We start from the raw sequence: 57,671 nt of genomic DNA, 5'->3' as shown, positions 1-57,671 counted from the left end.
TCTGCGACGATGAATTTGCGACCAGCGGCAGGGATGAAGGAGGTGCGGATAAGTTCAGAGAGAACCTCGGGTATGGAATCATAAAGCATTTCTATAGCTTCAAAATTGCCGCAGCGAACAAGGGCTCTTGCCTGTTCTAAATCAGGGAGGTGGTTTTGAGGAAGATTCTGAAGCTGAATAATTCTTCCTGCCCATCGTCCTGTTCGATTAGCACCATAGAATTGGAACATTCCACGTGCACGACCATCGGCGCAAACGGCGTTTTCCATGGCAGAGTACTTCTTAACAGAGGACTTTGCCAGTGACTGCCTAAGCTCCAATACTTCTTTAAGATCAGGTGGAGCAGTTTGAATGAGTTCTGAAACCACTTTTTTACCTAATGAGTCTGTTTCAAGTCCCTGGTCCGACAACCAGTTCTTCATCTGTGCTACGGAGTTAGGGTTATCAAGATCCGTTAGTCTTTTCATTTTCTGGAGCAGCTCTGAACGAGAGCGAGTATCCATCTTTATTGCTTCGTTTACAAAAGGCATATCCAAGGAGACACCACGATCATTGATCTCCTGGTCAAGGTGGTATTCACTCCACACTTCTTCAGGCACGGGAAACTTTGTTAGTTTTTCCTGGATGGCTATTTCAGCTTCGACATCACGAAGGTTGTAGGACTTAAATTCAGACCATTTATCAGGAGCGTGGACTGGTAGATTTCTCGACCGACCACCATTTGTGGCGGTTGGGCTACAGGGTTTACAAAAGTATCTGATCAGATCTTTCCCTTCAGATAGTTTTTGCTTTTCAAGACCAAGAACAGCGCCACTGCCTTCAAGGGAGAGGGGTAAACCCATATATGCAGACCAGACCATGGTGCATCGCCATGATTCTGGACTTAGGTATTGGCCATTAGGTAATCCTAGCCACTTAGATAAACAAATTCTTTCAAACTGGGCATTAAAGGCCCACTTAGTAATGGATGGATCAGTAAGGGCTGATTGTATTTCTTCAGGAAGTTTTTCACCACTGGCAAGGTCGATCACCTCGATATCGCTACCATCTACGGAGTAACCAAAGAGCAGGATCTCAAAGTCAGATGATTCTATATAGCGGTAGACCCCGCTTTTGGCGAGGTCTACACTACTATAGCTTTCGATATCGATGCTTATTGTCCTCAAGAGAGGAAATCCTCATCAAGGTCAGTGGCGAAATCGTCCTCAGCCCTGGACTTTCCACCAAGAGGCTCACCGTCTTTTATTTTCTGGAGGTTGTTTAGACCGCAGGCGATTCCTCTGTTTCCGTTGCTGTTAAAGGCATAGAAGTTAATGCTTGCCCTACCATATACTCCGCTGTAAACTTCGGAGCGAGTAAGAATAACATTTCTGTCAGCATCTACAATGCCTGGAGCAGTAGCAGAGTTTGCGTTGATGAAGTAGGCATTGGCATAGGCTGGATCGTCTGGTCTTTCCAAATCTCCGTCTCTAAGAGGCGTTTTGATACTTGTAAGAGGTGGGATGGATTTACCGTTGCCTTTGAGCTTTGCTTCACCTTCGTGGTAAGCAGCCTCAATGGCAGCTTTGACTTTGGCTATAGTGGCAGTATCTGATTTTGGAATGATGAGGGACACCGAGAATTTTGGGGTACCACCGTTGATGGATTTTGCTTCCCAGACATTGGCGTAAGACCAGCGAGTGTCAGGACCTGTGATAACTTTCATGGGGTTACTGTTTGATTTGTTTGCATTATTGGACATATGATTTTCCTCCTTAAATTTCATTAAAATCGTGTTGTGCTGTATTAATTGGCGGACGTTTGTCACTCTCGGGAACCAGTGTTGGTTTCCCTTGTGGCTTTTCAATGTAGCTTCCTAGAATATCCTCAAATCGCTTCTTACCGATAAGAGAAGTCATGGCAGTAATGCCAAGAAGCTTTTGTTCAAATGGATCAAAGCCTGCTGCACTGACGGCTTTAGCAACCACAGTTTCATCGGTGTATCTTCGATTGGAGCGTCCTTCGACCAGCTTCCATCCGTTCCACTGCTTTCCGCTGACTGCTGATTGCAGTGCGTAATCTTTGATATCTGATGCCCAAGAGATTAGACCATCGATTTTACTTAGGATTTCTTCAACCTCGTAATCATCCAGTAGAGGGGGCATCTTGAAGTCGTATTTGGCCAGCTCCATGTTGTGCTCAGCTCTGGTGCGGCATTCGTGCTTTGCTTTACAAAATCCACACCAATCACCACACTTGAAGTCCCCTTCACCAGCAAAGGCCAGCTCTGCAGTTGGTTTAAGAACTTCATTAGCCCATTGGTATAAAGATTCTTTGGTAACCGTGTGAGTGGATATGTTGTTTCTACGGGGTTGGTAGATAGTCATGGAAACCGTGTCGATGTCATAGATTCCATCGAAGATTTCTAGGGCACCTAGTGCATAGAGTTTCATCTGAGGATTGTCTTCAGATTCAACTAAAATGCCCTGTCCATGCTTGTAGTCGCATACGTGGATCTCTGAATCAGCTATGATCAAGCAATCTCCGGTACCGAAGCCGCCTTCAACGTACTTAGAGAAGTCCAGCCTTTGCTCGATAAGAACAACCGGGTCCGCGCATTTTTCTTTTGCAGCTTCTACCAGTTCAAGAATGTAAGCTGCATAGCCATTCGCGCATTCTTCCATCTCTTCACTGTAGTAGGTGAGATTTTCTGTTGGATCCTTGCCAGGGAGTCCAAGTGCAACTTTTAATTTGTACTCACATAGGGTATGAGCATCGGTGCCTTCAGCAGCGTAGCTACTTCCTTTATCTTCATAAGACTCACTGAGCCTGACAGAAGGAGGACAGTTTAACCACCTATGAGATGAAGAGGCTGAAAGAAGTGCATGTTTACCCATTTCCAAGTACCTCGGCTTCTGCTAGGAGTGCTGGATAATCGGAAGAATTAATTTCTGAGAGCTTATCAGCACCATACTTTTGAAGTAGCTCTCGAATTTTTGCGGTATGGCCATCTCGACTTTTTTCAGCCAGAACCGCTCTAACTTCTTCAAGAGCTATGGCCTTTTCTTCTGGTGCAGGATTTTCTGGTTTAGCAGGTGCTGGTTCATCGCTACTACTGAACATGCTGGAAAGAGACTGAGATATGCCTATCAGCGTTTCACCACATTGGTTCAGCTCTTTCACTAATAGAGAGAGTTCACTCATTTTGCCCATCTGGTTTTCCTCCTTTTTCTTTCTCTTGCTGCGATAGCGTTGTAAGCTTCTTAGCAAGGCGCTTTGACACTACGCTGATGGCGGTAAGAACATCGGCCAGCTCTTCATCCATTTCAGGATCCCGACTCTGAGTATCAGTTTGGTTTGCTTGATTCTGCATTGTTTAACCTCCGTTCCGAGGGCTGTTTTGTTCCCCTCAACCTTCACAGGACAAAAGTGAGAAGTTTGAGTAATGACTTTGAAAAATAATTTTTATGATGCCCTCTGATATCAACAGGACACCAGAGGGCATTTTGAGTAATGAATTAAATCCAGTCTTTTAGGACTTCTCTTAGTTGGGAAAAAAGCTTGAGTTTGCGATTGTTGACTGTCTTTTGAGCGCAACCAATGAACTCAGCAATTTCTCGTTCAGTTTTTCCTATACTAAAGAGCTCAGCAATACGGCGATTCTCAGGGTCTAGTTCATCCAGGGCAGCGAAGAGTTCCTCAAGAAGCAGCTTGTCCTCCACGAGTTCATCAATGTTTATTGAATCAGGAACGTCGAAACCATCAGCACTGAACTTGTCCAATGACAGAACACTGCCTGTCCGATCAATTAGTGGTAAACCTTTTTCAGCACGTTCCAGATCACATTCACGGCAATTTCGAGTACATCTTTTTGTGCCACCTTTGCCATCACTGATGATGCAGCGTTTCTCGCGCTCTTGACGTTTTTTCTCCGCCCATAACGGTTGCTTATAGGCGCGATACACTTCTTCGGTGACTTCAACAACTTGATCCTCGATTGTTAGGTGCCATGATCCATCGTAGAAGTCTTTGTTCGTTGGTTGACTTTGGTTTTCGTTGATTGACATATAAATAGCCCTCCTTCGGCTTAAAACCGAGATGGAGAGCTCATATGCCATAGCTAATAAGCCACAAGGCAGACTGGTACCGTAGTCAGGAGTTATCTCCATCTCAAACTGGCACCAGCACTTCCAAGTGGCTGGAGCATGCGTATTTAGTTTTTCATCACTCAACACTTGGAAGATGCCTGTACATGGCTGTTAAATGATGTTTTGTTGATCAACGAGAAATTGGCGATTACCAATTTTAAATTGAAAATATATATTACATATGTTAAAATACATTAACGTCTCATTGATCTCTTTTATTGTATAAAATGGGGCATAGTGAATTTAGATACTTTGGGATACTGTGAGATACTTTGGATACTTTTTGGGGGAGGTGCCAAACTGCATGATGTTTACGGAGTTAGTCCATGCCATTCATCCACATCTTATGAAAGATGCGGATGTACCTGATTTCATGAGAAATATTATTCAGATGCTATGTGATATACCAGAAGAAGATTGGTCAACAAAAAAAGACCCGTCGTCTGAACAAGCCAACAAGGATTCATCCTTGAGGAAGTTCTATACAAAGGGTCCAACAAAAAAATTGGCTAAATCGATGCTTGGTAGATTAACAAGTGAGAATTTTATTGAAGCAATTTATCATGATGATTCACTCAATGACCGAACTGATACAGTTCTCGAGTCTTTAGCTGAAGACATACAACCTTTCGCGGAAGATGTTGATAAAGATAATGTAGGAGAAGTCCTGTTTGATTTGTTTAAGCAATCATTAGATTTTATTGTTAATCCTGAACTAGAGAATGATAGAATAATTGCTTCTGCCAAAGAGGCTTCTAGAAAAGCTAAGGGTATTTATGGACTAGGTTTACTTGAAGATTGCAGACACACTTGCTCGTATCCTGGATGCGGGAAACATCTACAAACTGTAAATGACAAGTACCACACAGCTAATAATTATGAAGTAGCCGGTATCAAAGGAAGCAGATCATTATCATATGAAAATTTGATTGCTATGTGCCATGATTGTTTTCAGAACTATGTATTCAAACATACAAAAACAGAAGAGAAAGACCTTGTTACGATCAAAAAACTCCAAAGTGATGCTCGTAGTATGCGACAAACCCTCGATGAGGTTGCTATTGAAAAAGGCATAACCAAGGTTATCTATAATCTTAGTAAAGCAAAACCAACACAGCTATTATCCCTTAACTATGATGCATTGAGGGTACCTGAGAAAATTGATGAGGAGCTATATCTATTTCTTGTCGATGAAGTGACAGCACATGTGACCAAGTATTACCTATTTATTGAAAAGACGATGAAGGACTTGGCACAACAAAGTCAATTAAGTGATGGATTACTTCGAGCGCAAATCGCAGATTCCTATAGGAAATTAGCAGAAAAAAAGAAAAGTCCAGAGATAATATATAGTGCCTTGTCTGAAAAAATTAGAAGTATTACTAAACAGGATATTAGATTTTGTTCAATTGTAGTTTCATATTTTATTCAATCATGCGAGGTGTTCGATGCTATTACCAAATAAGCTTTTTTCATATAACGAAAGTGTATTTTCAAAGTTGCCAATTATATTGAGAGCATTGGATCAGCCTAAGACTCCACATGAACTCTTATTAAGTTTACAGAATACAATTAAAAGTCCCTTAGAACTATTGGGTGCTCTTGATTGTTTGTACGCACTTAAGGAAATAGAATTTAATGAAGAGGAAGGTAGGGTTGTACGATGCTTAAAGAAATAAGTTGTGAACTATTCAAGATCAACGGGAAGACACGTGAGCCTATTCGTTTTCATAAAGGGCTTAACATAATACTTGGTGGAGGAACAGGTGCAAATTCCATAGGTAAGTCCACAATGTTACTTATAATTGATTTTGTATTTGGTGGAGATGCATATGTAAAAAGTGATGCTGTAAAACAGTTAGATAATCACAGTATAAATTTTATTTTTGAGTTTGATGAAGTACCTTACTATTTTGTTAGGCATACGGCTACATCTGGAGATTTTGTTAGGTTAGACGAAAACGGAAATATATTGGAAATTCTGAGTAGAGAAACCTACACAAAATGGCTTAGTGAAAAATACCACATGGATTACACAGGTTTAAAATTCAGAAAAACGATAAGTCGATTCTTCCGTATCTACGGCAAGAATAATTATAACGAGCTACGACCATTACAAATGAGGGGTGGAAATGAATCTCAAGAAGACGCAATACATGTGCTCATAACACTTTTCAAACAATACGATAATGTAGTTGCGTTTGAAGAACAATTGAAGCTTGCAGAAAACAGAATCAAGGCATTCAGAGATGCCCGTAAGTTTCAGTTTATTCCAGCAGCAGTTGATGGGTTAAAAAAATATGAAGATAACATCAAAGCCATTGCTGCGCTGAAACAAGAAAAGATCGAATTAGAAAGAACTCATAACCAAACAGTTGATACTGATGAGGTTAATAAGGCCAATCAGATAAATGCTTTAACGATTCAAATGCAGGATACTCGCAGACTAGTAAGTGAAAAAGAGAATGAATTACACTTAATCGATCTGAATATTAGGCAGGGAGTTTATCCGACAGAAGCCGATTTAATGAGTTTGCGTGAGTTTTTTCCAGAAGTGAATCTTCAAAAATTAATAGATATTGAACGCTTTCATAATAAAATCCAGGCAATACTTCAAGATGAGTTAGAAGCTGCAAAAGCGAGGTTAAAAGAGGAACTAATACCATTGAATCATTCGGTAAAAAAGCTGCAGTCAATGGTAGAAGAAATAAAACCCTCTATGGCGTTTAGTAAAGAGTTCCTCGAGGCCTATACCAGAATTGATCGTACAATTCATAAATTAGAAGATGAAAACGAGGCCTTTGATACTCGCAATACATTACAAAATGAGAAAAAACGAGCAAGTGATAGGCTTAAAGCACAGTTACAGACGATTCTAAGAGTTATTGAATCGACTATAAATGAACAAATGAGTGAAATCAGTGATTTTGTTTCATATGGGAATGATAATCCGCCGGTTCTTGGAATTAAAGAATATAATAGCTATTCTTTTGAGACTCCAAGAGATACAGGTACGGGCACAAACTATAAAGGGATGCTAATCTATGATATCAGCATACTTAGAAGTACTGTGTTACCTGCATTGGCTCATGACTCACTTCTCTTCCCTAATGTGTCGGATGAATCCATTGGTAGAATCTTAGAACTTTATACAAAAGAAAAACAGAAACAGATATTTATTTCCTTTGATAGAGATAAGAAGTATGATGCAGCAACTCAATCAATAATCAAAGAAAATACAGTACTAAAGCTAGACATAGATGGGCAGGCGCTATTTGGTTGGAAATGGGGTAGAAAGGATGCTGAAAATGAAAATCCAATATAATAAACTTTGGAAAATACTCATTGATAAGAACATGAAAAAAGTTGATCTCAAAGATACGGCTCATATTAGTTCTAATTCCATTGCTAAACTTGGTAAAAATGAACCTGTTAGGATGGATGTATTGATGAAAATAGCCAAAGCGCTAGATTGCAAGGTTGAAGATCTGTTTGAAACTATTAGTGATGATGAGAATGAATAAGTAAGAATCAACCAATAACAATAGTTCTTAGAAAAGTGTTTTTAAGAGCCAGCTACAAAATTCAATACAAGTATCAAGAAAAAACAAATCAAACTCGGACTATTAAGGTCTCCGAGTAACTATCATAATAATTGGAGGTATTCAAATGACAAGTGCAGCACAACGCGCCAAATTACAGTCACAGATCTGGAAAATTGCCAATGATGTCCGTGGTTCTGTAGATGGATGGGATTTTAAACAGTATGTTTTAGGGACACTTTTTTATCGCTTTATTAGTGAAAACTTCTCTTCTTATATCGAGGGTGGTGACGATAGCGTCAATTATGCAGAACTCAATGATGATGTTATAACCAATGAAATCAAAGATGATGCAATTAAAACTAAAGGTTATTTCATATATCCTAGTCAGATGTTCTCTAGGATTGCTAAAACTGCTAATACAAATGAAAGTTTGAATACAGATTTAGCTGCAATATTTTCTGCTATTGAAAGCTCCGCAAATGGTTATCCATCAGAACTTGATATTAAAGGGTTATTCGCTGATTTTGATACTACAAGCAATAGATTAGGAAATACTGTGAAAGATAAAAATAGTCGTCTGGCAGCTGTTATTAAAGGCGTTGAAGGGCTTGATTTTGGTGAGTTCGAAGAAAATCATATCGATCTCTTTGGTGATGCTTATGAGTTTTTAATTTCTAATTATGCTGCCAATGCTGGTAAATCCGGTGGCGAGTTTTTTACACCACAGAGTGTTTCTAGACTGATTGCACAATTAGCAATACACAAGCAAGCATCCATTAACAAAATTTATGACCCTGCAGCTGGTTCAGGTTCCCTACTTTTACAAGCAAAAAAACAGTTTGATGCTCATATTATTGAAGATGGTTTTTTTGGACAAGAGATCAATCATACTACCTATAACCTTGCACGAATGAATATGTTTTTACACAATATAAACTATGATAAGTTTAATATTGCTTTGGGCAATACACTTTTAGATCCTCACTATGGTGATGAGAAACCTTTTGATGCTATTGTGTCTAATCCGCCTTATTCCGTAAAATGGATTGGAAGTGATGACCCAACGCTTATTAATGATGAGCGATTTGCTCCTGCAGGTGTATTACCGCCAAAATCTAAAGCGGATTTTGCTTTTGTACTTCATTCTCTTAGTTATCTTTCAAGCAAAGGAAGAGCCGCTATCGTTTGTTTCCCTGGTATTTTTTACCGAGGTGGAGCTGAACAGAAAATTAGAAAGTATCTGATTGATAATAACTTTGTAGAAACAGTTATTTCATTAGCGCCTAACCTTTTTTATGGGACCTCAATAGCTGTTAATATCTTAGTGCTTTCTAAACATAAAAGTGATAATAAAACTCAATTTATTGATGCAAGCGGGATAGATTTTTACAAAAAGGAAACGAACAATAATATATTAACAGATAAACATATTGGAAAAATTATGAAAATGTTTGACGATAAAGCAGATGTTGAGTATGTTGCAAAGTCTGTTGATTATGATGCAATAGTTGAAAATGACTATAATCTTTCTGTTAATTCTTACGTCGAAGCTAAAGACATGAGAGAAATCATTGATATAAATGAACTAAATGCGGAAATAAAAAAGACTGTAGAAAAAATAGATAAGCTTCGTACAGAGATTGATGAGATTATTGAGGTGATTGAATCATGATGAAGTCAGATTTTATGGATAAATTACTTGACGGTGTTGAAGTAGAATGGAAAGCATTAGGGGAAATTTCAGAAATTTATGGCGGACTTACAGGTAAAAGTAAAATTGACTTTGAAAATGGAAATGCCGATTATATTTCTTACAAGAACATCTTTGATAATATTGAAGTTGATTTTGAAAAACTTGAATCTGTAAATGTTTCCACTTCCGAAAATCAGCACAAAGTAAAATATGGGGATGTGCTATTTACAGGATCATCAGAAACTGCAGAGGAAGCAGGCATGTCTTCTTCTGTTACTACAAAGTTTGATGGTTCAGTATTTCTGAACAGCTTTTCTTTTGGTGTAAGATTTAATGACGATATTCATATAACGCCGCAATTTTCGAAATATTTATTCCGCAGTCATTTTATGCGTACAGAAATTGCAAAAACTGCTAGTGGTGTTACGCGTTTTAACATATCAAAAGCAAGATTTAAAAAACTGCAAATTCCCATCCCAGCACTTGAAGTGCAAGCCGAAATCGTCCGTATCTTAGATACATTCACAGAGCTTACAGCAGAGCTTACAGCAGAGCTTACAGCTCGTAATAAGCAATATAACTATTACCGTGATAAGTTGTTGATTTTTGAAGAGGGTGAAGTTGAGTGGAAACGGTTGGGGGATGTTGGTGAGTTTATTAGAGGCAAACGCTTTGTGAAAACCGATATAATTCTCGAAGGTGTACCGTGTATTCACTATGGTGAAATGTATACTCACTACAATATATGGGCAGGTGAAGCAAAATCATATATCTCCGAGGAATTAGCTATCAAATTACGAAAAGCAACATATGGTGATGTTGTTATGGTCGCGGCGGGTGAAACAATTGAGGATATTGGTAGAGGGACGGCATGGTTAGGCGATGAAGATGTTGTTATTCATGACGCATGCTTTTTTTATAAAAGTTCGTTAAATCCTAAGTATGTTGCATACTATACAAGAACAAAATCCTTCCACGATCAGATTAGAAAATCAATATCTTCGGGAAAAATATCTGCCATCAATGCCAAAGGCTTTGAAAAGGTGATTATTCCTGTTCCATCTCCAGATGAACAAGCCCGCATCGTCTCGATTCTTGATAAATTTGATGCTATAACATCCTCAATCACTGAGGGGTTACCGCGTGAAATAGAGCTTCGCCAAAAGCAATATGAGTATTACCGCAATATGCTTCTTAGTTTTCCAAAAGAGGAGGTGTAAAAATGGCAGACTTTAAACCTATTGCAGAATCAAACAACTTTATAGTTTTAGATAAATATACAAAGATAGAACAGCAAGGAAGTGGTTATCAAACCGAAGCTGATCTTGAGCGAGAACTGGTTCAAGATCTAGTCAATCAAGGTTATGAGCATCTGCCCAGTTTGAATACTCTTGATAAAATGCTTGCTAATATTCGTGTTCAATTGCAAAATCTTAATAGTGTTGAGTTTACTGAAGCTGAATGGGTCAGATTTTGCGAACAATTTTTAGATAAACCAAGTGACAACCATATTGATAAAACACGCAAAATTCATACTGATTATATTTATGACTTTGTCTTTGATGATGGCCATATTCAGAATATTTATCTCGTAGATAAAAAGAATGTTGCGAAAAATAAGGTGCAAGTGATCTCTCAGTTCGAACTGAAAGGAACTCAGGCTAACCGATATGATGTGACGATTTTAGTTAATGGCTTGCCAATGGTTCAAGTGGAATTGAAGAAGCGTGGAATTGCCATTCGAGAGGCATTTAATCAGGTGCATAGATACAGCAAAGAGAGCCTAAATGCTGAGAACTCTCTATTTAAGTATTTACAGATTTTCGTGATATCTAATGGAACTGATAGCCGTTATTTTGCGAATACAACAAAACGAGATAAGAACAGCTTTGATTTTACTATGAACTGGGCGAAATCAGATAATACCCTGATTAAAGACCTTAAGGATTTTACAGCAACTTTTTTTCAAAAAAATACTTTACTGAATGTATTATTCCACTATTCAGTTTTTGATTCCAGTGATACTTTACTTGTCATGAGACCCTATCAAATAGCTGCAACTGAAAGAATCTTGTGGAAAATTAGAAGTTCATATCAAGCCAAAAAATGGAAAAGTCTCGAAAGTGGAGGATTTATTTGGCATACAACGGGTTCAGGTAAAACTCTGACCAGCTTTAAAGCAGCTCGTTTGGCTACTGAACTGGATTTCATAGACAAAGTATTTTTTATTGTAGATAGAAAAGACCTAGATTATCAGACGATGAAAGAATATCAACGGTTTTCCCCTGATAGTGTAAATGGTTCAGAAAATACAGCAGGCTTGAAGCGTAACATAGACAAAGATGACAATAAAATCATCGTCACTACGATTCAAAAATTGAATAACCTGGTTAAAGGTGAATCCGATTTACCTATATATAATAAGCAAGTGGTGTTCATTTTTGATGAGGCTCACCGTTCACAGTTTGGTGAAGCTCAAAAAAATATTAAGAAAAAGTTTAAACAGTATTATCAATTTGGGTTCACAGGCACACCTATTTTCCCTGAAAATGCTTTGGGCTCTGACACTACTGCTACAGTATTTGGCAGAGAATTACATTCTTATGTTATAACAGATGCAATTAGAGATGAGAAGGTATTGAAATTCAAAGTAGATTATAACGATGTACGTCCTAAGTTTAAATCTATTGAGATGGAACAAGATGAGAAAAAGTTATCAGCAGCCGAGACTAAGGAAGCATTATTACATCCTGAAAGAATCAAAGAGATATCACAATATATCTTAAATAATTTTAGACTTAAAACGCATCGTTCTCACGTTAATGGAAAAGGGTTTAATGCTATGTTTGCTGTGAGTAGTATTGACGCAGCCAAACTTTATTATGAATCATTAAGCAACTTACAGAAGGATCATGAAAAACCTCTAAAAATCGCGACAATCTTTTCTTTTGCTGCTAATGAAGAACAAAGTGCTATAGGTGAAATCCTTGATGAAACTTTTGAACCTTCTGCTATGAATAGTAGCGCAAAAGAATTTTTGACTTTGGCAATGAAGGATTATAACACCATGTTTAAAACTAATTATGGTGTCGACAGCAACGAATTTCAAAATTATTATCGTGATCTTTCGAATCGAGTAAAAAGACAAGAGATTGATCTCTTAATAGTGGTAGGGATGTTTTTAACAGGTTTTGATGCACCAACATTGAATACACTATTTGTTGATAAAAACCTCCGTTTTCATGGTTTGATGCAAGCATTTTCAAGGACTAATCGTATTTATGATTCCACCAAAACATTTGGGAATATTGTTACTTTCAGGAATCTGGAACAAGCGACTATAGATGCTATCACTCTTTTTGGTGATAAAAACACTAAGAATGTGGTGCTTGAAAAAAGCTATAAAGAATACATGGAAGGTTTCACTGATATTTCTACAGGCGAAGCCCGTCGTGGATATGTAGATGTAGTTAAAGAGTTAGAAGCTCGTTTTTCAAATATTGATGACATTGTCACTGAAAAAGATAAAAAAGATTTTGCGAGGCTCTTTGGTGAATATCTGCGGGTTGAAAACATCTTACAAAACTATGATGAGTTTTCTAGTCTAAAAGCTTTGCAATTGATAGATATACATGATCCAGAGGCCATGGAGAAATTTAAAACTGTTCATTATCTAAGTGATGAAGATATCAGTGTTATGAAGAAAATTAAGATGCCTGAAGAAAGAGTTATTCAAGACTATCGGTCTACTTATAACGATATTCGTGATTGGCTTCGACGTGAAAAAGCAGGTAAAGAAAAAGAAGATTCCACGATTGATTGGGATGATGTTGTCTTTGAGGTAGATTTATTAAAGTCACAAGAAATCAACCTAGATTATATCCTCGAATTGATTTTTGAGAAAAACAAGAAGTCAAAAGACAAAGCATCATTAGTTGAAGAGGTACGTCGATTAATTAGATCCAGTGTGGGAAACCGCGCAAAAGAAAGCTTAGTAGTTGATTTTATCAATCAAACAAATTTAGATGAGATTCATGATAAAGCGAGCATTATTGATGCGTTCTTCTCATTTGCGCAAGCAGAACAAAAACGTGAAGCAGAGGAACTGATTAATACCGAAGAACTTAATGAAGAGGCTGCAAAGAGATACATACTTGCCTCATTAAAAAGAGAATACGCTAGCGAGAATGGAACCGAACTGAATGAAATTCTGCCGAAGATGAGCCCTCTGAATCCTAAATACTTAACGAAAAAACAGAGCGTTTTTCAAAAGATCGCTGCATTTGTAGAGAAGTTCAAAGGCGTAGGAGGAAAAGTTTAATTCAGGGTCATTAATCTTTACAAGAAGGCATTACTTGAGTTAAGTACCTAGTGGTTATATTCCCATGAATAATCAAAATGCGAAAAAAGCTTTACAAGTTGGAATTTAAGACTCGTAGTTTGGCGCACGAATCTAGATAACATTAAAGGAGGGGTTTTATGAGTTTTGTACCATCTTTTTCAATAGGCTCAGTTGTTGGAAATGCAGATATCGTTAATGAATTCAAGTGTGGAAACATGGGAGGGATGCGCCGTTCCAAACAAACTAATACACTGGTGATTATTTCTGATCACACAAAAGGGCTATATGAAGATAAGTGGTTCGGAGATGTTCTTCACTATACAGGCATGGGCAAATCTGGAGATCAAGATATCAATTTCATGCAAAACAGGACGCTAAATGAATCAAAAACTAACGGCATAGATGTTCATTTATTTGAAGTTCTGAAAGCAGGCAACTACATATATAAGGGGCCAATTGAACTGTCGGCAGCACCATATCAAGAAACACAAAAGGGAGAGGACGGCTTACTAAGAAAAGTATGGATGTTTCCAGTGAAATTGAAGCTTGGAGAAACACCTGTAGATCAAAGCCTTTTAGAGGATCATGAAGAAAAGAAGAGGCAGCAGGCACGAAAATTGTCTACTGATGTGCTTAAGCAAAGAGCTACAGATAATCAGAGTAAGAATGTGTCGGTTAGATGTGTAAAATCTATATCATACATTCGAGATCCTTATGTTTCAGAATATGCTAAGCGTATAGCTGATGGGAAATGTCAATTATGTGGAGATGATGCTCCATTTACTGATAATGAAGGTAAACCGTATCTAGAAACACATCACATAGAATGGCTATCAAAAGGCGGATCGGATACAATTGAGAACACAGTTGCCTTATGCCCAAACTGTCATAGGAAAATGCATGTTCTTAATTCTGAAAAAGATATTTTGTTTTTAAAGGCAATCAATAATTACTTTGGTTAAATAATTTATTTAAGCTTGGTCTAGTTTCGACTGAATTATCAAGAGAGGTGATACTGTGCGATATAATATTCCTGCACTCGAAACTAAAAAAGCATTAAAATTTGCAAAAGAACTGGATGATTTAACTGTTGATGGTGATTTTACATTTAATGCCAATATGAGTTGGGTAAGACCGTTTGGTATGCTGGTAGCTGCTTGTAGTATGAAGCAATTCAGGAATAAGTATCCAGACAAACGGTTTAGAATTGAATGTAGTACCACTGGTGAGAGCATATCATACGCTTCGCACATGGGGTTTTTTAAATCTATATCCGATAAATTAAGTATCGGAAAAGAGCCCGGTGAAGCTGCAGGGAACAACAACTATATACCAATAACAGAATTAGATTTGCGTCAAATCCATAGAGATGAAATTTCGAACGGAAGAATGGTAGAAATGGGCGATGCGATTGAGATGAAGGCTTCAGAGTTAGCAAAAGTATTGAGTCGAGATAATGAAGAATTTCATTTATTGATTACATATCTAATTCGCGAAATGTTAAGGAATATACCTGAACACGCTGATTGTAATAAGGCATGGATTTGTGGTCAGTACTGGAGTGATGATACAGCTGAAATCGCAATTATAGATGAAGGTATAGGAATTCAAAGTAGTTTGCAACGAAATATGATACACAGGAAGTACATAGAAAATGATGAAGATGCAATAACAAGTGCGATTAAAGCAGGTATATCTCAAACTTTTCAACCATCTAAGCGAAACTCATCCGCCGATCCGTGGGCGAATTCAGGATTTGGTCTCTATATGGTAAGTGAGATATGTAAAGAGCTGCATGGATCTTTTTGTTTAGCTTCAGGAACGAAATACATTAATATTAATAGTGATGGAACAAATAATATTGGGGATACCTTTTTTAAAGGAACTGCGATAAAAATGACCATTTCTACAAAATCACTAAAAAATAGTAAGGCAATAATAAAAAAGATATCTAATCAAGGTGAAGCTCAAGCTAAAACAATTCGAAACGCCTTCAAGAAAGCATCAATGCCATCAAAAGGTTTAATGGACAATATATAGTGAATGCTAAAGCTCAGGAGATGGCTTTTTGCATCGAAATCTGCATTAATATAGAGATCGAATAGAATAATGGTTTATCAAAGATTGATTTGTTTCCGCTAATGGTAAGATGATAAATATTAGTATAGATATGTTTCCGCATACGGAGAGTGGTATCAAAAGTAGCGTGGACAAGTTTCCGCGTACTGATAAATGTATAAAAACACTCATGACATCAAGATAGGCCTATCGGGCCATGTGGAGGCTCTAGTATTGATGACAAGCGAATAGTTGGCTAAAGGTTCTGAAAGGCTTGAAATCAATAGGTTTATGATTTTTGGACTTGTAAATAAGAGACTGATAATTTTGAAATTAGTGGTCAAAAATATCTCCTAAATACTTACTTGTTGCAACACTATAAATATTTTGAAAAGGTCGTGTCAACACTTTGGATATTTAGGTAGGTCGTGTCAACGGTATGGATGGTGTGAAGGAGTATGATAAATTAGAATTTATCGGCGTGTGAAAAATGTAATGGCAACATATTCAGCTTAAATTTAAAATAAAATATAAAATATAGGAGATATACATGGATAATTATATAAAATTAAATGAAGATAGATGGGACAATGTGAATAATGACTATACTGAACCATGGACACATGAGGAATTCGAGGAAGTTAAGAATAAGCCATTATCTGTAGGATTAACGGTTGGTAAAATAGTTCCAAAAGAATGGTTTGAGAAGGCTAATGGAAAAAAGATATTAGGATTAGCTTGTGGTGGTGGTCAACAAGGACCGGCTTTTGCAACTAAAGGATATGATGTAACCATAATGGATTTTTCTAAATCTCAGTTAGATAAAGACGATATGGTTGCAAATAGAGAGGGTCTAAAAATTAATACAGTTCAAGGAGATATGACAAAACCATTTCCATTTGAAAACGAAACTTTTGATATAGTATTTAATCCAGTTTCAAATGCATATATTGAAGATTTAGAAAATATGTATAAGGAAGCCGCTAGGGTTTTGAAAAAAGGTGGATTGTTAATGGTAGGTTTTATGAACCCATGGATTTATATGTATGATGCTGATGTTGTTTGGGATAGACCTGACGAAGAATTACTTTTAAAGTACTCATTACCTTTTAATTCAAGAAAACTTGAGGAAGAAGGTAAAATAAAGATAAATCCAGAATATGGATATGAATTTAGTCATACCTTAGAATCACAGATTAGAGGACAACTTAAAAATGGACTTGCTATGATAGATTTTTATGAATCATGTGATGAAAGAAACAGATTATCACAATATGGAAATGACTATATAGCAACACTTTGCATTAAGTTATAAGATTTTATAATATCCTTAAGGGTTAATTTCTACAAATCCCAGTTTATCAAGCTTACCAAAGTAGAAGTTTCTAAGAGATAAAACCTATAAAACTTGTACTGATATTGTAGGGAAGGAAAAGATATCTTCCTCTATACTAGAATAAACCGAAAGAAAGGAGGAATCGAAGTGAATATTATCAAGTCGTTTAACAATACGATTGATTATCTTGAAACAGTTCTTGATGGTGAAATCAGCGAGAAGAAAGTAACTCAATTATCCGGATACTCTTATTCAATGTTCAGCCGCTTATTTTCTATTCTGACCGAAACAACGCTTTCAGAGTATTTAAGAAGCAGAAGATTAACTGAAGCAGCTATTATATTAAGAAACACAGATGAAAAAATTATTGATGTTGCATTTAAATTTGGATATGAGTCATCGGATTCATTTGGGACAGCTTTCAAGAATTTTCATGGATTCACTCCTTCTGAGGTAAGAAATGGGAAACCATTCAAATTAGTTTCTAGGATTCAATTAACACTAAGTGTAAAAGGAGGAAGAAGTATGAATATTACAATTCAAAATAAAAAAGCATTTACGGTTGCAGGTGTAAATGAACAAAACATTAATTCATCATTATGTTCAAGTATATGGGTAAGATTGTTTTCTAAGGTTAACCATGAAGAAATGTCAAAATTAGGGACAGGCGAATCTGTTGGGGTTTGCCACGATATATTAAACCTTGATAACCATGATGTTTTAGAAGCTAATACAATTAACTATATGGCAGGCTATATTATTAATGATGTAGAGAAAGCAAAAAGCATGGGATTAGATATTTTGGAAGTGGAAGAAGCAGAGTATGCTGTTGTAGAATTAATAGGATCTGTTCCGGATTGTATTCATAACGGATGGAAATATGCGATGGAAGTATTTTTTCCTGAGCATGGTTATGTTCATTCAGGAAAACCTGACTTTGAATATTATTATGAAGGAGACATGGATAATAAAGACTATAAAATGGAACTTTGGATTCCGATAATGAAAGCTTAAAAAATCCCAGTTAATCTGTCTTATACCTTTTAACGATAGTTTCTACCTATCGTTAAAAGGTTTATTGATATGTTTTCACAAACAGACAGGCTGATTTGACATACTTAGTGTTCACTCGTTTCATGGTGTTAGAGGAAACATATCTACACTGAACCTTTTAATTTTAGCTATACTTTTTAATTATTTCATCTGAATAAATGTAAGGGTATTCAAGTTAGATTTAATCACCAACGCTCCAATCAAAAAACTCAATACGGTAGTAATCTAATGCGTATCACAAGTCCGAGCACCTTTCTAAACACATTGATTTCAAGCCTTTTCCGGGGTTATACCCAGGAGAGGGCTTTTATTTTTTGTATCAAAATCTGCATGAACATAGACCCTTGCTGTGGATCAGGAGGAATGTTTGTACAAAGTGAAAAGTTCGTTGAGGATCATCAGGGAAAGGTAGAGCACCTGTCCATATACGGTCAGGAACTAAATTCAACCACTTGGAAGCTATGCAAAATGAATCTTGCCATCAGAGGTCTTGATGCCAATATTGGACCACACCATGCAGATACGTTCCATCAGGATATACACAAGACCCTTAAGGCAGACTATATCCTAGCAAATCCACCATTTAATATAAGTGACTGGGGCGGAAATAGACTTTCAGATGATGTCAGGTGGAAGTATGGTATCCCACCAACAGGGAATGCAAATTACGCATGGCTACAGCATATGATATTCCATATGTCTCCAAACGGAGCAGCAGGGATAGTCCTTGCCAATGGATCCCTGAGCTCAAATACCTCCAATGAAGGAGAAATAAGGAAGAATCTACTAGAGAATGATCTTGTAGATGCTATTGTTGCGCTTCCAGATAGGCTGTTTTATTCAACTGGAATACCAGTATCATTATGGATACTAAATAGAAATAAGAAGGATAATCCAACATACAGAAGCAGACATCATGAAGTACTATTTATAGATGCTAGACAGCTTGGAGAGATGATAGATAGACGTCACAGAGAATTGACTGAGGAAGATATTAAGCAGATTTCAGAGACTTACCATCAGTGGAGAAACCTTGAAGGAGAATACGAGGATATCAAAGGCTTCTGTAAGTCAGCAAAGATTGAAGAAATAAAGGGTCATGAGTATGTTCTTACTCCAGGAAGATATGTTGGAATTGAGGATGTAGAGGACGACGGAATACCTTTTGATGATAAGATGGTGATTATGACAGCAGAGCTGGCAGAGCTATTCGCAAAATCCCGAAACCTGGAGGAAGAGATAAGGAAGAATCTTGGGGGTATAGGATATGAGTTTTAGTGAACCTTGTTCGAATTGGAATGTAAAAAAATTAGTAGATGTAACTGAATATATTTCAAGAGGAATTACTCCAAAATATACAGAGAGTACAGAGAATTCCGTAGTTGTAATCAATCAAAGGTGTATTAGAGATGGAAAGGTATTATTTGAAAACTCAAGGAGGCATAGTCTTAAAAAGAAAAGTATTAATGAAGATAAATACTTAAAAGATTATGATGTGCTAGTTAATTCAACAGGGGTTGGAACGTTAGGAAGAGTATCACAAATTCACGAGATTAATGAGCTAACAACAACTGACTCACATGTTACAATTGTGCGCAGCAACGAAAATGTAGTAGATAAAAGATTTTTAGGATATTCAATAAAGTCAAAACAATGGCTGATTGAAAACATGGCAGAAGGATCAACTGGTCAAACTGAATTGAGTCGGATAAGGTTTGGTGAAGAAATTGAGATAGAGTTCCCAGAAAGCTTAGCCGAACAAAAAGCTATAGCCCACATCCTATCAAGCCTGGATGAGAAAATCGAGGTCAACAACAAAATCAATAAAACCTTAGAAGAGATGGGTCAATCAATATTCAAACATTGGTTTGTGGACTTTGAATTTCCGAATGAAGATGGAGAACCATATAAGTCCAGTGGTGGAGAGATGGTTGATAGTGAGCTTGGCCTGATTCCCAAAGGTTGGGAAGTAAAAACTCTAGGAGATTTATCTTCTGAAATTATTACCGGGAAGACCCCTAGTACGAAAGACAAGAGTAATTTTGACGGGAAAATACAATTTGTTAAAATTCCAGACATGCATGGTAAGGTATTTATTACTAAAACAGAATCGTATTTGAGTGAGAAAGGAATGAACATCAATAAGGTTATTCCTCCGAATTCTATAATGGTAAGTTGTATAGCAACACCGGGACTGGTGTCTTTAGCAGCTGAGGAATGTCAAACAAATCAACAGATAAACACAATTGTGAATATCAATCCAAAAATGAGTTATTTTACTTATTTTCTAATAAGTGATTTGGCAGATTATATAAGAACTTTGGGGTCTACGGGGAGTACAACTTTAAATTTAAATAAAGGACAGTTTTCAAAGATTAAAGTAATTAAACCTAAGGGAAAATATATTTATGAGTTTTATGATTTGGTTGATCCAATTTTTAATAAGATATTAACTAATCAAAGAATGGTTGAGCGGCTTGATTCCATAAGAGACACTTTAATACCCAAGCTTATGTCAGGAGAAATAAGAGTACCACTGGATATCGAAGAACAATAATCTCTGTTAAGGGAGGCTGTTAAGATATGAATTTGTTTACTGAAGATATGCTAGAAGAATCAGTAATAGAGCTACTGCTGACCATGGGGTATGACTATGCCTTTGGACCTGATCTATCACCTGGTGGAGACTATCAGGAGAGAAAGGACCACAAGGAAGTGATTCTTCCAGGTAGAGTCAAGGAAGCCCTACATAGAATCAACAAAGGCCTACCTGAAGAAGCAATTGAAGAAGCATATAGACAGATCATTACCTTTAACAGCCCAATGCTTGAAGAGAACAACAGATACTTCCATCAGCATATGGTGGAAGGAATTGAAGTGTCCTTTTCCCAAGGAGAACATATAAGAACAAAGAGAGCATACATAATAGACTTTGAGAATCCAGACAACAATGATTTCCTTGCTGTAAATCAGCTTACGGTAATAGAGAATGAATCCAGAAGACCAGATATAATAGTCTTTGTAAATGGAATACCACTTATTGTAGTGGAGCTCAAGTCAGCAATAGATGAAAACGTGGGAATAGAAAGTGCATTTAACCAGATTCAGACATATAAGAAGGATATTCCAGCCCTTTTCAACTACAATGCCTTCTGCATCCTATCAGATGGCATCAATGCCAAGGTAGGTACAATAACATCGACCTATGAGTGGTTTATGAACTGGAGAACAAAGGATGGAATAAACATAGAGCCACTATCAGAACCACAGTTTGAGGTGCTGATACATGGAGTCTTAAGGAAGGAAGCCCTTCTTGATATAATCCAGAGCTTTATCCTGTTCCAGGAATCAAGGGATGCTGAGTTTGATATAGAGGGAAAGAAGCTTGGAGACAAGAAGACCATAGTAAAGATACTTGCAGGCTATCATCAGTATTACGCTGTAAAAAAAGCAGTGGAAAAGACGAAGCTTGCCATAAGTGAACAGGGAGACAGGAAGATAGGTGTAATCTGGCATACCCAAGGATCAGGCAAGAGCTTTTCCATGGTATTCTATACAGCAAACCTAATAAAGGAATTGAACAACCCGACGATAGTAGTGATAACAGATAGAAATGATCTTGATGATCAATTGTTCTCAACATTCAGCAAGTCAAAAGAGATACTAAGACAAACTCCTCTACAGGCAGATGTGAGGAGACTTTCTGATGCGCAAAAGTCAGCCAAAATAAATGGTAACAGTTCAGATACAAACGGACTCTATGACCTCCTTAATGAAAGAGAATCAGGAGGAATCATATTTACAACGATCCAGAAGTTCAGCCCTGATGAAGGGGAGATGAAAGTACTAACAGATAGAAGAAACGTAATAGTAATAGCAGATGAAGCCCACAGAAGTCAGTATGGACTAAAGGCAAAGGCAGATTCAAAGACAGGTGAAATCTCCTATGGATATGCCAAGTACATAAGAGATGCACTACCCAATGCATCATTTATCGGATTTACAGGTACACCAATAGACCTTGAAGACAAATCCACAACAGGGGTATTTGGACAGACCATAGATACCTATGATATGACACAGGCTGTGGAAGATGAAGCAACAGTAAGGATCTACTACGAAAACAGGATCATAAAGCTTGAAACAGATGATGAAGAGCTCGGGAAAATAGATGAAGAGTTTGAAGAGATAACCGAAGGTCAGGAAGACAACTTAAGGGATAAGACAAGATCCAAATGGTCAAGACTCGAAGCAGTGGTAGGCTCACCAAACAGAATAAAGAAACTTGCAGAAGATATAGTAAAGCACTATGAAGAGAAGACAAAGGCTATAGAAGGAAAGGCAATGATAGTTGGCATGAGCAGAAGAATCTGTGCTGAGCTCTATGATGAAATAGTAGCCTTAAGACCAAGCTGGCATAGTGATGACCTGGATAAAGGAAAGATAAAGGTGGTAATGACAGGAAGTGCAGCAGATCCTGCGAAGATACAACAGCATGTTGGAGGCAAACAGAGAAGAGACCTTCTAGCCAAGAGGATGAAGGATAACAATGATGAACTGAAGCTTGTAATAGTAAGGGACATGTGGCTTACTGGCTTTGACGTGCCATCGTTGCATACAATGTATATTGATAAGCCAATGAGAAGCCATAACCTGATGCAGGCAATAGCAAGAGTGAATAGAGTCTTTAAGGAAAAATCAGGAGGAGTAGTAGTTGACTATATCGGAATCCTCCAAAGCCTCAAGGAAGCCTTGAATCAATATACATCAAAGGATAGAAGAAACACTGGTATAGATACAGGTGTTGCAATCCAGATAATGGTTGAGAAGCTGGAGATCCTAAGGGACATGATGCATGGCTACAACTATTCAGCCTTCTGGGGAGACTCACAGCTTAAAAGAGCTAGAACCATTGTAGGTGGAATGGACCACATCCTTGGGAAGTCAGAAGAAGACCAGAAGGAATTCAAGAAGATCACCCTTGAGCTGGGAAAAGCCCATGCACTGTGTGCAGCATCCAAGGAAGGAATAAAGTATAATCTTGAAGTCAGCTATTTTAAGGCAGTTAAGGCCAGCATGGTAAAGCTACAAGGTGGAGGACCAACTCTATCTAAGGCAGAGATTGATGCAAGGATAAACCAGATGTTACAGAGAAGCATAATCTCAGAAGAAGTAATAGACGTATTTGGAGTCATGAATATGGAGCGACCAGAAATATCTATACTATCAGAAGACTTCCTTAATGAGATAAGGAATATGAAGCAGAAGAACCTTGCAGTTGAAATGCTTAGAAAACTACTTGAAGGAAAGATCAAGACCATAGAACGGACCAATGTCGTCAAATCAGAGAAGTTCTCAGAAAAGCTTACACGAGCTCTTAATAAATACAGAAACCAGGCACTCACAAATGCAGAGGTGCTGGAAGAACTTATCAAGATGGCCCATGAGATTAAGGCATCTCAGGATGAGGAGAATAAACTTGGTCTATCAGAAAATGAAGTAGCCTTCTATTACGCACTAACCTCCGATGAAAGAGTCAAGGAAATGATGGAAGATGAGGTATTGAAAGAAATAGCTCATGAACTTACCCAAGCCATAAGGAACAATATCACCATAGACTGGAGCATACGAAAGAGTTCTAGGGCATCAATGAGAAGTATTATTAAGAGACTGCTCAAGAAGTACGGCTATCCACCAGATAAGACTAACCAAGCTATGACAACAGTGATGAGACAGGCTGAGAAGATGGCAGGCAATCAAGTTAATTTAGTGTTTTATGATAGAGTTGCTGATACAAAATCACCATATAATGCATAGAATAGAATTTGAAGAGATTGGCAGAAACCAAATATGAAAACATTGAACCTTTTGGTACTCTTTCAAAGAATGCAAGGGTTGGAGAATAGAACTAATTCATCTTTTGTGAAATTCTACGGGAGCCAATAATTTATCGAGATATTAAAAGTATGGAACAGGAATTGATGTCAGCTGCAAGTATTCGAGAAAAGGTGTTTTATAATTATTTGAGGGGCTCGGACGTGATCGACTTAACTGATGGCAATTTAAGTGAAATAGATAATCTGTTAATAAATATTTTTTCTAACTGTGAAGTGGATTTAGGGGATCAGGTTGAATCGATAGTTAGAATGAAAAACAGAAAAGGTTTGGATTATAGAAAAAGTCTAATCACCTTGATAGCTTTTGGATTATATGATTCAAGCAGGTTTCTAGAAGACGTTAAAACATATATTACGTCATGCAGTCTTCGAGATAGTTATCTTTTATCAGTAGTTTTTGAACAAATAAAACCGGAGTACAATAAAGCAGTATTAACACCAATTGATAATTTAGTTTATGAGATCTTAAATAATAATAATTATAAGAACGCTAGCGATCTTCTTATGAACTCATTGACCTCAGTAGATGATATCCTTGATTTATATGTTGTAATGAAGGCATAAAAAAACTCGGAGAGAAGAACTTCCAGGGTACTAAAACTTTTGAAGTTATGAAATCATCAATTAATGTTTTAAATGATTGGATAGTAAATCTTTATATCATTTGCTTTCTGATTATTTTTTGGATGGTAGCATTTCCATTAATATTCATTTTGGGGAAATTTATATCTGAGAATTGGGATGTTGCTGAACCATTTACTTATATCGGTGGATTAATTATTGGTATAATTGCAAACTCATTTCACTGTTGAACAAATCCAATATTCAACTTTTCAGAGATAAGATTAAGTTGAAGAAATTGAACAAAATTTATGAAAAAAACAAACTATGCTATAAGGATATTGAAGAGATTATAAAAAAAGATTAAAGGGGGCGAGTCATTTGATTCTTTCAGATAATGAAACTAAAGTCGATATGCTGAACAATCGTGCAATAGCTAAAACTGTTGTTGAACTAATAAATGAAAGTAGAGAGAAGCCTATATCTATTGGTGTTCATGGTGACTGGGGTGCAGGCAAATCAAGTATTCTTGAAATGGTAGAAGATGAGTTTAAATCAAAAGATGATATTGAATGTATTAAGTTCAATGGATGGAAGCATCAAGGCTTTGAAGATGCAAAAATCGCATTGATGAGTTCTATAGTCTCTACTTTAGTTGAAAAGAGAAATCTATCTGAGGTTTGTGCCGACAAAGTAAAAAAAGTATGGAAGAGCATTAACTGGTTAAGTGTTGCAAAGACAGCAGGGAATTTCGCTTTTTCGGCTTCAACTGGTGTACTTCCAATAGGATTGATTACAGGTGCTTTAGACGTGTTAAAGGGCAATCTTACAGATCAAGAGAAGATTGGAAATACTATCGACTCAATAGGCTCTTATTTAACTGACTCAAAAATATTTGAAGATGTTTCAATGTCTAAAGAATTTACCGAGTTTCAAAAATCATTTTCTGAACTCCTTGAAGCATCATCTATAAAAAAATTAGTTGTACTTATCGATGATTTGGATAGATGTTTACCGGAAGTAACAATTGAAACACTAGAAGCTGTTAGACTATTTATGTTTTCAAATTCTACAGCTTTTGTAATTGCAGCAGATGAGACAATGATTGAATATGCAGTTAAGAACCACTTTCCTGACTTGACAGATACTAATAATAAGAATCTAGGAGCAGAGTTCTCAAGAAGATATTTGGAAAAATTAATTCAGGTGCCATTTAGACTTCCAGTGCTTGGTGAAATTGAATCAGAAATGTATATAAAAATGTTGCTTATAGGATCAAAGCTGGAAGACGATTCATGTGAATTTAATAGACTTCTTACAATATCAGTTGAGAAAATGAAAAAACCATGGAAAAATCAAGGGCTAACGATTACTGAGATGAATGAAGCACTTGACACTAAATATGAGCTGGTCATAGGTGAGATAACAATAGCAACACAAATAAGTGCGATCCTTGCTCGTCATACCAATGGTAATCCTAGAAAGATTAAAAGATTTATCAATATGCTTCTACTAAGAAAGAAAATGGCGGATGCTCGCGGATATGGTGATGAGGTAGTATTGCCTTATCTTGCTAAAATAATGCTTGCTGAGAGCTTTTTTGATGAGTTCTATGAGGATATAGCCTCACAAACAAATGATCAAGGATACTGTGACGTTATAAGAGAATTAGAAACAGAAGTATTGAATCTTGGTAAGCAAAGTGAAGAGGACCAGAAAGTTGATGATGCAGCTGAAGTTGAGCAATCCGATAAAAAGGTAGTATCAATTACTAAAAACAGTCCTAAAGTAGTCGAATGGGCTAAAGACAACAATATTACTAAATGGGTAATGACTGAACCAAAGCTCGGTGAAAAAGACCTTAGACCATATTTCTTTGCCTGTAAAGAAAAGCAAGATTATTTCTTCAATCAAATTAAATCTGAGAAACTGCGTATTATTTTGGACAAGTTAATGAGTACCTCTATGAATATTGCAAGTGTGAAAGAGGAAGTAAAAGTATTGTCCCCAGATGACGTAAAAATTGTATATGATGCATTGGCTTCGAAAATATTGGCTCAAAGTAATATCTCAAATAAACCAAATGGAATTGAAGGAATTATATGTCTTGTCTCCTTGCATCAAAATCTTCAAATGAATCTTGTAAGTTTAATAGAAATGTTTGATATTAAGACTGTTGGTGTTTGGATTTGTAATGGCTGGAGTAGTTGCATTACATCAGCAGAAGCTAAGAGCAGATTATCAAGTTATTTAGATAAATTAAGAAGAGATGGTACCACGTTTGTTAAAGCAGCACTTAAATCCATGTAAAAAAGGGGGATATAAATGGGAACATCTACAAGTAACGGAGGTCAGAAAGGTAGTACACCTTTAGTACCATCATGGCTGGAAGATGGGGAGAACCCATTAGCAAATGATAAACCAATTCCACCCCAAGCGGATGGTGAGAGATTTAGAATACCAAGAAGCAATTTTACTAGATATGTAAACGAAGGTGGAAGGAGTACGCATAATCTACGAAAATCAACATCGAAATATGTTAAACAATCACTAGGGGGTTCAAAAAATGCTGTTACAAGATTAGGCTCAGCAAGAAATAGCACAGAAAGGTTAGTTTCATTTTTTAACAGCATTTCAAGGAATGGGGTCTCTGAAACAAGCCGTATATATGGTCTTGGAGATATAATTGGGAAAAGCGCCAGGGATGTATTTTTACATATTATAGATTTTGTCTGCCCTGATGGTGGTCCGACCGATGAAGGAATAGCTAGAAGTTCGTATATCGAAACATTGATGACTTTAACTGATTTGGAAGATAAAACAATTGAGACTTTAACCGATGGTGAATTCTTGACATTTACAAAAACGTATATGACGAATGTAATTCAAGAAAGACTTCTTAATGATATTGGGAATAAAACGATTTCCCTACCAGATGATACTGCAACGGTCGAAATAATTCAGAATCAGATTAAAGATTTTATAAGTGGGTCTGTTTCAGATGCAATGAACGATTTACATGTGGATATAAGAAACATTGATACAAATCATACGAGGGATATTGTTGATAGTGTCTACGAAAGAGCATTCTCTATACTTTCTGAATTGGAGGAGTAGTATATGAAAAGATATAAAATGATAATGAGTTATGATGAATTTGAATTAGTAACGACGAGTACTGATGATGTAGAGAAAGTTATAGTACCAATACGACATAGAGACGGGAAATTACTGTACGGAATTGATCATGTACAGCAAAAGATGTTACAAAATGGATTAGAGCCTACAGAGACAGGGTTGGATCTTTTGTGTTTAGCAACAGCTGTTTATATTGCTGATACGAGGATTTCAAGAGAATTACATTCACAAGACAGTTGGACTAGAGAGATTTATATTGAATTACCTGTTTATGACTTAACGAAATTTCGTGAGGCAAAGCCAATATTTGAAAGAATGCTCAATTTCTTAACTGGTGATAAATGGGCTATAGATTTTACTCAGAAAGTGGTTAAAATAATTGAGCCTGATGAAGCTATAACTGAATGTAAGGAGTTTGAGGTGGCTTCTCTTTTTTCTGGTGGGATGGATAGTTTGATTAGCACAATAGATTATTTGGAACAGAAAAAGAAAATAATTTTAGTTAGCCACGCTGGAGAGGGATTCACAAAGAATTCGCAAACTAATATCCTACATGATTTTGAAGGAAAGTATCAATTAGGTGATTTACTTTATTTGGATCTATGGATGGTGTTTGAGAAAGACTTTTTGCCAGGTGGTGGGAATGAAAATTCAACAAGAAGCAGATCTTTTTTGTTTATAGCACTTGGTATTTTTGCAATATCAAATTTTACTGCTATTAAGGAATTACTAGTACCTGAAAATGGGTTAATTGCTTTAAACATACCGCTTGACGATTTAAGAATTGGCTCACACAGCACACGAACAACTCATCCGTTTTACTTAAATCTTTGGAATGGTGTTCTAAAAATATTAGATACAGACAAATTAGTTTTAAACCCATATTGGAACAAGACTAAGGGTGAGATGGCCAATGAATGCCTGAATAAAGAGTATCTATCTGAGATAGTGGAAAGATCTAACTCATGCTCTTCCCCAATTAAAGCTAGGTGGAAAGGATTACCTCCTCAACACTGCGGATTCTGTGTTCCATGTATAATTAGAAGAGCTGCGATGCATAAGGCGTTTGGTAAAGATGGTGATGGAACAGTATATACAGCTAATGATGTTTCATCAATTATTAGAAATCACGCATCAGGTGAAGGTGTTCAATTGAGATCATTTCAGTATGCTATTAACCGTCTGAAGAAGAAGCCTACAATGGCACGGTTGCTTGTTTATAAAACTGGATCAATTTCAGGAGATAGTGAGTATATAATTGAATTGGCGGAGGTTTATAAGCGAGGCTTAATGGAAGTAGATTCTTTTATTAGCAGCGAAGTGGGTGAAAATAATGAAAATATTTGATTTACATTGTCATGTTGATTTATTTCCTAGTATGCAACAAGCAGCGAAAGAAAGTGGCAATATGGATATTCAAATCTTTTCAGTAACGACAACACCAAAGGCTTACGAAAAAGAGATTAGTTTATTAAGAGATTATGAAACTATAAAACTTGCGCTTGGCTTACATCCACAGTTAGTTAAAGAACGATCATGTGAACTAGATTTGGTGAAGAAATACTTGCCTGATGCGAAATATATAGGTGAAATAGGTCTTGATTTTAACCGTCAATTCTATGAATCAAAGGATAAGCAGTTACATGTATTTGATACAATAATTCGTGAATGTGCATATCATAAAGGTAAGATTATTTCGATTCATAGTGTAAAGTCTGCCAAACAAGTATTAGATATACTTGAAAAGTATAAATGCTGTCAAACCTGCAAATGTATTTTACACTGGTACTCTGGTGAAATAAAGCAATTAAAAAGAGCCATAGAGATGGGATGTTTTTTTTCTATTAATTTAAAGATGCTAGAAAGCGATAATGGGAAAATGATTATTGAGCGAATACCTATCGAGCGAATTCTTGTTGAATCTGATGCGCCATTTATTCATGATGCTAATAATATGATGTCATTGAAAGAGCTTATGTCAGATACAATTGAGAAGCTGTTGATGCAGAGAGCAGATTTTTCATTAGAACAGTTGTATGAAAATAATATTCAATTATTTAATGATTAATAAAGACATTAAGCTTCGTGAAATTGATATGTGGATATAACAATTAGATTAGCCTACTATATTGGTAATACATGCCATACTTGCAGTGAGACGAAGCTACCAATGTGGTATATAAGTGCACTATGTAGAATAGTTGTACATGCTACTATCTAATTGTATATGACAATAGCACAATACAGCCTTGGGCAACCAAGACTACAAGTACAAAAATGAATTTAAACATATAGTATAAGGCACAAAATATGGATTTTATGACTAATGAAATAGATTATATTGGAGCAATATTAATGAATTGCAAATCTTTCTCCAATGAAAGGGTAACTATTAAAAAAGACATCCAAGCAATGACCAATTTCTAATTTCAGTCTGTTCGTAGTATTTTGCTTGGTATGTGTAGTTAGATGTTTTCTCTCACCCAAATTATTGGAGGTTATTATGAAAAAGTATATTATTACAACAGAAAGTGGCTCAGATTTATCAAAAGAAATTATTGATCGCTACAATATTCAAGTCATTCCAATGCATGTAATTATGGATGATAAAACATATCCAGATGGAAGCTTTGAAGTGCAAAAAGTTTTTGATTTTTATGAGAAAACAGGAACTTTACCCAAGACATCTGGTTCTACACCTCAAGACAACACTGAAGTTTTCAAAGAAGTATTTGCCAAATATCCAGATGTACATATAATTCACATTGGTTATTCAGCAGTAACAACTGTTTCTTTCAATGCGGCAAATATTGCAGCTCAAGATTTTGAAAATGTCCATTTAGTAGATTCCAAGAATGTTTCTATTGGAGCAGCTGCTATTGTTAAAGCAACCGCTCAATTTATTGAAGATAATCCTAACAAAAGTCCTGAAGAGGTTATTGCTTTTATCGAAGATATTTGCGAGCGTACCCATATGAATTTCTTGCCTAAAACACTTCTTTATCTAAGAGCTGGCGGTCGTGTCTCAAATTTAGCTTTTCTTGGAGCAAATATTTTAAAAATTTTTCCAAGCATTAAAATAGAAAATGGGTATTTGGTACCTGGGAAAAAATATCGTGGATCCTTTGAGCGTGCTTTAAAGAAAATGATTAAGGATTTTTTTGAAAGCTATAATATTGAGTCTGAGACCGTTTTGATAGTAGGTGCTCCTAGTGTAGATGATAATTATAAAGAGATAATTCTTAATCTGCTAAGGGAAAATGGTATAGAGGAAGCTAGGTGGATGAAAGCAGGTGCTGTGATTTCATGTCATGGTGGTCCTGGTGCAATCGGAATTGCAGGGATTGAAAAAAATATTTCCTGATTGTATTAAAACATGTGTTATTAGAAATATAAAAACTCAAATATTGATACAATAAAAACATACTGATATCAGTAGGTTTTTATTGTTTTTTGCAAACAGGGTAAGTTGAGACTCTTGCGTTGATAGAGAGGAAGTAAGATGGAATCAAAGGGTTAGAGATCTAAAGTTAAGGAGTATCTCAGTGGTAAGAATGGAAAATAAAATCGAATATGATTATAGTGTGGTTTTGTAGAGTATTATAAATCAAATATTCCATTTTACATAGATAGATATAAGGTGCATAAATAATATGTTATAATTTACACATGAGATAAATTTGAAAAGTTTTTAAAGTTTAAATTATTTACATACTAAATAAGGTGGGATGATGTAATGAATAAGGTGGGTCCATTTATACTGCCATTATTTAGAAGTGTTTTGTTTATTATCGTTGGAATTATATTTGCAATGTTCACTAATCAATCATTAGAACAAGCAAGTAAATGGTGGTCGATACTATGTACAGTTTGTAATATCATTACTATTGTTTTACTAATGATTATTTGCAAACTTGAAGGTACTACATATAAGAACTTAATTGGTTATCAAAAGGGTCATTGGAATCTGAAATATTCATTGTTGATCGTTCTTCTAATGCTTTCATTGGGAATAGGTGGAATGTATGGATTTGGATATATGATTTATGGTTATGTGCCTGTAACAATGATACAACCCATCCCTGTTTGGATTGCAGTAATAAATGTGTTGCTTTTACCTTTGACGATAGTATTTGCTGAATTACCATTATATTTTGGTTATGCCCTAAATGGAATTGAAAAAATTACAGGTAACAAAGTACTCTCAGTTGGATATCCAATGTTTTTCTATGCTCTTCAACATAGTTTTATACCTCTATTGTTCGATTGGAAACATATCCTATTCAGATTTTTGTCATTCTTACCATTGATGTTTGTATTAGGAATTATATATTATAAAAAGAGGAAACTCGAACCGTTAATGTTAGGTCATGCTTTTTTGGATTTAGCAACAGGTGCACAAATTATAATGATTTCTATATCACCTGCATTATTTGAAATGATTAAAACTACAAATAAATAGATAATATATCACAAAATGGGGATGCGGACAAAATCCTGGACTGATACTACGATAGCTCAATTCATAGAGGAACTTAATGAATACATTAAATGGTATTCTGAAGAGAGGATAAAACTATCACTTGGAGGAATGAGTTCTATAGATTATAGAAGGAGTCTAGGACTGGATTTTTGAGGTCCGTAAAAACATCCGCATCCCCCTTTGGGTAATTACATTATGCATTAAACAAGATATGTTCTGTGGACGAGCTAGCTGTGATTTATCAATTGACAATACAACTGATAGTCAACTTAACTTCATCATGTACGACTTGTTAAAAAGAAAAGAATATTTTTAGTAATGAATTTTATTGGTGAACGAGGAGGATAATAAACAGTGAATAAAGTTTCTTTTATTGACAAACATCCAGTTATAAGCAGTATCGTAGCAACTTTTTTATTTTTATTAGTGATTACTTTTGGGGGTATAATTTCTGGAATTACAGAAATTAGAAGTGAGATAACCCTTATTATAGCTTTTGCTATACTCGCAGTGATTCTTATTGCATTCATTAGTAAAATGAATAAGTGGAATTATTATGGCTTTAACTCAATGAATAAAATGGATAATACAACTAAACTGCTTTTTATACCACTATTTATATTTGCATTTCTGCCTCTGGTTGTTGGATTTTCAGCTGATCTAAAATTACTAGAGATTATTTATATAATAGTTTTTATGGCAATAGTTTCTTTTGTAGAAGAGACCATGTTCAGGGGTGTAATTCTTAGATTGCTTCAAAAAAAGAGTAATATGTATGCTATATGGGGCTCATCCCTATTATTTTCAATACCTCACCTATTAAATACTTTGAATGGAAAGGGATCGGTTGAAGCGATTGTACAAACTTTATTTGCTTTTTTTATAGGATTGATATTGGCGATGCTAATGATTAAAACAAATAATATTTTCCCACTCATTATTTATCACTTCACAAATAATACAGTAAGTTCGGTAACTAGATCAGATGTAAATCAATCATTTGAATTGTACTTTACTTTGATTATTTTTGCTTTGAGTATAGTTTATGCGATTTATCTCTATAACTTGATTAAAAGAGATAGTCGCAGCTCAGAGAAAGAAGCGTTTAGTCAGATCAATTTTTAGCAAATATCGAGTTGGGGGAGAAGTAGAAGGTGAGTCAAGTCCATTAATTGTGAAAGTAAATGAAAAGTTGACCTCCTGACATTGAATTTCTTTACCATCAAGACGATTAATTAGTTTGGCAATAGCAGGGCTTTTAACATTCAATTAGTTTACCACTTGTGACACTCAAAAAGTTTACCAGATGACACTGAGTTTGTTTACCACTACCACTTTGTTACTAAGGAAGGGAATACTAGGAGTGGTTCGTTTAATTATGATTAGCAATTCTATTGGAATTCCTTGGGGTCTGTTTTTCAACAGATTCAAGGGTCTTAGAGATGAGAGAAGCAACCTTGCTTATGAACTAATAGATAGATAAGATGATTGATTTGTAAAATCAAAATCAAATAAAATGGGAAGTTTATAATACACAAGACAAGGCGACAGGAACTATGTCTTATTGAAGAAATATTTGGAGACTTGGCAGATTTGAACCGTAAGTTCGATAGCTCTTATAAGGTAAGTGGTTTGATAGAATAAAATAATAGAAGGATAGTGAAGAAATGATCAAAGCTGTAATTTTTGACCTCGACGGAACACTTATAGACACTAACGATTTAATCATTGATACTTTTCATCATGTATTAAATGAATACCTTGGCTACTCTCCAACCGACGATGAGCTGAAGCAAGTGTATGGAAAGACATTGGAGGAGCAAATGTCATTGTTTTCTTTGGAGAATGTTCAGGTACTAGTAGATGCATACAGAACATTCTACAGGTCCCATAGGGATTCGCAAACCCATCTGTTTGAGGGTGTAAAAAATCTCCTCGACGAATTGGTCTCAAAAGGAATCAAAATGGCAACAGTTACAAACAAAGGTTCTAGAGGAGTGCAACATGCCTTTAATATGTTTGATCTTGGCAAGTACTTTGAAATAGCAGTTACCGCGGACGATGTATTAAGAGGCAAGCCAGATCCAGAAGGAATTTTCACCACACTGGAGCATTTGGGTGTGGATGCAGAAGATGCATTGTTCGTTGGAGATAGCTTGAATGACATTGTTGCAGCGAAAGACGCTGGTGTCAAATCCGTTTTGGTGGGCTGGACTTTCTTTAACAAAGACCACTATACTGGTTTCGGAGCAGATTATGTCATCGATAAGCCAATCGATCTAATGGGATTGCTGCTATAAATCTCATAAAAAGTGCTTTTGAGATAATGAATTACTCAAGAGTATTTTTTAGTCTCAATATTCTTGCCTAGAATCTGTGATGGTATTAACATTTGTCCTAATGGGTTATGAGGCTGAAGTGGAACCAGAATATATTCTCTAACATGTCTATGGCAATCTAAAATACAATAAAGGGCAGTCAAAAATACAAAAAGTAATTGCCAGTACAAACCTAACAATATACCCTATTAAGTGACTAAGCTTATAGGAGTGAAAGGAAGTGCTGGCAATTACTCAAGTCATTATATCCGAGAACTGTTATTTATGGAATGCAAAACACAAAACTCCATCTAAAAGAGTTGCCTAGACCACTTTTTTAGGTTGAGTTTTTATTGGTTTGAGGTGAATCTTTCTCTGCTTTTTCATCGTTTTTAGAAGGAAGCCGCCTCTGAATCTCCTAGGTTCGTAGGAGACGACAAAGGACTGGGGCTCATATTCATCTATTAATTGCAGCAGTTCCTTTTCTCTGTTTCTCTTTGTAAGGATATCTAGCCTATAGCGTTTACTATCCCTGCCCTCTCCTTCATAAACAGTAACTCCAAAGCCCTCGTTTCTTAAACGGGCAATTAAATCGGTGTTTTTATTCATCATATTTACTACAAAGTTGTTATAACCTATAGCAAGTTTATTCTCCACATATCCACCTACGAGTATACCTACCCCAAAGCCACCTGCATAGACGATCATTGCTAGGGTTCCTTGGTTTCCGCTAAAGACTAGGGATAAGCCAAAGACATAGACAAGGGCTTCCAAAAAACCAAGAAAAGATGCTACAACAGTCATATTCTTAACTAAAAAAATTGTCCTAAGGGTTAATATGGGCACATAAATCAACTGCAGTAATAGTATTAAAAGTATATTTAGCACAAGTGTCATCACCTTCCAGATTAGTCATTCAAATTATAGTGTAAACCATAGTAGGGTTTTTGCCAAGAATAATTTATCTGAATGTCAGCGAAAAAGTTTAACACCTGACATTGAATCTCTTTACCACAATGACGGTGAATTAGTTTACCACTCTTGACACTCAGAATGCTTCCGGTTGACAGATTATTATTCTAAATCAGTTGAGCTGTTATTATTGGGTATAATGTTGCTCAGTGGGATTGTTTCCGATACAATGGACCTATTGCTCCGTGATGATGGGTCTAGTTTATCGTCACAGTGGAGTCGCTGAACCGAAAAACCACTAAACACATATACCGAGTGACTTAAATGCAAGGATATAAATATAAGTGTATTTTTGTGCTTAGGGTAACTATATTACAGAATTCAAATAGGATTGAAGTAAACAATAAAATCTAGTAGAAAGATGACTTAATTGGGAGAGGTATAAATAATATCTTACAAGGTGGTATTGCAGTTTTGTATTGATGAATTAATTTGTGACAACAAATATTTAAGGAGGGTTTAAATGACAAATTATAATGATTTTATGAGTTCATTTAATAAGATAGAGGATTTTCTGAAAGACTTGGTTGATGCCAAATATAATATGGCTTTCTATAAGCTATTGGAAGAGGCTATGAAAAGGGATAAGTTGGTTAAACAGTTCTATCAGGAGTTAAGAACCATGTCTGATTTACGAAACATAATTGCCCATGGAGATCCAAATGACCCCGTGGCGCTACCTTCGGAATCAACACTTGAAAGGATAAAATTTATTGAGGGCCAATTTACCAATCCAATAAAGGTTAAGGATGCTTTTAAGAAAAGCGTCAATGCTGTGGATGCCAAGGATAGCTTGGCAGAGGTGTTAAGTGAGATTGATAAATACCATTATTCGCAATTTCCCGTTGTTAAGTCTGGAAAATTCATAGGCCTTATTACAGAGAATGGGATCACAAATTGGTTAGCTTCAAGTGTGGAAGATGATATAATCTCTATTAATAATACATCCGTACAAGATGTGATCCTTAGAGATGAAGAAAGTGATAGTTACAGTTTTTTAATTAGTACAGATACTCTGTATGATGTCATTGATAAATTCGAGGAAATCAGAAAGAGTGGAAATAGAACAGCTACAATCATTGTATTGAATCGGAAGGCAAGTTCAGTAAATATTGAGGATATCTATACAATACTAACTCCATGGGATTTGGACACAATTTATGGTAAACTGGGTATGGGCTTGGAAGAATAGCATAAGTCACTAAAAGTGAAAAACCACAGTGTATTTGTAAATCTCAGTTTAGATAAATGCAAAAAAAGCTCACGCTTAACACTTGATGAAGAGTTATATAAATTTCAAGGTAGAAATATCAAATAAATAAAGAGGAATGAAGGGATAAAATGGAGTTTGGAAGAAAGCTATATTCATTAGGAGAAATATACACAATACTTTACAAGGGAATTCGTTCTGCACCATATATGTCAAAAGCCAAGCGTAAGGGCGAGATGAACACTGAATTTATTGAGAGAATCATGTTGGCTGTAACTGAGGTCAATGGGTGTCCTATGTGTTCCTATGCCCATACTAAAATGGCACTTGAGGCTGGAATGAGCAATGAGGAGATTCATAATATGCTATCAGGTGTAGTGGATGATGTTCCTGAGGAGGAGCTGCAGGCTATTATGTTTGCTCAGCATTATGCCGATTCCAGGGGAAACCCTTCAAAGGAGTCATGGGACCAGGTTGTCGAGAGCTATGGAATTGTTAAGGCTAAGGGAATACTGGGAGCGATTCGTGCAATTATGATAGGCAATGCTCTTGGAATTCCTTGGGGTTCATTTATCAACAGATTTAAGGGTAAACCTGATGAGAGAAGCAACCTCGCTTATGAGCTTGGTGTTATTGTAATAGGCAGTGCTATGATTCCGTTTGCAATGGTTCATGCATTGATTGCATCAATTATAGGGGTAAGGAGACAAAATCAATATATTGCATAAATTGGTAATTTTGATTGTTTATTGAAGTTTCAGATGTATATCTTGAATGATCTTTAATAGGTATTAAATTAAATGGTTTGTTTTAGTAAGATAGAAGATGATATAGAAATCAGAGGGATTGTTTTATGAAGAAGCTTTTAGTTTTATTACTGGTTGTTGTTTTAATATTTGGAAGCGGTGTATTCGCGGAGGACATATCTGTTGAGATTGATGGAAGGAAACTTGATTTTGATGTTTCCCCTACCATAATTGATGGGAGAACTGTCCTTCCGGCAAGGACAATCTTTGAGTCATTGGGACTTGAAGTAGAATGGGATGATTCAACAAGAACTGTCACAGGAGTTGGAGAAGGCAAAATCATTTCACTTGTCATAGACCATAGGATTGCATATGTAAATGGAGAGCCTACAAATCTTGATGTGCCGCCTACAATAATCGATGATAGAAGTATGGTTCCTGTAAGGTTTGTAGCTGAGTCAACCGGAGCAGATGTTGCTTGGGATAGTGCTACAAGGACTGTTCTAATAGAAAATGGTGGCAATCAGAAAGAAGATTCCTTTAGAGACCACACCTACATAGTGGTTGAAGGTGGTGACCTATCAGGACACCGCCTTCCAAATGTAGTGGTTGATATAGGATATGGTGAAAGAGAATACTGGGCTTATACAAATGAGAACGGTCAACTTGTAAGGGTGGTTGCAGATGAGATAAGACTGCAAGATGAGAGCATAGAGGATGTGCTTGATTCAGGAAGATACTATTATGATGAGGCAAAAGTACCAGGAACAGAGCATCCTGAACTTGATGAAGGTCATATAATAGCTGATTCACTTGGGGGAGTGTCAAATGCCTATAATATAACTCCACAGAATAGCACACTTAACAGACACGGTGACCAAGCGTACATGGAAAAGACCATAAGGGATGCAGGTGGAGCAAATAACTTTGAAGCCATTATAACCTATCCAAACAGTACAACACATATACCTAGCCACTACAAATACACTTATACTGTTGCAGGGCATGAGATAGTAGATGAATTTGATAATATAAATCCGGATGATTACAGTCCCAGTACAGGGATATCAGATATCACCATTCCACAAATAATAGGTGGGGATTTAAACCTATCACTATTAATTGATAGATTGGATTTGGAAAATAGAATTGTTGTCATCAGGAACAAGGGGATGGATCTGCTACAAACCTTCATGTCCAATACAAGGGGCATGTTTAGATAGATAATGTAAGTTGAAGATTATCTTCATTATAATGAGAACTACAACAGATAAACCTCTCACTGATTTAAACTAAGAATTGAAAGACTACCAATTCTTGAAACAACTGCCATTGTTTACTTCCTATTCTCTTTATACACTAAGTTCAAATGTTATCTTTTCAAATAATAAGGCAACCAGGGAGTTGGGTTATTCGACAAGAGATATCAAAGGATACAGTAAATTGGCTAAAAAAACTGGTAGAATATTAGCTAGGGATTCTAAGAAATATGTTTACGAAAAGGAGATTTGCGAATGTTTGAAATGTTTGATATCTCATTTAATGGCATTGAGATAATTAAAGATTTATGGGAGAAAAATCGACAGTATCATGAGAATAATTCTACATTTTTCGGCGAATCATACCGTACTATTTGTTTTGAGGATAAAGTTAAAGATCTTGCAAAATTCCATAAAGATAAGATCAAAATATCTGTTGCAAAGGTTAATGATGAATACATAGGCTACTGCATATCTACTATTGTTGATGATAATGGTGAAATAGCATCAATCCATGTAGATCAATCATCTAGAAGGGTTGGGATTGGGAAAAAATTAGTGGTCGAGTATCTCGAGTGGATGAAAGGCAAAAAATGCAAAGCTATTGGAGTAACAGTGTCTCAAGAGAATAAGAGCACCATAAATTTTTATAAGGAACTAGGTTTTTATCCAAATACTTTATTTATGCAACAAAACATTTAATATTGATTAATTGTCGTAAAAAATAATCAAATAAAAATATTCCATGCCTATAACCGGAAGCGAAAGTGTAGCAGAGCAAAGTGACTATTCATTAGTTTAAAACCAAAAAAATCCCTGGAAGATAAAGATTCCAGGGATTTTTCATGCCGGTGTTTAATGGTGATAAGGTTTGTTTTTTATTGTTTATAAATTGGGGAAATGATAAACTAAGAGAGACGATGAATTTGAAGGAAGAATCACTTAATTAGGTTAGATAGAATGCATGTGAGGAGAATTTAAAAATGAAAAAACTAATAAGAATAATGATTTTAATATTTATAGTATTTACTGTTGTAGTAGCTGGATTTATTTTGATGAATGATAATAAACTATTTCAAAGCAGAACCAATATTAGCTCAGAAACAGCACTAGTACAGGATAGATTAGTCGAGTTGTCAGAATGGGCAACACTTAGGTATGAATACAGTAATGTCATTGTAAGTCGTACAGAAAGGACCCTGTCATTAGGTGTCACCGATATCAACTACGGAGAGGCAATAAGGTTAATCGAGTATTCGGGATATTTAAAAGCAGGAACGGATCTATCAAAAATTCAAATGACATATAATGAGCAGTCTGAAAGAATGTTTGTTAGGGTTCCAAAATCCAAAATTCTCGACAATGTTGTAGATACTGATTCAGCAAGAGTGGAAGATGTTAAGGGCAATATATTCTCAGATTATCCGACACAAATAATTTTTGATGAAATAAATGCAGATAAAAAAGAACTGGAAGACGAGAAAATCAGCCAAGGTTTCTTAGAGGAAGCAGACAATAGATTACACCAATTGTTAACTTCATTTTTGGCGACCAATGGCTATAATGATGTTGTCGTCGAATTCCATTGATTAATTAAAGGATGGCAGTTCGATCCTGAACTGGTGGAAGATTTTGTTGAGATGATGAATAAAGCTAGGCTGCTTTGATAGGATTTCATCTTAGGAGGTTAATTGGAGGTTAATTTGGATAATAATTATAAGGAAACTCAAATGTTAAAACTGAATAAATATGCCAGGGAATATATTGAGAACAAGGATAAGAAGGTAGATTATCAGAAGATTTCTAGACAGATGAAGGAATTTTCAGGTGCTGAATATGTAATGTTTAATATTTTTGACGAAAATGGAAAAGACTTTACCCTTGTTGGTTTTGAAGGGAATAGAAGAAACATAGAAAAAATGATGGATGTAATTGGATACAATATAATAGGCAAGAAATTCAAGTATGAAGAAGGTAGAAATGAGAAGTTTGAAAAATCGATAGTTACCAGAGTCGAATCTCTAAAGGAGTTGGCGGGTAACGCATTACCTAGTACTGCTATGTCAATAATCGAGAAAGTATATAGAATAGATAGTATCCTTATAGTTAGAATAACTAAAGATGAGAAGACCATAGGAAACTTTACTTTGATATTTTCTGAAAATCAAAATGAAAATGATGATGAAATGCTAAAGCTTTTTGCATCCCAGGTAGGGTTGTTTATTGATAAGATCAGCTTTGAACAAAAGAGCCTGGAATCTATTGGGAGATTTCAGTCTCTGCTAAAAAACAGTGTCAGTATCATTACAATTGTGGATAATAAAGGGAATTATGTGGATGCCTCTGACTCTGCAGCAGAATTGTTAGGCATAGATAAGGAAGAACTTTTAGGTAAGAACTTCAAAGAAGTAGTGACTGATAAGAACGAAGAGTTTATGAATACGTTAGCCACTATAAGCAAAACAAAAAAACCTGTATATAAGGAAGAGAGTTATCACATTGATAATGAGGAAATAATATATGAAAGCAGGGTATTCCCCATAGAGGAAAAAGATGATGAAGTTGTGCTTTTTGGGTCCATAGCTAACGATATAACAGATAGAAAAAAAGCTGAGCAGGACTTGATTCATTTCAATAACCTTATAAAATATATTTTGGAGCATAATCCAAGTGGTGTAGCGGTACATGACAAGGACCTTAATTATATATATGTAAGCGAAAAATACCTGAAAAGTTATAACGTTAGGGAAGAAGATATTATAGGCAAGCATCATTATGAAATTTTTCCTGACTTGCCTCAAAAATGGAGAGATGTGCATAAAAGATCTTTAAAGGGCGAAGTAGTCAGAGAAGAAGAAGATCCCTACTACAGAGTAGATGGTAGTATAGATTGGACCAGATGGGAATCAAGACCCTGGTATGATAAAGATGGGGAAATAGGCGGAATTGTTATATACACAGATATAATAACTCAACAAAAAGAAATGGAAGCAGAGATATATAGGGAGAGAGAGCAATTTAAGACAACCTTGCTATCTGTAGGGGACGCAATTATTTCCACTGATAAAGATGGTAGAATTAGCTTGATGAACAATGTGGCTGAAAAACTTACCGGATGGTCTCAGGAAGAAGCTTATAATGAGCCGCTGGAAAAAGTCTTGAATATAATCAATGAAAATACAAGGGAGTATTGTGAAAATCCAGCAAAAAAGGCACTGGCACTGAGAAAAACCGTTGAGATGGAAAATCATACAATACTTATAGCAAAAGATGGCAAGGAGATTCCTATAGAAGACAGTGCAGCCCTTATCAAAGATCGGACCGGGACCATAACTGGTGTAGTTATAGTATTTAGAGATTTTACAGAGAAAAAAGAAAAACAGAAAGAAATAGAATATTTGAATCTTCATGATCATCTTACAGGAATCTATAACAGAAGGTATTTTGAAGAAGAACTAGAAAGATTGGATGTAGATAGTAACCTGCCACTTTCAGTTATAGTTATTGATGTTAACGGATTAATACTTATAAATGATGCTTTTGGTCATAACAAAGGTGATGAGATCTTAATCAAATCTGCACAGGCTATAAAGAATAGTCTCAAAGCTGATGAAATAGTGTCACGAGTGGGAGGAGATGAATTTTCGATTATCCTTCCAAAATGCGGGAAGAATAAGGTATCTAAAATTATTGAAAAGATTAAGGAGAGTATTGATAAAGAGTCAGAAGAAGGTATTCCTTTTTCTCTAGCTATAGGATTTGATACTAAGGTGGAATCAAAAGAGAGCATGTCGGAAGTATTGAAAAAAGCAGAAAGCAGAATGTATACGAATAAGATATTTTCTGAGCAGAGTAAAAGAAGAGAAGTAATACTCACAATGCTTTCTACATTACATGAAAAGCATCCAAGAGAAGAAGAACACTCAAGGAGAGTAAGTGAGCTTTCTTATGAGCTTGGCAAGGCAATTGGATTAAAGGATGATAGATTGAACTTGCTAAAGACAGCTGGACTTCTTCATGATATTGGTAAAATAGCTATTGATTATTCAATAATAGAGAAGCCAGGAGCACTTACGGAAGAGGAATATCTGGAAGTGAAAAAGCATCCTGAGATTGGCTACAGAATACTTAAATCTTCCATTGAATATGAAGATATAGCTAAGACTGTACTTTACCACCATGAAAAAATTGATGGAAGCGGGTATCCAAAAGGAATAAAAGAAAGAGAAATACCTTTGGAATCCAAAATCATAAGCATTGTAGATGCTTACGATGCCATGATATCCTCACGACCCTATAAAATAAGACAAAAGACAAAAGAAGAAGCAATAAGGGAATTGGAAAGATGTTCAAATACTCAATTCGATTTAGATCTAGTAAAAGTTTTTATTGAAAAAGTTATTAAATAGAATAATTTTATCATCCCTAGCAAGAATACTCCCTCCTCTCAGGTGGGAGATGAAATTGGAGGTTTTTATGGATTATAACAAATTATTGAATATAGGTGAAGTTTTTAAAGCCAAGTATAAGGTTGAAGTGTCTGATACTGCTGATTTTCATGGAAATACAGGGGTACGTGTATTATCTACACCTGCTTTGCTTAGATATGTGGAACAAGGGTCCTCTACTGGAGTATATGATCGTTTATCAGATGGTTATAGACCTGTAGGAACCTATGTTGAGCTTCATCATGTGAGCGCAACTCCTGTAGGTGGCATTATAGAAATCGTATCAGAAGTTAGTGAAATTGAAGGTAGAAAGTTCACCTATAATTTCAAAGCCTTTCACCAGGACAAGATAATCGCCTATGGGGTATATGGGCAGACAATTGTTCCCTTGGATGATTTCTTAAAGAAGAGTAATGTCATATAGACGGTGGCATTTATTTAATATTTTTAGTGATTCAATTACATTTTTATAATCTGTTTTATAGCGCAAGGGAATATATGAAAGAGAAATCCTCCTTGAGGCAAGCAAATACACTGATGGAATAGGAGAAAAGGCTACCAGGATTTTAATCCTGGTAGCCTTTGGTATTCTGTATAGTTTATGATGTTACATAATCTGCTGAGTGTTACTGAGAATCATTTGGCCTGGTCCATAGCAGCCATAAGCCCCTCTTCAATAGTTAATGCTATTTCTGATAGCTTGCTGTCATCAAAAACATTCATTAACTCGCTAGGCTTAATCAAACCAATAATTACCGAACCTTTGTCCTCATAAACAGCCATCTTGCAAGGTAGGAATATCCCTGATTCCATGTTTATCTCTAGGATTTCCTTAGCCTGCTTTGGATTACACACTTCAAGTATCTTCATATTTCCTTCAAAATCCAATCCCTTGCCTTTAAGCGTTTCCTCAAAATCTAACTCCCATAATACCCCGAAGCTTCTTTCCTTTAAGCTTTTCTTCAAGGCGTTCAATGCTTCTTCAAAACTTTTTTCTGTAGTAACTGTATAGTGAATGTTCATCTAAATCCTCCTTTGTAGATTTCGTGTCTATAGGTTACATACCCCAAGGAGGTATAATTATTCATGCTGATTTGAGACAGAGTTATAAATTTTTTATTATGAGTCTTAATGAACCTCAAGATCACGGTCTTGCATTATCCAACCATCGTTTTCATAGCGATAGGTGATTGTTATGGTGTAATGTCCTACCATCTCCGTCGTTGTCTCCTGGGTCATCTGGTACTCTCTTGGATGGATCATTTCCAGTTGATATTCACGATCTTCAATTATTGTAGTTATACCATCTTTTGGTGGCAGTACAAGTTCTCCGTCCATATAATCATAGTAGTTGTCTACATAGGTTGATACAAGCTCGCGGTCAGCGATTTCTGAGATATAGTCAATCAGGTCTTCCTTGTTGTCAAAGTCCCTAACTACCCAGCTATCAGCTTCTGTTTCCTGATATAGTCTGTTCTCAAACTCTGCCTCTAAAGCCAAGGCATCTTCTTCGTTGAATTCTTCCGCATGAATCATTTCCTCAACCAATATCACAAAAAGTTTGGAGGCTTCTGCCCTTGTGCTTGTTCTGTCTGCGCGGAAGGTGTTATCTGATGGATAGCCTTCGATAATACCTAATTGGACTGCCGTGTAGACATAAGGCACAAACTCGGCGTCAATTTCAGCAGCATCTGTAAAGCTTAGCTGCCCACTTTGAGGCTCTTCACCAGTTGCCATAACAATGATCTTTGTCATTTCCTCACGGGTGATTGGACGATTGTAATCTTCAAACTCATCATCTTCAATCAGTTCAAGTTCAATGGCCTTTGAAACGTACGGCTCATACCATATTCCTGACTCTGCTTCTTGGTAATAACTCATGGATTCAACGGTTATCTTGATAAATTCTGCAACAGTTATTTCACCATCAGCTCTGAAGCTTCCGTCAGGATAGCCTTCGATAAGATCCAGTGTTACCAGTTTGGATACATGGTCTATATACCATTCTTCACCACTTACATCATGGAAGTCTATCCCCAGTTCAACTCCTGAACCTTCTTCAAAAAGTGAATAGCCCATCGGGTAGGAATCATCCTCCGTGATCATAAGTTTTGTAAAGGTTATGACTCCAACACCTTCTTGAATTTCTCTTTCTTCATAATAATCACTGTTTAGGTCTTCATACCTTACAGTGAAAATCATGCCGTCATCTGTATCTTCAACTTCTGTAATTGTAGACTCGAGTGTTGTCTCTCCTTCTGAATTTTCAACTTCCTGGGTCCATGAGCTACCTTCCTCAAGAGGTGTCCTTATGAGCTCAATCTCATCATAATCTGAATCCAGCATCATCTCCTCGGTCTTGGTCTGGATGATTACATCAGAATGAACAGTGTACTCAAGACCAAGCGAATAATCCGAATCTGACTCTCCTCCGGATGCATCATGAACATTACCTTCGATAAAGTAATTAGCTGTATTCTGATCTGTGACAATACTCTCAATTTCCATATCATGTCCGTATTCTACGCTTCCATGGTATATCCATTTGAAGTTGTTATATTGAGGAAGCAAGTCTTCCAACTCTACGGATTGGGTGTGGTTCTGTGCAAAAACACTTACTGGACTTAATGCCAAGGCAAGTATCACCACAGCCAGTAGCTTTGTATTTACAAACTTTCTCCTAAAATTCAACGTTACCTCTCCTTTCATATCTCCTTAACATGCTTATTATTCATTTACCCGAGCAGGATGAAAATATTATTAAAATTCCATTACAAAGTCTAGTTTGAACTATTCACTCCATAAAATATTATTGGGTAATGGTTTTATTGTTACCAAATCATGGTATATGAATAAGGAATGACAAGTGTTCAAGAGTTACCAAAATATCGGTAGCAATATTACGGACAAAGGAGCATGGCAATGGATAATAAAGGTCAGAAGTTTACCATAGGAGAAACTATATATATGCTCCCATATATTTTGGTAGCCCTGTCCCCAATTCTCGTATCTAAGAGGCTATTGTATGTGGGACCTGAAGCAAGAATTGTATGGAACTCTGATCTAGTAGTAGACTATTTTTCCTATGCTAAAGGTCAGATGATAATTATTGCTGCACTTTTATCGATTCTTATTGCTTTTTACAGAATTTTAAAAAAGGAAGTAAAACCAAGGTTTGAAACAATACACATATTCTTGGGGATATATACTCTCGTGATTGTCTTATCACATATGCTTTCCAATTATCCATTTACATCTCTTTATGGGTTTCCAGAAAGATATGAGGGACTTCTGGTACATCTATCATACCTTGCCATCTTTATTTCATTTCCATTAGTCATATCTAAAACCAGACAAGTAAAGACAATAGTATATGCTATTTTGTTTTCGGCCTTGATAATTGGTGTGATCGGTTTTAGTCAATTCATTGGGGATGACATCCTGAAATCAGAATTCCTACTAGAAGTAATTGGCAGTGATATATCAATGATTGAGGAAAAATCACAAAACCAAATATATTCGACATTTTACAATTCAAATGCTTTAGGTCACTATATGGCAATGCTAGTGCCCTTTGCATTGTTTTCGACCTACTTGGCTGATAATAGGATAAAGAGGTCTTTATTAGCAGTTCTAACAGTATTGTTGTTTCTAAACCTTCTGGGATCATACTCAAGAGGCAGCCTGTTAGGTTTTTTGGTTTCAATAATCATTTATGGATGTTTGGGAAAGAGATTCCTTAAGTTGAACTATATGAATTATATTCTTGCTTTTGGAGTGGCAACAGTTGTATTCTTATCTGCAAACGCATTTGTTGGGGGAAGTATGATAGATAGGTATGTATCTATTGTAGAGCTTGGGACCAATCATAAAGAAGATGAAGAAATCGACAAAATAAAGAGTTTTTCAATAAGAGATGACTACATAACCATAAGAACTACTAATCAAATCCTACATTCTGAGCTTACCAACTATCCAAAATTCTATGATGAGTTTGGGAAGTCCTTGAAATATAAAATAAATAAACCAACAGGCATTATAAAAATTGATTATGAGGGCTATGTTGATTTCGATATTCAGCAAATCGATAGCTTCTTGAAAATTGGGAAGGGCAAATCTTTTTTGTTGTTTGGCAGAGCTGAAGGTGAAATTCTATTTTTAAATCCCAAAGGAGAGGTATTGCTAGATTACAATACAAGACATGATGATTATGGTATTGAGAGAATTGGATCAGGAAGAGGATATATTTGGTCAAGAAGTCTTTCTCTTCTTAAGGATAAGCTGTTTCTAGGGTCGGGGCTTGACAGTTTTGCATATGAGTTTCCTCAGAATGACTATAAAGGGAAACTAAATTATATGTATGATGCGTATTTTGTAGTTGATAAAACTTATAATATGTACATGCAAACAGCTATTAACTCTGGAATTATAAGTTTAAGTGCATTTATTTCCATAATTGCTATATGGCTGAAGAAATCAAAAAATATAATTGATAAAAATAGCAAAAGCATTTTTATTCCGATTGTTCCGGCAATCATTGCATTCTTGATTACAGGAATGTTTACAGATAGTTCAGTATCTGTTACACCTACATTTTGGCTCTTGATGGCAATAGGACTCTTCTATCACCAAAATAATTCCAAAAGTAAGACCCACTTTTGATGAATGAATAAAAATTGCATAAATTTTATTTATACCAAGAAAATCAAACTGTCAGCAAAAAAATTGTGTTGATGGTTTGATTTTAGTCATTTATTGGTATATGAATAATGATGAGAAGTTTTGTTTGTTAATGTGATGATGTAGAGGAGATGATGCTGTTGAAAACCATAGCTGTAGCAGGTACTTATGATAGCAAAAAGGTAGAGCTCATGTTTGTGAAGGATGTCCTGGAAAGTCTTGGGATCAATACCATAACCATTAACTGTGGTGTATTTCAACCAATGGTGAGTACTGACATAAAAAGCATTGATATTGCTGCTGAAATCGGTGAAGATTTAAGGGAGATTGCAGCCAAGAAAGACAGGGCTCTTGGGACAGAAGTGATGGCAAAGGCAATGGAGAGGGCTATCCCAAGGCTCTATGCTGAAGGTAGGTTTGACGGGATTATTTCTCTTGGTGGAACTGGAGGAACTTCTCTTGTTACTCCTGGAATGAGGGCGTTGCCCATCGGTGTTCCCAAGGTTATGGTCTCAACTGTTGCTTCGGGGAATGTATCTCAATATGTTGGTACCAGTGATATCATTATGGTCCCTTCAATTGTTGATGTATCTGGACTTAACTCAATATCAACCAGGATATTTAAAAATGCCGCACTTGCCATTGCAGGTATGGTAAGTCTTGAGAATGAGGAGAAAGTGCTGGATAAGAAACCTCTAATTGCTGCGACGATGTTTGGAGTAACTACTCCTGGTGTCAACAAGGCAAGGGAGTATCTGGAGGAGCATGGCTACGAGGTTCTTGTATTCCATGCAACTGGAACAGGTGGGAAAACCATGGAAAGATTGATAGAAGAAGGATATTTTGTCGGAGTTTTGGACCTGACAACCACAGAATGGTGTGACGAGCTTGTTGGTGGGGTTCTGGCCGCGGGACCAACTAGACTTGAAGCAGCTGGAAAGGCCAAGACCCCACAGGTGGTTTCTGTTGGGGCACTTGACATGGTTAACTTTGGACCGATTGATACGGTTCCAGAGGAGTTTAAGGGTAGGAATCTTTACAAGCACAACCCTACTGTTACCTTGATGAGAACTACAGTTGAGGAAAACATGCAGTTGGGTGAGATCATTGCTGAAAAGCTCAATATGTCCCAGGGGCCAACTGCCTTGATGCTTCCTCTTAAAGGAGTTTCAATGATAGATGCTGAAGGCCAGCCATTCTTTGGACCAGTTGAGGATCAGGTGCTGTTCGATGCACTAAAAAAGAATATTGACAGAATCAAGGTTGAGCTGATTGAAATGGACAATAATATAAACGATGAAGAATTTGCTTTGGCAGCTGCAATGAAATTGATAGATTTAATTGAGGGGCGATAATTGATATGGATAGACAAATGGTACTTGAAAGACTTAGGGAGCAGGTTGAAAAAGGCAAGGCAATAATTGGGGCCGGAGCTGGAACTGGAATCTCTGCTAAAAGTGCTGAAAAAGGCGGAGTTGACCTGATCATTATATACAATTCAGGAAGATACAGGATGGCTGGTCGTGGATCTCTGGCAGGCTTGATGCCGTATGGAGATGCAAATCAGATTGTTGTTGAGATGGGTAGTGAAGTTCTGCCGATTGTAAGTGACACCCCTGTTCTTGCAGGAGTTTGTGGAACAGATCCTTTCAGGATCATGGAGAAATTTCTTGAGCAGTTAAAGGCTCAGGGTTTTGCAGGAGTTCAGAACTTTCCTACTGTGGGATTGATTGACGGGGTATTCAGACAAAACCTTGAAGAAACCGGAATGGGTTATGACCTTGAGGTTGAGATGATCAGGAAGGCTCATGAACTCGGTCTTGTTACCACTCCTTACGTATTTGATACTGGGCAGGCCAGAAAGATGGCAAAAGCCGGCGCTGATGTAATTGTTGCACATATGGGTCTTACCACCAAGGGATCAATTGGTGCCCAGACTGCCTTGACTCTTGACGAATCTGTCGTCAGGGTACAGGAAATCTGCGATGCAGGAAAGGAAGTTAATCCTGATGTTATTGTTCTTTGTCATGGTGGACCGATTGCCATGCCTGAGGATGCAAAGTATATCCTTGAAAGAACTGAGGGGGTATCCGGATTCTTTGGGGCCTCAAGCATTGAAAGGCTTCCAACTGAGGTTGCAATCAAGCAGCAGGTTGAGGATTTCAAGAAGATTAATTTAAGAAAACTTTTATAAGCGATTTTGTGGATTTGACAGGCGGACCGCTGTTTGGGTTTGCCTGTTTTTTAGTTGTGAACAATTTGGCATAAATTTTGTTTAATAATTTTAACTCTTACTTATAGAAGTATATAATCTGAAAAGCCTATCTATTTCAAATACTAAATAATATCATTACACTTGGAAATAGTGATTAAATATTTGCATGCGACGATATCACTGAATAAAGTAGTTACAATTCATGATTTAAGATATAATATTAACGGTAAGACTATTTATTAGCTACACATTAACGAAATTAACGAAAGATTAACGATTTTTAGATAGAATATATTTGAATTATTATATTTTTATGAAGAGGTGGTATTTTGAAGAAATTGTTTGTTTTTCAAAGGAATAAGAGAATTATGTTATACGATGGTGTAAAAGCAGAAACAATATTCAATCAAAAAGAATATACAGATGTATTCTCATCCTTAGAAACTGATAAATATGGTTTTTTTAAAAACATTATAGATCATTACGGTATTGAAGACCCTAGACAAATTGAGGAGAGATTTTCCTACTTATTCAACTTCATATTGGTAAACAATATAGTAAATTATATAATTGACTGTTATAAGGATGGGGATTATCAAGAAATAATTTTTGATGAAACCATAAGAAATAATTCGAAACAAATAATTAAATTAAAAGGTAGACTTGATACAGAAGATGCCTTAGGAGACATAATAATTAGTTTAATTAATTCAGAGTCATACTTATTGGATCAAGTAAAAATTGATTATGGGAAAATCAATAAGAAAGAAATCGATATTAATTTTGATTCAAAGAAATTGGAATTCTTTTTTAGGTATGCAACTAACGATGTAAAAAACTTGATAGATACTCTAAATAGTGATTTAGTAGCTTTTAAGTTTGTTAGGAAAAGCAGAAAAAACGAAGAAGGTCGCTACATTCTACCAGTATATGTGGATAATAAGTCTTTGCAATTGAAGGGCATAGATAATTATGAAGACTTTTTAGTTAATTGGAAATCTTTAGCTTATTTACATATGCTCTCAAAAATTCATGATTATTTTATTGATTATTACAATATTGACTCAGAGAAAGGGTTAGTTAGTGATGACCTTATGTTGGGTCTGGTATCATTACTTGATTGTGCAATCCAAGATTATCCTACAGGTTTGGATAAATCAATCGAAGTAGGGAGAGAAACAAGTGGAAAATGTTACTTTATTGATGGAGTAGTGCCTCCTATTTCAATCACACAGGAGTTAGCTCTGATACTACAGTCTAGAGATGCGTTTTCAGTGGTTCCAAAAGTCTTTAAGAATAAAGTTAGGTAAAGAATAGGTGGTTTTGATGAGCAAAATAGAATTCTATTTATTGGGATCTCCAAGAATACAAGAGAATGGACAAGACATATACATTCCAATGGGAAAAGTAAGCGGTATACTCTTTTATTTGTTGATAAGACAACATTCTAATAGAGATGAATTAGTGAGCATGTTTTGGCCATCATCAAATGAAGACAAGGCAAAAACAAGCTTAAGAAATGCATTGCATAAGATAAGAAAGGCCTTTTCGCAAGATTTATTATTGACTCCCAACAAGTCGAGCATAATAATAAATCAAAGTTTAGATGTATTTGTTGATGCTCTTGAATTTGAAAGCAAAACAAAGGAGAACAACCACTTATATGCAGATGATTTTCTTAAGGGATTCAACATAAAAGACTCAATAGATTTTGAAGATTGGTTACTTGAGACAAGGAATTATTACAAGAATAAATTTGTAGTTAGTACTGAAAAAACAATCATGGATAAGTATGATAACAATGAGTTAAAGGACTTGGAGAATGATATATATAGACTTTTGAGTGCCGATAGTTACAATGAAGTTGGATATTTATACCTATTAAGAAAATATGAAGCTTATGGGAGATACGATAAGGTAATAAATGAATACCACAAGTACAAGAACTTATTACGAGATGAATTGGGAGTGGTTCCCTCTGAGAAAATAGAAACTATTTATAAAAAGTCTACAAAAAAATTGAAGGATAGTTCTCCAGGGAGAAAGCAATCGCAAGCTGATTTTTTATACTATAGAGAGTTTGAATTAAGCACCATTCAAGAAAACTTAAACTCATTTAAGAACAGTCAAGCATATAAATCGATTTTAGTAACTGGTGAATATGGAATTGGTAAAACAGTATTGATTAACAAGTTATTAAAGAACAATGAGCAAGATTTCAATGTTTTTAAAATCCAATGCAGTAGTGTTGAGAGGAATTTTACATATGCGCCATGGATAGAATTAATGAAAGAAGTCGATGAAGTAATTAGTGGTAACAATAATTCCAAACCAAAATTTTGGAGTGATGTGACAAATTATTTTTTCTATGATGGGAATAAAAATTTCCACCCTTCAGTACAAATTTTCGAGCTACAGGAAAAAGCAAATAGAAATGTATTGCATAATGCCTTCTTAAAAGCGTTTGAAATGTTGAATAACAATAAAAAGACAATAATTGTTATTGAGGATATTCAGTGGTTTGATAGACTTAGTCTTGAGTTGTTAAACAATCTTATTATGCATATTAATAAAAATACTCTGTTTATACTTTCCATGACTCAAGAAACAAAAAATATTGGAAGTTTATTTACACCATTGATAGATTTGAATAAACTTATGCATGTAATGCTTAGGCTGTTTGATAAGAAAGAAGCAGAAACAATAATCAAAAGATCAATTGATAGAGCAGTGCCTGAGAAAGATATAGATTATATTTACCAAATATCAAAAGGGAATGCTTTTTTTCTAAAGGAATACATTGATTTGTATAAAAATAATAAAGATGAGAATTTTTTAGTTCAGAAGATAAATAATGTACTCTATGAGAAATTTCAAAGTTTATCTAGCTTAGAGGATAATATTTTAAGCATACTTTCTGTATATAGAGATCAGATGTCAATTGATTTTTTGACAGCGGCTTTAAATGAAAAAGCTTTTGAAGTTTTGAAATCCATAAATAATCTAGTTCAAGGGAAAATTATTGATGAAATAAAATCAGATGACCAGATATATATTAAATTCTCGTATGTAGCATATCAAGAGTATATTTATGATAGTCTAAATGACAGCTCAAAACAAATACTCCATAGAGAGATTGCAGAAGCTCTGGAAAGTGACTTGTTGCATACTAGCGTTAATATAAATTCATATATAAAATTGAGAGATCATTTTTCTAAATCTAATGCAGTAGTAAAAACTCTAAAGTATGAGGTCTATATCTTAAACTATTACTTGAATTTCAATCATGAATTATTCCCAAATATCATCAATATTGAAAGCAAAAATAGTTATCATTTGAATAACGAAAAAGCATTAAAATGGATAAATGATATTGAAACAGAAATATTGAAAGTAAAGAATACGTGCAATACCAAGAAAAATGAAAAAGAAGTACAAGAAATTGAGTTGATGTTTCTATATTGTAAAGGAAGATACCTTATAAGATACGGTAACTATGCTGAAGGAACTAAAGTCATTAGAAGGGTGATTAATTATGCAAATGAAATAGACGAGGAGTATGTTGAATTATTAGGACACAAACAGATGGTAATCTATGGGATACAAATAAATGACACAAATGTGATGTTGAATCATATTGTACCAGGAATTAAGGTTGCAAAAAAACTGAAAAACAATGAAGAGCAAGGGATTCTTTTTAGATTATACGGGCTATATTATATTATAAAAGGAGACTTTGAATCCGCAGAAAAATTGCTTAGAATTTCACTTGATACATTTAACAATAGTGCATTCCTAGAATCCAAAAATCCTATAAGCATAGCAGCTATCTACAACTACTTAGGTGAAATCAGAAATGCAGAATTAAGGTTCGATGAAGCCATGGAATTTTATGATTTAGCAATTAATCTCTGTGAGGGAATTGAGGCAACCTGTGTTGCTGTTTTTTATATAAATGCAGCCAGGACATGTTTTTTGATCGGTGATTACGATTCTATGGATGAATATTTGAGATTAGCTGATAGGATAATTAAACAGTTTGATTCTTATTGGCAAACACCGGTTTTAGATGCACTAATTAGTCTCAAGCTATATTTCGAAGGGAATTATTACAAGTCTATTGAATATCTAAAGATGGCGAAAACTGAGTCCAAGATTATTAACAATCCCAATGATGAAGGCATGATTAGTTTTGTTGAGACTGTATTGGCTTATGAAATAAGTGTTAATTCTAACCCAGAACATGAAAGATTGGGTGAGTATATAAAAGAAAGCCCAGAAATCTATTACTATAATGCTATCAGATACCTTGATCATTTTAGGTATAAGGCCGAAATTGAATATTTGAAAAAAAAGATTTTGGAGGATAAAGAATGATAGATTGCTATTTGATAATAGATTTTGGTAGTACATACACAAAACTAAATTTAATTGATAAGAATAATGGGGAGATTATTTTAAGTTCATGCGCGCATACTACAATAGATACTAATATAAAAAATGGATTTGATGAAGCCTTGAATAAAATGAAGTCAAATAAGGCTTTTAGTGTAGTAAATATTCTGGATGTTTTTGGGTGTTCTTCTGCAGGAGGAGGACTTAAGATGGTAGCTATTGGAGTAACACCCAATTTTACAGTAGAGGCTGCAGTTTCTTCTGCGCTTGGGGCAGGAGCAAGGCTACTAAATACATACTCATATTTCTTGAGAGATGAAGATGTCATAGAAATAAACAATTTAGAACCAGATATTGTTCTTTTATCTGGAGGAGCTGAAAATGGGAATAAGAAATATATAATCCATAATGCTAAAAAATTATTGAAGCTAAACCCTAATATACCAATAGTTGTAGCGGGAAATAGTTCTTCTAATTCAGAGATAAGAGAGATATTTCAGATTAATAAAATTAATTTTGTGATTACGGATAATGTAATGCCTGATGTAAATAGAATATATCCTGATGGCGCAAGAGAAGAGATTAGAAAAATATTTATGAATCAAATTGTTTATGCTAAGGGTATTGAAGATATTGAGAGGATGACGAGCCGTATATTGATGCCAACTCCTACAGCTGCCATGAAAGCAGCAGAGCTCTTATCTAGTGGTACAAGTAAGCATAAGGGAATAGGAGATGTTCTGGTTGTTGACATTGGAGGAGCTACAACTGATGTGCACAGTGTTTCAAACCCAGCAAAGGCAAATAGTTTTTTAGTTGAAGGTCTGATTCCTCCGAACAATAAGCGGACAGTAGAAGGCGATTTGGGAATGCGTTATTCAGCACTTAGTCTATATGAGAATCTTGGAGAAGAAAGCTTCCTTAAATATTATAAGGATGTAGATGATATTAGAACAAGATGTGAGTATAGAAAAGAGAATCCTGACTATATCCCAGAAGATGAAAATCAATATGAGTTTGATATGATGATGGCAAAAAGTTGTGCTTTTGCTTCCATAAGGAGGCATTGTGGTAAAATCAGAAGTACATATGCTAATGGCAAGAATGTGATTGTTCAAAGTGGTAAAGATTTAAGGGATATAAAATATGTTATCGGAACTGGTGGTGTAATTGTCAACAGTAAGGATCCCATAGAAATCCTTAAGGAATGCATTGGATATGAACCAAATTTACTACTGCCAAAGTCTCCAAGATTCCTAGTGGACAATAAGTATATTCTTTCTGCTGTGGGTGTGTTAAGTATGATAGATAGCGACTTGGCGTTCGAAATATTATTAAATAATTTAACAGAAACTTCCTGACATTATCAACTTAAAGCTACCTATGGTTAGAGATTCCATAATCTATACAGGTAGAAGCGAAATCATTTCGTATATAGGCTCATACCATGCCTCAACTTTTGGAGCATTGTCTATAAGCGGAATAAGCCTCAATATGAAAAGGAGGCTTGGACCATTACTACCAGAAACATACCACATTCCCTATCCGGACTGTGGTCATTGTTATTTCGGGAAAAGGAAGGAAACTTGTTCAATGGAATGTTTTCAATTTATTGAAAGGTCCATGGATTCACATATACCTCCTGAAGAAGTTGCTGCAATTATTATTGAACCAATCGCAGGAGATTTTGGTTTTATTGAACCTTCCGAAGAATACTTTAGGAAAACTTGAATGAGTTTACTTGCAATTTTAGGATATTCTAAAAAATATTTTTAAAATATCAAATCAATAGAATAAATAAACGCAATATTAACGGTAACAGTATATAATTTAACTTAACAAACAATAAGTAACAAAATAACTTATTAAGATTAATAAATGAAATTTTGAAAGGAGCGATGTTACAATGAATGGAGAAAAAGGCTTGTACTACAGGGAGAATCCTGAAATCTTGTATGAAGTAAAGGCTCAAGGGGGAGGACTAAAAGACAGTGATACTTTAAGATGTAAAGGCTGGCGTCAAGAAACCATCCTTAGGATGTTGGAATTCAATATGGAAAATGCAGAGATTCCTGAACTGCTTGTAATTTATGGAGGAAATGGAAAATGCGCCAGGAATTGGGAGTCTTACTGGGCAATAGTTGACTCATTGAAGAACCTGGAGGATGATGAGACACTGGTTGTTCAATCAGGTATGCCAGTTGCGATATTCAAGACTCACAAAGAAGCGCCAGTTGTAGTGATGGCAACCACAAATATCATGCAGGCAACATGGGAGAGATTCTACGATCTACAAGATAAGAACCTAACAATATTTGCACAATATACTGCAGCCCCATGGGAGTACATAGGCACACAAGGGGTTATCGAAGGAACATTTGAAACGCTTTCGGCAATTGCCATGAAAAGATTCAATGATGATCTAGCAGGGAGAATATATCTGACAGCAGGTGCCGGAGGTATGGGTTCGAATCAAACCTGGGCAATGAAAATGCATGGCGGAGTTTGCTTGGTAATCGATACCAATGAAAAGATATTGCAGAAGAGAATTGAAAAGGACTATCTTGATCTGATTGCAGACTCTTTGGAAGAGGCTATAGAAATTGTCAAGGATCATGCAGCAAGAAAAGTTCCGGTTTCAGTAGGAATAGTTGGAAATGCTGCTGACATGTATGAGAAAATACTTGAAACTGATTTCAGGCCTGACATATGCTCAGAGATGTGTCCTTGTCATGATCCAATTTCATATATACCTTCAGGTTACACACCAGAAGAAGCTGATAAGCTAAGGATAGAGGATAGGAACAAATACTTGGAACTTGCTAGAGACACTATGAAAAGACAATTGGCAGCGATGATAAAGCTAAAGGAAGATGGTGTTGAAGTATTTGAGTATGGAACATCTATCAGAAAAGAATGTATGGATGCGGGATTCCCAAGAGAAGAAGCAATGAAAATCAGAGGTTTTGTTGCAGAATATATAAGACCACTCTTCTGTGAAGGTAGAGGACCATTTAGATGGACATGCCTATCAAGGGATCCGGAAGACCTTAAAGTCACAGATGACATAGCTCTGGAAATCTGCAAGGGCGACAATTTAGTTGAAAGATGGATAAGACTTGCCAGAAAGAATTTACCAATAGAAGGCATGCCAGCCAGAATATGTTACATGGGATTCGGAGAGAGAAAGAGATT

General features: G+C 35.8%; 48 protein-coding genes (2 of these 48 only partly in view). 39 read left to right on the top strand and 9 right to left on the bottom strand.

Annotated features, from left to right (window positions below):
- The 6 genes from ACOEN1_RS01435 to ACOEN1_RS01410 form a co-directional block, all read right to left on the bottom strand.
- Positions 1-1,166: the 5' portion of a DNA polymerase gene (locus ACOEN1_RS01435; RefSeq protein WP_422484628.1), read on the bottom strand. It extends 775 nt beyond the left edge of the window; only the first 1,166 of its 1,941 coding nucleotides appear in the window; its start codon is at positions 1,164-1,166; the stop codon falls past the left edge of the window.
- Positions 1,163-1,741 (bottom strand): DUF2815 family protein, encoded by a 579-nt coding sequence (locus ACOEN1_RS01430; protein WP_422484627.1) that lies wholly within the window; start codon positions 1,739-1,741, stop codon positions 1,163-1,165. The genes ACOEN1_RS01435 and ACOEN1_RS01430 overlap by 4 nt, the downstream gene beginning before the upstream one ends.
- 13 nt (positions 1,742-1,754) lie before the next feature.
- A complete protein-coding gene (locus tag ACOEN1_RS01425; RefSeq protein ID WP_422484626.1) occupies positions 1,755-2,876 on the bottom strand; it encodes a DUF2800 domain-containing protein in 1,122 nt (373 codons plus the stop codon).
- Complete coding sequence (locus ACOEN1_RS01420; RefSeq protein WP_422484625.1) at positions 2,869-3,192, bottom strand: rRNA biogenesis protein rrp5; 324 nt, start codon at positions 3,190-3,192, stop codon at positions 2,869-2,871. Before ACOEN1_RS01420 ends, ACOEN1_RS01425 begins: the two co-directional genes overlap by 8 nt.
- Positions 3,176-3,352 carry a hypothetical protein gene (locus tag ACOEN1_RS01415; protein ID WP_202623308.1) on the bottom strand — a complete coding sequence of 59 codons (177 nt, stop codon included), beginning with the start codon at positions 3,350-3,352 and terminating at the stop codon, positions 3,176-3,178. The genes ACOEN1_RS01420 and ACOEN1_RS01415 overlap by 17 nt, the downstream gene beginning before the upstream one ends.
- 145 nt (positions 3,353-3,497) lie before the next feature.
- Positions 3,498-4,046, bottom strand: coding sequence for a hypothetical protein (locus ACOEN1_RS01410; protein WP_422484624.1), 549 nt, complete (start codon positions 4,044-4,046; stop codon positions 3,498-3,500).
- Positions 4,047-4,434: 388 nt separating this feature from the next.
- Here ACOEN1_RS01410 and ACOEN1_RS01405 point away from each other — a divergent pair, with 388 nt between their 5' ends.
- The 24 genes from ACOEN1_RS01405 (at position 4,435) to ACOEN1_RS01290 (ending at position 34,533) form a co-directional block, all read left to right on the top strand.
- The gene (locus tag ACOEN1_RS01405; protein ID WP_422484623.1) at positions 4,435-5,592 is read left to right on the top strand and encodes an ABC-three component system protein; all 1,158 of its coding nucleotides are present in this window, start codon (positions 4,435-4,437) and stop codon (positions 5,590-5,592) included.
- The gene (locus tag ACOEN1_RS01400) at positions 5,576-5,806 is read left to right on the top strand and encodes an ABC-three component system middle component 7 (protein WP_422484622.1); all 231 of its coding nucleotides are present in this window, start codon (positions 5,576-5,578) and stop codon (positions 5,804-5,806) included. Before ACOEN1_RS01405 ends, ACOEN1_RS01400 begins: the two co-directional genes overlap by 17 nt.
- On the top strand, positions 5,791-7,452 hold the full coding sequence (locus tag ACOEN1_RS01395; RefSeq protein WP_422484621.1) for a DUF2326 domain-containing protein: 1,662 nt from the start codon (positions 5,791-5,793) through the stop codon (positions 7,450-7,452). Before ACOEN1_RS01400 ends, ACOEN1_RS01395 begins: the two co-directional genes overlap by 16 nt.
- The gene (locus ACOEN1_RS01390) at positions 7,436-7,651 is read left to right on the top strand and encodes a helix-turn-helix domain-containing protein (RefSeq protein ID WP_422484656.1); all 216 of its coding nucleotides are present in this window, start codon (positions 7,436-7,438) and stop codon (positions 7,649-7,651) included. Before ACOEN1_RS01395 ends, ACOEN1_RS01390 begins: the two co-directional genes overlap by 17 nt.
- Positions 7,652-7,796: 145 nt before the next feature.
- On the top strand, positions 7,797-9,344 hold the full coding sequence (locus ACOEN1_RS01385) for a type I restriction-modification system subunit M (protein ID WP_422484620.1): 1,548 nt from the start codon (positions 7,797-7,799) through the stop codon (positions 9,342-9,344).
- On the top strand, positions 9,341-10,585 hold the full coding sequence (locus ACOEN1_RS01380; protein WP_422484619.1) for a restriction endonuclease subunit S: 1,245 nt from the start codon (positions 9,341-9,343) through the stop codon (positions 10,583-10,585). The genes ACOEN1_RS01385 and ACOEN1_RS01380 overlap by 4 nt, the downstream gene beginning before the upstream one ends.
- Positions 10,586-10,587: 2 nt before the next feature.
- Positions 10,588-13,686, top strand: a complete 3,099-nt coding sequence (locus tag ACOEN1_RS01375) for a type I restriction endonuclease subunit R (RefSeq protein ID WP_422484618.1) — start codon at positions 10,588-10,590, stop codon at positions 13,684-13,686.
- Between the two features lie 158 nt (positions 13,687-13,844).
- Positions 13,845-14,669, top strand: a complete 825-nt coding sequence (locus ACOEN1_RS01370) for an HNH endonuclease (RefSeq protein ID WP_422484617.1) — start codon at positions 13,845-13,847, stop codon at positions 14,667-14,669.
- A gap of 55 nt (positions 14,670-14,724) precedes the next feature.
- Entirely contained in the window at positions 14,725-15,747 is a 1,023-nt protein-coding gene (locus tag ACOEN1_RS01365; RefSeq protein ID WP_422484616.1) for an ATP-binding protein, read from the top strand.
- A 568-nt stretch (positions 15,748-16,315) separates the two neighbouring features.
- Positions 16,316-17,080 (top strand): class I SAM-dependent methyltransferase, encoded by a 765-nt coding sequence (locus ACOEN1_RS01360; RefSeq protein WP_422484615.1) that lies wholly within the window; start codon positions 16,316-16,318, stop codon positions 17,078-17,080.
- 168 nt (positions 17,081-17,248) lie between these two features.
- Entirely contained in the window at positions 17,249-18,115 is an 867-nt protein-coding gene (locus ACOEN1_RS01355; protein ID WP_422484614.1) for an AraC family transcriptional regulator, read from the top strand.
- A gap of 369 nt (positions 18,116-18,484) precedes the next feature.
- Positions 18,485-19,432, top strand: coding sequence for an N-6 DNA methylase (locus tag ACOEN1_RS01350; RefSeq protein ID WP_422484613.1), 948 nt, complete (start codon positions 18,485-18,487; stop codon positions 19,430-19,432).
- On the top strand, positions 19,422-20,711 hold the full coding sequence (locus tag ACOEN1_RS01345; RefSeq protein ID WP_422484612.1) for a restriction endonuclease subunit S: 1,290 nt from the start codon (positions 19,422-19,424) through the stop codon (positions 20,709-20,711). The genes ACOEN1_RS01350 and ACOEN1_RS01345 overlap by 11 nt, the downstream gene beginning before the upstream one ends.
- A gap of 26 nt (positions 20,712-20,737) precedes the next feature.
- The gene (locus ACOEN1_RS01340) at positions 20,738-23,971 is read left to right on the top strand and encodes a type I restriction endonuclease subunit R (RefSeq protein ID WP_422484611.1); all 3,234 of its coding nucleotides are present in this window, start codon (positions 20,738-20,740) and stop codon (positions 23,969-23,971) included.
- A 149-nt stretch (positions 23,972-24,120) separates the two neighbouring features.
- On the top strand, positions 24,121-24,615 hold the full coding sequence (locus tag ACOEN1_RS01335) for a hypothetical protein (RefSeq protein WP_422484610.1): 495 nt from the start codon (positions 24,121-24,123) through the stop codon (positions 24,613-24,615).
- Between the two features lie 378 nt (positions 24,616-24,993).
- A complete protein-coding gene (gene qatA / locus ACOEN1_RS01330) occupies positions 24,994-26,922 on the top strand; it encodes a Qat anti-phage system ATPase QatA (protein WP_422484609.1) in 1,929 nt (642 codons plus the stop codon).
- Positions 26,923-26,937: 15 nt separating this feature from the next.
- Entirely contained in the window at positions 26,938-27,729 is a 792-nt protein-coding gene (gene qatB / locus ACOEN1_RS01325; RefSeq protein WP_422484608.1) for a Qat anti-phage system associated protein QatB, read from the top strand.
- A gap of 3 nt (positions 27,730-27,732) precedes the next feature.
- A complete protein-coding gene (gene qatC / locus ACOEN1_RS01320; RefSeq protein ID WP_422484607.1) occupies positions 27,733-29,097 on the top strand; it encodes a Qat anti-phage system QueC-like protein QatC in 1,365 nt (454 codons plus the stop codon).
- Positions 29,084-29,818: a Qat anti-phage system TatD family nuclease QatD gene (gene qatD, locus ACOEN1_RS01315; RefSeq protein ID WP_422484606.1), complete on the top strand. Its 735-nt coding sequence runs from the start codon at positions 29,084-29,086 to the stop codon at positions 29,816-29,818. Before qatC ends, qatD begins: the two co-directional genes overlap by 14 nt.
- 435 nt (positions 29,819-30,253) lie before the next feature.
- Positions 30,254-31,114 carry a DegV family protein gene (locus tag ACOEN1_RS01310; protein ID WP_422484605.1) on the top strand — a complete coding sequence of 287 codons (861 nt, stop codon included), beginning with the start codon at positions 30,254-30,256 and terminating at the stop codon, positions 31,112-31,114.
- A 372-nt stretch (positions 31,115-31,486) separates the two neighbouring features.
- The gene (locus ACOEN1_RS01305; protein ID WP_422484604.1) at positions 31,487-32,212 is read left to right on the top strand and encodes a type II CAAX prenyl endopeptidase Rce1 family protein; all 726 of its coding nucleotides are present in this window, start codon (positions 31,487-31,489) and stop codon (positions 32,210-32,212) included.
- Between the two features lie 15 nt (positions 32,213-32,227).
- Entirely contained in the window at positions 32,228-32,386 is a 159-nt protein-coding gene (locus ACOEN1_RS01300; RefSeq protein ID WP_422484603.1) for an IS3 family transposase, read from the top strand.
- A gap of 201 nt (positions 32,387-32,587) precedes the next feature.
- Positions 32,588-33,358 (top strand): CPBP family intramembrane glutamic endopeptidase, encoded by a 771-nt coding sequence (locus tag ACOEN1_RS01295; RefSeq protein ID WP_422484602.1) that lies wholly within the window; start codon positions 32,588-32,590, stop codon positions 33,356-33,358.
- A 542-nt stretch (positions 33,359-33,900) separates the two neighbouring features.
- Positions 33,901-34,533, top strand: coding sequence for an HAD family hydrolase (locus ACOEN1_RS01290; RefSeq protein ID WP_422484601.1), 633 nt, complete (start codon positions 33,901-33,903; stop codon positions 34,531-34,533).
- 342 nt (positions 34,534-34,875) lie between these two features.
- Here the strand turns inward: ACOEN1_RS01290 and ACOEN1_RS01285 are convergent, their stop codons facing one another.
- Entirely contained in the window at positions 34,876-35,448 is a 573-nt protein-coding gene (locus ACOEN1_RS01285) for a DUF2179 domain-containing protein (protein ID WP_422484600.1), read from the bottom strand.
- A gap of 538 nt (positions 35,449-35,986) precedes the next feature.
- Here ACOEN1_RS01285 and ACOEN1_RS01280 point away from each other — a divergent pair.
- The 7 genes from ACOEN1_RS01280 (at position 35,987) to ACOEN1_RS01250 (ending at position 43,610) form a co-directional block, all read left to right on the top strand.
- Positions 35,987-36,715 carry a CBS domain-containing protein gene (locus tag ACOEN1_RS01280; RefSeq protein WP_422484599.1) on the top strand — a complete coding sequence of 243 codons (729 nt, stop codon included), beginning with the start codon at positions 35,987-35,989 and terminating at the stop codon, positions 36,713-36,715.
- 149 nt (positions 36,716-36,864) lie between these two features.
- Positions 36,865-37,461, top strand: a complete 597-nt coding sequence (locus tag ACOEN1_RS01275; RefSeq protein ID WP_422484598.1) for a carboxymuconolactone decarboxylase family protein — start codon at positions 36,865-36,867, stop codon at positions 37,459-37,461.
- Positions 37,462-37,586: 125 nt separating this feature from the next.
- Positions 37,587-38,702 (top strand): stalk domain-containing protein, encoded by a 1,116-nt coding sequence (locus ACOEN1_RS01270; RefSeq protein WP_422484597.1) that lies wholly within the window; start codon positions 37,587-37,589, stop codon positions 38,700-38,702.
- A gap of 291 nt (positions 38,703-38,993) precedes the next feature.
- Positions 38,994-39,440, top strand: a complete 447-nt coding sequence (locus ACOEN1_RS01265; protein WP_422484596.1) for a GNAT family N-acetyltransferase — start codon at positions 38,994-38,996, stop codon at positions 39,438-39,440.
- Positions 39,441-39,721: 281 nt separating this feature from the next.
- Entirely contained in the window at positions 39,722-40,327 is a 606-nt protein-coding gene (locus tag ACOEN1_RS01260) for a DUF4230 domain-containing protein (RefSeq protein ID WP_422484595.1), read from the top strand.
- Positions 40,328-40,441: 114 nt separating this feature from the next.
- Positions 40,442-43,147 carry a PAS domain S-box protein gene (locus ACOEN1_RS01255; RefSeq protein ID WP_422484594.1) on the top strand — a complete coding sequence of 902 codons (2,706 nt, stop codon included), beginning with the start codon at positions 40,442-40,444 and terminating at the stop codon, positions 43,145-43,147.
- Positions 43,148-43,214: 67 nt separating this feature from the next.
- Positions 43,215-43,610, top strand: coding sequence for a thioesterase family protein (locus ACOEN1_RS01250; protein WP_422484593.1), 396 nt, complete (start codon positions 43,215-43,217; stop codon positions 43,608-43,610).
- 212 nt (positions 43,611-43,822) lie between these two features.
- Here ACOEN1_RS01250 and ACOEN1_RS01245 read toward each other — a convergent pair whose 3' ends face one another.
- Together ACOEN1_RS01245 and ACOEN1_RS01240 are read right to left on the bottom strand one after the other, a co-directional pair.
- The gene (locus ACOEN1_RS01245; protein ID WP_422484592.1) at positions 43,823-44,209 is read right to left on the bottom strand and encodes a DUF302 domain-containing protein; all 387 of its coding nucleotides are present in this window, start codon (positions 44,207-44,209) and stop codon (positions 43,823-43,825) included.
- Between the two features lie 105 nt (positions 44,210-44,314).
- Positions 44,315-45,877, bottom strand: coding sequence for an S-layer homology domain-containing protein (locus tag ACOEN1_RS01240; protein ID WP_422484591.1), 1,563 nt, complete (start codon positions 45,875-45,877; stop codon positions 44,315-44,317).
- Between the two features lie 231 nt (positions 45,878-46,108).
- Between ACOEN1_RS01240 and ACOEN1_RS01235 the strand changes: the two genes are divergently transcribed.
- The 8 genes from ACOEN1_RS01235 to ACOEN1_RS01200 all read left to right on the top strand — a co-directional run.
- On the top strand, positions 46,109-47,848 hold the full coding sequence (locus ACOEN1_RS01235; RefSeq protein WP_422484590.1) for an O-antigen ligase family protein: 1,740 nt from the start codon (positions 46,109-46,111) through the stop codon (positions 47,846-47,848).
- Positions 47,849-48,006: 158 nt separating this feature from the next.
- Positions 48,007-49,221: a Tm-1-like ATP-binding domain-containing protein gene (locus tag ACOEN1_RS01230; RefSeq protein WP_422484589.1), complete on the top strand. Its 1,215-nt coding sequence runs from the start codon at positions 48,007-48,009 to the stop codon at positions 49,219-49,221.
- A 5-nt stretch (positions 49,222-49,226) separates the two neighbouring features.
- Positions 49,227-50,060 (top strand): phosphoenolpyruvate hydrolase family protein, encoded by an 834-nt coding sequence (locus ACOEN1_RS01225; protein ID WP_422484588.1) that lies wholly within the window; start codon positions 49,227-49,229, stop codon positions 50,058-50,060.
- Positions 50,061-50,410: 350 nt separating this feature from the next.
- Positions 50,411-51,391 (top strand): hypothetical protein, encoded by a 981-nt coding sequence (locus tag ACOEN1_RS01220; protein ID WP_422484587.1) that lies wholly within the window; start codon positions 50,411-50,413, stop codon positions 51,389-51,391.
- A 16-nt stretch (positions 51,392-51,407) separates the two neighbouring features.
- On the top strand, positions 51,408-54,458 hold the full coding sequence (locus tag ACOEN1_RS01215; protein WP_422484586.1) for an AAA family ATPase: 3,051 nt from the start codon (positions 51,408-51,410) through the stop codon (positions 54,456-54,458).
- A complete protein-coding gene (gene glmL, locus ACOEN1_RS01210) occupies positions 54,455-55,837 on the top strand; it encodes a methylaspartate mutase accessory protein GlmL (RefSeq protein WP_422484585.1) in 1,383 nt (460 codons plus the stop codon). The genes ACOEN1_RS01215 and glmL overlap by 4 nt, the downstream gene beginning before the upstream one ends.
- 22 nt (positions 55,838-55,859) lie before the next feature.
- The gene (locus tag ACOEN1_RS01205) at positions 55,860-56,207 is read left to right on the top strand and encodes an aminotransferase class III-fold pyridoxal phosphate-dependent enzyme (RefSeq protein ID WP_422484584.1); all 348 of its coding nucleotides are present in this window, start codon (positions 55,860-55,862) and stop codon (positions 56,205-56,207) included.
- A 175-nt stretch (positions 56,208-56,382) separates the two neighbouring features.
- Positions 56,383-57,671, top strand: the 5' portion of a protein-coding gene (locus ACOEN1_RS01200; RefSeq protein ID WP_422484583.1) for a urocanate hydratase. The gene runs 466 nt beyond the window's last position; the window shows 1,289 of its 1,755 coding nt (coding positions 1-1,289); it begins with the start codon at positions 56,383-56,385; its stop codon lies beyond the right edge, outside the window.

The organism is Gudongella sp. DL1XJH-153, assembly GCF_049310905.1.
Classification (GTDB): Bacteria; Bacillota; Clostridia; order Tissierellales; family Tissierellaceae; genus Gudongella.
Note: the sequence above shows the minus strand (reverse complement) of the source record. Positions and strands in the feature narration are given on the sequence as shown.

Excerpts from the sequence above, each read along its gene's own strand:
- ACOEN1_RS01430 (WP_422484627.1), bottom strand. The coding sequence starts at position 1,741 with ATGTCCAATAATGCAAACAAATCAAACAGTAACCCCATGAAAGTTATC.
- ACOEN1_RS01425 (WP_422484626.1), bottom strand. The coding sequence starts at position 2,876 with ATGGGTAAACATGCACTTCTTTCAGCCTCTTCATCTCATAGGTGGTTA.
- ACOEN1_RS01420 (WP_422484625.1), bottom strand. The coding sequence starts at position 3,192 with ATGGGCAAAATGAGTGAACTCTCTCTATTAGTGAAAGAGCTGAACCAA.
- ACOEN1_RS01415 (WP_202623308.1), bottom strand. The coding sequence starts at position 3,352 with ATGCAGAATCAAGCAAACCAAACTGATACTCAGAGTCGGGATCCTGAA.
- ACOEN1_RS01410 (WP_422484624.1), bottom strand. The coding sequence starts at position 4,046 with ATGTCAATCAACGAAAACCAAAGTCAACCAACGAACAAAGACTTCTAC.
- ACOEN1_RS01405 (WP_422484623.1), top strand. The coding sequence starts at position 4,435 with ATGTTTACGGAGTTAGTCCATGCCATTCATCCACATCTTATGAAAGAT.
- ACOEN1_RS01400 (WP_422484622.1), top strand. The coding sequence starts at position 5,576 with ATGCTATTACCAAATAAGCTTTTTTCATATAACGAAAGTGTATTTTCA.
- ACOEN1_RS01395 (WP_422484621.1), top strand. The coding sequence starts at position 5,791 with ATGCTTAAAGAAATAAGTTGTGAACTATTCAAGATCAACGGGAAGACA.
- ACOEN1_RS01390 (WP_422484656.1), top strand. The coding sequence starts at position 7,436 with ATGAAAATCCAATATAATAAACTTTGGAAAATACTCATTGATAAGAAC.
- ACOEN1_RS01385 (WP_422484620.1), top strand. The coding sequence starts at position 7,797 with ATGACAAGTGCAGCACAACGCGCCAAATTACAGTCACAGATCTGGAAA.
- ACOEN1_RS01380 (WP_422484619.1), top strand. The coding sequence starts at position 9,341 with ATGATGAAGTCAGATTTTATGGATAAATTACTTGACGGTGTTGAAGTA.
- ACOEN1_RS01375 (WP_422484618.1), top strand. The coding sequence starts at position 10,588 with ATGGCAGACTTTAAACCTATTGCAGAATCAAACAACTTTATAGTTTTA.
- ACOEN1_RS01370 (WP_422484617.1), top strand. The coding sequence starts at position 13,845 with ATGAGTTTTGTACCATCTTTTTCAATAGGCTCAGTTGTTGGAAATGCA.
- ACOEN1_RS01360 (WP_422484615.1), top strand. The coding sequence starts at position 16,316 with ATGGATAATTATATAAAATTAAATGAAGATAGATGGGACAATGTGAAT.
- ACOEN1_RS01350 (WP_422484613.1), top strand. The coding sequence starts at position 18,485 with ATGAACATAGACCCTTGCTGTGGATCAGGAGGAATGTTTGTACAAAGT.
- ACOEN1_RS01345 (WP_422484612.1), top strand. The coding sequence starts at position 19,422 with ATGAGTTTTAGTGAACCTTGTTCGAATTGGAATGTAAAAAAATTAGTA.
- ACOEN1_RS01340 (WP_422484611.1), top strand. The coding sequence starts at position 20,738 with ATGAATTTGTTTACTGAAGATATGCTAGAAGAATCAGTAATAGAGCTA.
- ACOEN1_RS01335 (WP_422484610.1), top strand. The coding sequence starts at position 24,121 with ATGGAACAGGAATTGATGTCAGCTGCAAGTATTCGAGAAAAGGTGTTT.
- qatB (WP_422484608.1), top strand. The coding sequence starts at position 26,938 with ATGGGAACATCTACAAGTAACGGAGGTCAGAAAGGTAGTACACCTTTA.
- qatC (WP_422484607.1), top strand. The coding sequence starts at position 27,733 with ATGAAAAGATATAAAATGATAATGAGTTATGATGAATTTGAATTAGTA.
- qatD (WP_422484606.1), top strand. The coding sequence starts at position 29,084 with ATGAAAATATTTGATTTACATTGTCATGTTGATTTATTTCCTAGTATG.
- ACOEN1_RS01310 (WP_422484605.1), top strand. The coding sequence starts at position 30,254 with ATGAAAAAGTATATTATTACAACAGAAAGTGGCTCAGATTTATCAAAA.
- ACOEN1_RS01305 (WP_422484604.1), top strand. The coding sequence starts at position 31,487 with ATGAATAAGGTGGGTCCATTTATACTGCCATTATTTAGAAGTGTTTTG.
- ACOEN1_RS01300 (WP_422484603.1), top strand. The coding sequence starts at position 32,228 with ATGGGGATGCGGACAAAATCCTGGACTGATACTACGATAGCTCAATTC.
- ACOEN1_RS01290 (WP_422484601.1), top strand. The coding sequence starts at position 33,901 with ATGATCAAAGCTGTAATTTTTGACCTCGACGGAACACTTATAGACACT.
- ACOEN1_RS01285 (WP_422484600.1), bottom strand. The coding sequence starts at position 35,448 with ATGACACTTGTGCTAAATATACTTTTAATACTATTACTGCAGTTGATT.
- ACOEN1_RS01280 (WP_422484599.1), top strand. The coding sequence starts at position 35,987 with ATGACAAATTATAATGATTTTATGAGTTCATTTAATAAGATAGAGGAT.
- ACOEN1_RS01275 (WP_422484598.1), top strand. The coding sequence starts at position 36,865 with ATGGAGTTTGGAAGAAAGCTATATTCATTAGGAGAAATATACACAATA.
- ACOEN1_RS01270 (WP_422484597.1), top strand. The coding sequence starts at position 37,587 with ATGAAGAAGCTTTTAGTTTTATTACTGGTTGTTGTTTTAATATTTGGA.
- ACOEN1_RS01265 (WP_422484596.1), top strand. The coding sequence starts at position 38,994 with ATGTTTGAAATGTTTGATATCTCATTTAATGGCATTGAGATAATTAAA.
- ACOEN1_RS01260 (WP_422484595.1), top strand. The coding sequence starts at position 39,722 with ATGAAAAAACTAATAAGAATAATGATTTTAATATTTATAGTATTTACT.
- ACOEN1_RS01250 (WP_422484593.1), top strand. The coding sequence starts at position 43,215 with ATGGATTATAACAAATTATTGAATATAGGTGAAGTTTTTAAAGCCAAG.
- ACOEN1_RS01245 (WP_422484592.1), bottom strand. The coding sequence starts at position 44,209 with ATGAACATTCACTATACAGTTACTACAGAAAAAAGTTTTGAAGAAGCA.
- ACOEN1_RS01235 (WP_422484590.1), top strand. The coding sequence starts at position 46,109 with ATGGATAATAAAGGTCAGAAGTTTACCATAGGAGAAACTATATATATG.
- ACOEN1_RS01225 (WP_422484588.1), top strand. The coding sequence starts at position 49,227 with ATGGATAGACAAATGGTACTTGAAAGACTTAGGGAGCAGGTTGAAAAA.
- ACOEN1_RS01215 (WP_422484586.1), top strand. The coding sequence starts at position 51,408 with ATGAGCAAAATAGAATTCTATTTATTGGGATCTCCAAGAATACAAGAG.
- glmL (WP_422484585.1), top strand. The coding sequence starts at position 54,455 with ATGATAGATTGCTATTTGATAATAGATTTTGGTAGTACATACACAAAA.
- ACOEN1_RS01205 (WP_422484584.1), top strand. The coding sequence starts at position 55,860 with ATGGTTAGAGATTCCATAATCTATACAGGTAGAAGCGAAATCATTTCG.